At 73.8% G+C, this 56713-nt stretch carries 50 protein-coding genes, 3 tRNA genes and 1 pseudogene (2 of these 54 running past the window's edge); 33 read left to right on the top strand and 21 right to left on the bottom strand.

Annotated elements, in window-relative coordinates:
• The 3 genes from HCJ94_RS02555 to HCJ94_RS02545 form a co-directional block, all read left to right on the top strand.
• On the top strand, positions 1-415 hold the final stretch of the coding sequence (locus tag HCJ94_RS02555; protein WP_167999314.1) for an FAD-dependent oxidoreductase. Its footprint begins 935 nt before the window's first position; only the last 415 of its 1350 coding nucleotides appear in the window; the start codon falls outside the window, past its left edge; the stop codon is at positions 413-415.
• Between the two features lie 216 nt (positions 416-631).
• Positions 632-1570 carry a helix-hairpin-helix domain-containing protein gene (locus HCJ94_RS02550; protein ID WP_167999313.1) on the top strand — a complete coding sequence of 313 codons (939 nt, stop codon included), beginning with the start codon at positions 632-634 and terminating at the stop codon, positions 1568-1570.
• Between the two features lie 138 nt (positions 1571-1708).
• Positions 1709-2914 carry a low temperature requirement protein A gene (locus tag HCJ94_RS02545; RefSeq protein WP_167999312.1) on the top strand — a complete coding sequence of 402 codons (1206 nt, stop codon included), beginning with the start codon at positions 1709-1711 and terminating at the stop codon, positions 2912-2914.
• 2 nt (positions 2915-2916) lie between these two features.
• On the opposite strand, the gene HCJ94_RS02540 is transcribed toward HCJ94_RS02545, so the two are convergent.
• Positions 2917-3744 carry a hypothetical protein gene (locus HCJ94_RS02540; protein WP_167999311.1) on the bottom strand — a complete coding sequence of 276 codons (828 nt, stop codon included), beginning with the start codon at positions 3742-3744 and terminating at the stop codon, positions 2917-2919.
• 316 nt (positions 3745-4060) lie between these two features.
• On the opposite strand from HCJ94_RS02540, the gene HCJ94_RS02535 reads away from it, so the two are divergent.
• The 3 genes from HCJ94_RS02535 (at position 4061) to HCJ94_RS02525 (ending at position 6129) form a co-directional block, all read left to right on the top strand.
• Positions 4061-4267 carry a hypothetical protein gene (locus tag HCJ94_RS02535; RefSeq protein WP_167999310.1) on the top strand — a complete coding sequence of 69 codons (207 nt, stop codon included), beginning with the start codon at positions 4061-4063 and terminating at the stop codon, positions 4265-4267.
• A gap of 95 nt (positions 4268-4362) precedes the next feature.
• The gene (locus HCJ94_RS02530) at positions 4363-5016 is read left to right on the top strand and encodes a class I SAM-dependent methyltransferase (RefSeq protein ID WP_167999309.1); all 654 of its coding nucleotides are present in this window, start codon (positions 4363-4365) and stop codon (positions 5014-5016) included.
• A gap of 153 nt (positions 5017-5169) precedes the next feature.
• On the top strand, positions 5170-6129 hold the full coding sequence (locus HCJ94_RS02525) for a TIGR03557 family F420-dependent LLM class oxidoreductase (RefSeq protein ID WP_167999308.1): 960 nt from the start codon (positions 5170-5172) through the stop codon (positions 6127-6129).
• 116 nt (positions 6130-6245) lie between these two features.
• On the opposite strand, the gene HCJ94_RS02520 is transcribed toward HCJ94_RS02525, so the two are convergent.
• A complete protein-coding gene (locus HCJ94_RS02520) occupies positions 6246-7808 on the bottom strand; it encodes a right-handed parallel beta-helix repeat-containing protein (protein WP_167999307.1) in 1563 nt (520 codons plus the stop codon).
• A 209-nt stretch (positions 7809-8017) separates the two neighbouring features.
• A complete protein-coding gene (locus HCJ94_RS29855; protein ID WP_240943813.1) occupies positions 8018-8623 on the bottom strand; it encodes a hypothetical protein in 606 nt (201 codons plus the stop codon).
• Between the two features lie 469 nt (positions 8624-9092).
• On the opposite strand from HCJ94_RS29855, the gene HCJ94_RS02510 reads away from it, so the two are divergent.
• Positions 9093-11417: an EAL domain-containing protein gene (locus HCJ94_RS02510; RefSeq protein WP_309227115.1), complete on the top strand. Its 2325-nt coding sequence runs from the start codon at positions 9093-9095 to the stop codon at positions 11415-11417.
• A 21-nt stretch (positions 11418-11438) separates the two neighbouring features.
• On the opposite strand, the gene HCJ94_RS02505 is transcribed toward HCJ94_RS02510, so the two are convergent.
• Positions 11439-12497 (bottom strand): LacI family DNA-binding transcriptional regulator, encoded by a 1059-nt coding sequence (locus tag HCJ94_RS02505; RefSeq protein ID WP_167999306.1) that lies wholly within the window; start codon positions 12495-12497, stop codon positions 11439-11441.
• A 242-nt stretch (positions 12498-12739) separates the two neighbouring features.
• Between HCJ94_RS02505 and HCJ94_RS29850 the strand changes: the two are divergent.
• The 3 genes and pseudogenes from HCJ94_RS29850 to HCJ94_RS02490 all read left to right on the top strand — a co-directional run.
• Positions 12740-12931: pseudogene (locus HCJ94_RS29850) on the top strand (glycosyl hydrolase 2 galactose-binding domain-containing protein); the annotation flags it as partial.
• A gap of 83 nt (positions 12932-13014) precedes the next feature.
• A complete protein-coding gene (locus HCJ94_RS02495; protein ID WP_167999305.1) occupies positions 13015-13353 on the top strand; it encodes an ArsR/SmtB family transcription factor in 339 nt (112 codons plus the stop codon).
• 86 nt (positions 13354-13439) lie between these two features.
• Positions 13440-15089, top strand: coding sequence for a SulP family inorganic anion transporter (locus HCJ94_RS02490; protein WP_240943860.1), 1650 nt, complete (start codon positions 13440-13442; stop codon positions 15087-15089).
• 107 nt (positions 15090-15196) lie between these two features.
• Here the strand turns inward: HCJ94_RS02490 and ilvD are convergent, their stop codons facing one another.
• Positions 15197-17044, bottom strand: a complete 1848-nt coding sequence (gene ilvD / locus HCJ94_RS02485) for a dihydroxy-acid dehydratase (protein ID WP_167999304.1) — start codon at positions 17042-17044, stop codon at positions 15197-15199.
• A 128-nt stretch (positions 17045-17172) separates the two neighbouring features.
• Between ilvD and HCJ94_RS02480 the strand changes: the two genes are divergently transcribed.
• From HCJ94_RS02480 to serA, 5 genes are all read left to right on the top strand, one after another.
• Positions 17173-19578, top strand: a complete 2406-nt coding sequence (locus tag HCJ94_RS02480; RefSeq protein ID WP_205800571.1) for a putative bifunctional diguanylate cyclase/phosphodiesterase — start codon at positions 17173-17175, stop codon at positions 19576-19578.
• A gap of 184 nt (positions 19579-19762) precedes the next feature.
• Positions 19763-21643: an acetolactate synthase large subunit gene (locus HCJ94_RS02475; RefSeq protein ID WP_167999302.1), complete on the top strand. Its 1881-nt coding sequence runs from the start codon at positions 19763-19765 to the stop codon at positions 21641-21643.
• Complete coding sequence (ilvN, locus tag HCJ94_RS02470) at positions 21643-22158, top strand: acetolactate synthase small subunit (protein ID WP_073832451.1); 516 nt, start codon at positions 21643-21645, stop codon at positions 22156-22158. Before HCJ94_RS02475 ends, ilvN begins: the two co-directional genes overlap by 1 nt.
• Before the next feature lie 60 nt (positions 22159-22218).
• Positions 22219-23232 carry a ketol-acid reductoisomerase gene (ilvC, locus tag HCJ94_RS02465; RefSeq protein WP_167999301.1) on the top strand — a complete coding sequence of 338 codons (1014 nt, stop codon included), beginning with the start codon at positions 22219-22221 and terminating at the stop codon, positions 23230-23232.
• Positions 23233-23511: 279 nt separating this feature from the next.
• A complete protein-coding gene (gene serA / locus HCJ94_RS02460) occupies positions 23512-25110 on the top strand; it encodes a phosphoglycerate dehydrogenase (protein ID WP_167999300.1) in 1599 nt (532 codons plus the stop codon).
• A gap of 63 nt (positions 25111-25173) precedes the next feature.
• On the opposite strand, the gene HCJ94_RS02455 is transcribed toward serA, so the two are convergent.
• A complete protein-coding gene (locus HCJ94_RS02455) occupies positions 25174-25530 on the bottom strand; it encodes a hypothetical protein (RefSeq protein WP_167999299.1) in 357 nt (118 codons plus the stop codon).
• A gap of 353 nt (positions 25531-25883) precedes the next feature.
• Entirely contained in the window at positions 25884-26729 is an 846-nt protein-coding gene (locus HCJ94_RS02450; protein ID WP_205800522.1) for an FAD:protein FMN transferase, read from the bottom strand.
• 221 nt (positions 26730-26950) lie between these two features.
• Between HCJ94_RS02450 and HCJ94_RS02445 the strand changes: the two genes are divergently transcribed.
• On the top strand, positions 26951-27982 hold the full coding sequence (locus tag HCJ94_RS02445; RefSeq protein WP_167999297.1) for a 3-isopropylmalate dehydrogenase: 1032 nt from the start codon (positions 26951-26953) through the stop codon (positions 27980-27982).
• Positions 27983-28214: 232 nt separating this feature from the next.
• The gene (locus tag HCJ94_RS02440; protein WP_167999296.1) at positions 28215-29312 is read left to right on the top strand and encodes a branched-chain amino acid aminotransferase; all 1098 of its coding nucleotides are present in this window, start codon (positions 28215-28217) and stop codon (positions 29310-29312) included.
• A 45-nt stretch (positions 29313-29357) separates the two neighbouring features.
• On the opposite strand, the gene HCJ94_RS02435 is transcribed toward HCJ94_RS02440, so the two are convergent.
• The 4 genes from HCJ94_RS02435 to HCJ94_RS31615 all read right to left on the bottom strand — a co-directional run bounded on the left by HCJ94_RS02435 (position 29358) and on the right by HCJ94_RS31615 (position 31412).
• Positions 29358-30086 carry a tyrosine-protein phosphatase gene (locus tag HCJ94_RS02435; RefSeq protein ID WP_167999295.1) on the bottom strand — a complete coding sequence of 243 codons (729 nt, stop codon included), beginning with the start codon at positions 30084-30086 and terminating at the stop codon, positions 29358-29360.
• 58 nt (positions 30087-30144) lie between these two features.
• A complete protein-coding gene (locus HCJ94_RS02430) occupies positions 30145-30600 on the bottom strand; it encodes a PRC-barrel domain-containing protein (protein ID WP_167999294.1) in 456 nt (151 codons plus the stop codon).
• 138 nt (positions 30601-30738) lie between these two features.
• Positions 30739-31269 (bottom strand): alkylhydroperoxidase, AhpD family, encoded by a 531-nt coding sequence (ahpD, locus tag HCJ94_RS02425; RefSeq protein ID WP_167999293.1) that lies wholly within the window; start codon positions 31267-31269, stop codon positions 30739-30741.
• 2 nt (positions 31270-31271) lie between these two features.
• Positions 31272-31412 (bottom strand): redoxin domain-containing protein, encoded by a 141-nt coding sequence (locus tag HCJ94_RS31615; RefSeq protein WP_444939638.1) that lies wholly within the window; start codon positions 31410-31412, stop codon positions 31272-31274.
• 454 nt (positions 31413-31866) lie between these two features.
• Here HCJ94_RS31615 and cimA point away from each other — a divergent pair, with 454 nt between their 5' ends.
• Entirely contained in the window at positions 31867-33450 is a 1584-nt protein-coding gene (cimA, locus tag HCJ94_RS02415) for a citramalate synthase (protein ID WP_167999292.1), read from the top strand.
• Between the two features lie 55 nt (positions 33451-33505).
• Here cimA and HCJ94_RS02410 read toward each other — a convergent pair whose 3' ends face one another.
• Positions 33506-34387: an endonuclease/exonuclease/phosphatase family protein gene (locus HCJ94_RS02410; RefSeq protein ID WP_167999449.1), complete on the bottom strand. Its 882-nt coding sequence runs from the start codon at positions 34385-34387 to the stop codon at positions 33506-33508.
• 473 nt (positions 34388-34860) lie between these two features.
• Between HCJ94_RS02410 and HCJ94_RS02405 the strand changes: the two genes are divergently transcribed.
• From HCJ94_RS02405 to arfB, 7 genes are all read left to right on the top strand, one after another.
• A complete protein-coding gene (locus HCJ94_RS02405) occupies positions 34861-35403 on the top strand; it encodes a hypothetical protein (protein WP_167999291.1) in 543 nt (180 codons plus the stop codon).
• Positions 35404-35565: 162 nt separating this feature from the next.
• Complete coding sequence (locus HCJ94_RS02400; protein WP_167999290.1) at positions 35566-36615, top strand: AAA family ATPase; 1050 nt, start codon at positions 35566-35568, stop codon at positions 36613-36615.
• 29 nt (positions 36616-36644) lie between these two features.
• Entirely contained in the window at positions 36645-37631 is a 987-nt protein-coding gene (locus tag HCJ94_RS02395) for a DUF58 domain-containing protein (RefSeq protein ID WP_205800568.1), read from the top strand.
• The gene (locus HCJ94_RS02390) at positions 37628-38587 is read left to right on the top strand and encodes a VWA domain-containing protein (RefSeq protein WP_167999288.1); all 960 of its coding nucleotides are present in this window, start codon (positions 37628-37630) and stop codon (positions 38585-38587) included. The genes HCJ94_RS02395 and HCJ94_RS02390 overlap by 4 nt, the downstream gene beginning before the upstream one ends.
• Before the next feature lie 52 nt (positions 38588-38639).
• Entirely contained in the window at positions 38640-39503 is an 864-nt protein-coding gene (locus HCJ94_RS02385; protein ID WP_167999287.1) for a S1C family serine protease, read from the top strand.
• A gap of 109 nt (positions 39504-39612) precedes the next feature.
• Positions 39613-39900, top strand: coding sequence for a hypothetical protein (locus HCJ94_RS02380; protein ID WP_167999286.1), 288 nt, complete (start codon positions 39613-39615; stop codon positions 39898-39900).
• Positions 39901-39965: 65 nt separating this feature from the next.
• Complete coding sequence (arfB, locus tag HCJ94_RS02375; RefSeq protein WP_167999285.1) at positions 39966-40391, top strand: alternative ribosome rescue aminoacyl-tRNA hydrolase ArfB; 426 nt, start codon at positions 39966-39968, stop codon at positions 40389-40391.
• A 1-nt stretch (position 40392) separates the two neighbouring features.
• On the opposite strand, the gene HCJ94_RS02370 is transcribed toward arfB, so the two are convergent.
• The 3 genes from HCJ94_RS02370 to HCJ94_RS02360 are packed head-to-tail and all read right to left on the bottom strand — an operon-like array spanning position 40393 to position 45250.
• Positions 40393-42864, bottom strand: coding sequence for a low temperature requirement protein A (locus tag HCJ94_RS02370; RefSeq protein WP_167999284.1), 2472 nt, complete (start codon positions 42862-42864; stop codon positions 40393-40395).
• Positions 42865-42909: 45 nt separating this feature from the next.
• Positions 42910-43779: a 3-methyladenine DNA glycosylase gene (locus HCJ94_RS02365; RefSeq protein ID WP_167999283.1), complete on the bottom strand. Its 870-nt coding sequence runs from the start codon at positions 43777-43779 to the stop codon at positions 42910-42912.
• A gap of 34 nt (positions 43780-43813) precedes the next feature.
• On the bottom strand, positions 43814-45250 hold the full coding sequence (locus HCJ94_RS02360) for a hypothetical protein (protein ID WP_167999282.1): 1437 nt from the start codon (positions 45248-45250) through the stop codon (positions 43814-43816).
• Between the two features lie 181 nt (positions 45251-45431).
• Here HCJ94_RS02360 and HCJ94_RS02355 point away from each other — a divergent pair, with 181 nt between their 5' ends.
• From HCJ94_RS02355 to HCJ94_RS02340, 4 genes are all read left to right on the top strand, one after another.
• The gene (locus HCJ94_RS02355) at positions 45432-46235 is read left to right on the top strand and encodes a fumarylacetoacetate hydrolase family protein (RefSeq protein WP_167999281.1); all 804 of its coding nucleotides are present in this window, start codon (positions 45432-45434) and stop codon (positions 46233-46235) included.
• A 106-nt stretch (positions 46236-46341) separates the two neighbouring features.
• Positions 46342-46413, top strand: a tRNA-Gln gene (locus HCJ94_RS02350).
• Positions 46414-46517: 104 nt separating this feature from the next.
• Positions 46518-46590: transfer RNA gene (locus HCJ94_RS02345), tRNA-Glu, on the top strand.
• Between the two features lie 214 nt (positions 46591-46804).
• Positions 46805-46877: transfer RNA gene (locus tag HCJ94_RS02340), tRNA-Glu, on the top strand.
• 100 nt (positions 46878-46977) lie between these two features.
• Here the strand turns inward: HCJ94_RS02340 and HCJ94_RS02335 are convergent.
• A complete protein-coding gene (locus HCJ94_RS02335; protein WP_013284529.1) occupies positions 46978-47664 on the bottom strand; it encodes an IclR family transcriptional regulator in 687 nt (228 codons plus the stop codon).
• A 49-nt stretch (positions 47665-47713) separates the two neighbouring features.
• Here HCJ94_RS02335 and leuC point away from each other — a divergent pair, with 49 nt between their 5' ends.
• From leuC to HCJ94_RS02320, 3 genes are all read left to right on the top strand, one after another.
• Positions 47714-49159 carry a 3-isopropylmalate dehydratase large subunit gene (leuC, locus tag HCJ94_RS02330; protein WP_167999280.1) on the top strand — a complete coding sequence of 482 codons (1446 nt, stop codon included), beginning with the start codon at positions 47714-47716 and terminating at the stop codon, positions 49157-49159.
• A gap of 15 nt (positions 49160-49174) precedes the next feature.
• Entirely contained in the window at positions 49175-49762 is a 588-nt protein-coding gene (gene leuD, locus HCJ94_RS02325; protein ID WP_167999279.1) for a 3-isopropylmalate dehydratase small subunit, read from the top strand.
• Positions 49763-49934: 172 nt separating this feature from the next.
• On the top strand, positions 49935-50537 hold the full coding sequence (locus HCJ94_RS02320; RefSeq protein ID WP_309227113.1) for an HU family DNA-binding protein: 603 nt from the start codon (positions 49935-49937) through the stop codon (positions 50535-50537).
• Positions 50538-50647: 110 nt separating this feature from the next.
• Here HCJ94_RS02320 and HCJ94_RS02315 read toward each other — a convergent pair whose 3' ends face one another.
• From HCJ94_RS02315 to cofC, 5 genes are read right to left on the bottom strand one after another with little or no spacing between them, the layout of a single operon-like run.
• Positions 50648-51553 (bottom strand): NUDIX hydrolase, encoded by a 906-nt coding sequence (locus HCJ94_RS02315; RefSeq protein WP_167999277.1) that lies wholly within the window; start codon positions 51551-51553, stop codon positions 50648-50650.
• Positions 51550-53079 carry a CYTH and CHAD domain-containing protein gene (locus tag HCJ94_RS02310; protein ID WP_240943811.1) on the bottom strand — a complete coding sequence of 510 codons (1530 nt, stop codon included), beginning with the start codon at positions 53077-53079 and terminating at the stop codon, positions 51550-51552. Before HCJ94_RS02310 ends, HCJ94_RS02315 begins: the two co-directional genes overlap by 4 nt.
• A 13-nt stretch (positions 53080-53092) precedes the next feature.
• Positions 53093-55417 carry an RNA degradosome polyphosphate kinase gene (locus tag HCJ94_RS02305; protein WP_167999276.1) on the bottom strand — a complete coding sequence of 775 codons (2325 nt, stop codon included), beginning with the start codon at positions 55415-55417 and terminating at the stop codon, positions 53093-53095.
• A 54-nt stretch (positions 55418-55471) separates the two neighbouring features.
• Entirely contained in the window at positions 55472-55669 is a 198-nt protein-coding gene (locus HCJ94_RS02300; protein ID WP_205800521.1) for a cold-shock protein, read from the bottom strand.
• Positions 55670-55679: 10 nt separating this feature from the next.
• Positions 55680-56333, bottom strand: a complete 654-nt coding sequence (gene cofC, locus HCJ94_RS02295; RefSeq protein WP_309227112.1) for a 2-phospho-L-lactate guanylyltransferase — start codon at positions 56331-56333, stop codon at positions 55680-55682.
• Between the two features lie 128 nt (positions 56334-56461).
• Between cofC and HCJ94_RS02290 the strand changes: the two genes are divergently transcribed.
• On the top strand, positions 56462-56713 hold the 5' end (the start) of the coding sequence (locus tag HCJ94_RS02290) for a lysophospholipid acyltransferase family protein (RefSeq protein WP_167999273.1). Its footprint extends 483 nt past the window's final position; the window shows 252 of its 735 coding nt (coding positions 1-252); it begins with the start codon at positions 56462-56464; the stop codon falls past the right edge of the window.

The raw sequence follows: 56713 nt of genomic DNA, 5'->3' as shown, positions 1-56713 counted from the left end.
CCTACCGATCAAGGTGGCCACCAGTGAGCCGGTGCCACCGTGGAAGAGCAGCACCGTCACCCTGCTCGGCGACGCCATCCACACCATGACACCCGGTCGCGGGGTCGGCGCGAACACCGCCCTGCGGGACGCCGCGGGGCTGTGCCGGCAGCTTCGGCTCGCCGCCGCGGGCGAGAAGACGCTGGTGCAGGCGGTCGCCGACTACGAGGCGGTCATGGTGCCGTACGGGTTCGCGCGGGTGGCCGACTCCCTGAACCGCAGCGGCACCAGCGGCGACGACCGCATGTACAAGCCGGTCGTCGGGCGGCTCGCCCTGCTCGGGGCGCGGGGCTACTTCGGCGTCACCAGCCGGGTGCCCCGGCTGGCCCGCCGGTTCGTCGACGACTTCTACACCTATCGGGGCGAGGAGGACTGACGCCGCGTCGCGTGCGGACCCCGGTCGCGTACCGGGGTCCGCACGCGTGCGCGAGCCCCCGCACGGCAACGGTCCGTCGTGTCACGGGCACCCCGGGTACAACCCGTCCCACCTGCGGGGCCAGCCGTGGAGGCGTGCTGTCGTACCGGCCGGCGCATGTGGCAAGCTGCGGCGGGTTTTTGTCGACTGACTCGCGAACCGATAGGGAGGTCTGCCGTGGCGTGGTCGGACTGGCTGATACTTGTCGTGGCTCTGGCGGTGGGCGTCGCCGCCGGGTGGGCCGTCTTCAGGCGGCGGGGGGCCGCGCCGGCCGCGTCCACCGTGGATGGTGAGCCGACCACCGCCACGACCGCCGTCGTGCACGAGCCCGCGCCCACCGCCACCACCGACACCGCACGTCCGGACGCGACGGTGGACCCCGCTCCCACGGCGGTCGCCGATCCCATCGTCGACGTGGCGCCCGACGGACGCGCCGACGACGAGCCCGCGCCGGCCCCGGTGGCCACCGCGGTCGCGGACCCGGTCGACCATGCCGACATGGCACTGACGGGTGACCCGGTGCCGGCACCCGACCACGCCGCGCCGGCCACCGACGACACCCCGCCGGCGGCCACCGCTGCGGCGGACGTGGCGGTCGTCGCCCCACGCCCGGCCCCCGAGGCGGAGGTCCACACCCGCGACGACGCCGAGCCGGTCCGCGCGGAGGCCGCCGAGGCCGCGACGGTCGACGCGGAGGCCGCCGAGGCCGCGACGGTCGACGCGGAGGCCGTCGCCGAGACGGCCGCGCCCCGGGAGCCGGTCGCGGAGCAGCCGGCCGAGGTCACCCCCGAACCGGCTGCGGCGACGCCCGTGCCGACGGCACGCGGTCCGGTGGCCACCCCGCCGGTCCGGCCGAAGGCCGACGCGAAGGCCGCCGACGACTTCCGGCGCATCCAGGGAATCGGGCCGAAGATGGCCGCCGCCCTGAACGCGGCCGGCATCCGGACGTACGAGCAGCTGGCCGCCCTGGACGAGGCGGCACTGCGGGAGACCATCCGCGCCGCCGGCCTGCGGGCCGCGCCGAGCCTCGCGACCTGGCCGCAGCAGGCGCGGGTCCTGGCGGGCGCACCGGACGCGGCGAGCGTCCTCCCCGCCGGCGACGGCGAGGACGCCTGACCGACGCCGGTGCCCGGCGGTCCCCGACGGGACCGCCGGGCATTTCGCCTGTACGGCGCATGCACCGACACAGCTCTCGCTACCGTCGGACGAAGGCGGCCGGCCGGCCGCGCCGATCCCGGTACCGCAGGAGCAGCCGTGCAGTCCGCCTCGCCGGGGCCGGCCCCGCGCCGGGGCGGCCCGCCCTTACGGCACGACGAGTCACCCCGCCGGGTGACGCTGCTGGAGCTGTTCTTCGACCTCGTCTACGTGGTCGCGCTCGCCCTCATCTCACGCAGCCTCGTCAAGGATCTCGACTGGCACGCGGCCGGCCAGGCGCTGGTCATCCTGGCCGCCGTCTGGTGGACCTGGGCCATCACCACGCTGGTCACCGACATGTACGACCCCGAACGCTCCGAGATCAAACTGCTGATCGCGGCGGTCATGTTCGGCGCGCTGCTGATGACCACCGCCATCCCGGAGGCGTTCGGCGCCCGCGGGCTCGTCTTCGCCGGCACGTACGTCGCCATCCACCTGGGCCGGGGCCTGTTCCTCATGCCGGCAGTCCGCCACGACCGGCAGACCCAGAAGCGGGCCGCCCGCATCTTCATCTGGTTCGCCGTCTCGGCGGTGCCGTGGATCGGGGGCGCCTTCGTCTCCGGCGACGGCCGCCTGTTCCTGTGGGTCTTCGCGCTCGCCATCGACTACCTGGGCTTCCGGCTCGCCTACCCGGTGCCGGGGCTCGGCGCGGTCCCCAGCACCCAGCGCAACGTGACCGCCGAGCACCTCGCCGAGCGCTACCAGCAGTTCTTCATCATCGCGCTCGGCGACGCCATCCTGACCATCGGCACCATGTTCAGCCTGGAGCGCCACGAGGTCGAGAACATCGCCGCGTTCGGGGTGGCGTTCGCCACCACGCTGCTGTTCTGGCGGATCTACGTGCACAAGTCCGGCGAACTGCTCCCGCTCGCGATCGCCACGTCGCGGGAACCGAACAAGTTCCTCCACACCGCCCCGTACACGCACCTGCTCATGGTCGCCGGGGTGGTGACCACCGCCGCCGGCTTCGACCTGATCCTGCACGAGCCGGAGGGCCGCACACCGCCGGCCTGGGCGGCCGTCCTCCTCGGCGGGCCGGCGCTGTTCCTGGCCGGCCGCTCGATCTTCGAGTACGAGGTGTTCAGCCGCGTGTCGCTGTCCCGCCCGGGCGGGCTGCTGGCCCTGCTCACCGTCGCGCCGGCGGTACTGTTCCTGCCGACCCTGTTCGCCGCGACGGCGGCCATGCTGGTCCTCGCCGGCGTGGCGATCGCCGACCTGCGGCGCAGTTACGGGCGCCCGCCCGAGGCTCCCGCCCCGCCGCACTGACGTCACACCAGCGCCGCGGCGTACCCCCGCACCCCCAACCGGCGGCCGGCCGTGGCGGCGAGCCGGACCTGGAGCCCGAGCGGCGCGGCGGCCCGGCGCACGTCGTCGACGTGCAGCGAGCCGTGCCGCTCGACGAGGAGCACCGGGGGCTCCTCCGGGTCACCCTCGGGCGCGTGGAACGACAGCACGGTCACCGAGGTCGGCAGGTGCCGGGGGTACGCGGCCCGCGCCGCCGCCTCGTCCGGGTGGGCGAGCACCACCAGGTCGGCCGCGTGCGCGAAGTCGGCGGCGATGCCCGTCGCCTTCCAGTGGGCCGGCTCGTCGCCCGCGCCCGGACGGTGCCGGGAGCGGTTGGCCGAGGTGACATGCAGGTGATCGGTGCCGGCCTCGGCGACCGCCCGCCGCAGGAACGCGTTCGACGGGCACCGGGCGCCCGGCGCGATCACCTGCACCGTGCGTACGCCCCGGTCGTCAGACGTCAGGTGGGCGGGCAGCCGGTCGGCGGCCGGACCGCGGAAGCCGAACGGCCCCGCGCCCCACAGCGCGTCCATCAACTGCCGGACACGGCCCGCCGGCAGGCGGTACGGCAACCGCGACCAGTCGAACAGGGCCACGATGCCGTCGGCGGGCGCGGTGATGCTGCCGACCTGCTGCGCCGGGCGTCCCTTGACGACGTTCGCCCGGCGGACCGTGGCCGCGTCGGGGCGCGTGACCAGGGCGTAGAAGTTCCCGAACGCGGCCGCGACGACGGCACCACCGGCCACCGCCCGGGCCGCGGCGGCGACGTCCCCCGGGCGGTCGAGGTGCAGGTGCGGTGTCCACACGTCCATAAGTCCTCCAGCGCCGTGCCGTTCGGCGGTTGTTCGACGCCCCGGCACGGGACGCGGCGACGCGCAGGGCCGGCGCGGCCGGGCTGGGGCGTCGAAACACCGCCTAGCACGTTCTACGCCGGTCGGTGTGCCGGATGCCCCTCTCGGTCGTCGATCCGATAGCAACCGGCGCCGCTACGGCACCCGTGCACCTGCCTCCGGTGGGTCGACCGCACCGGACGACCACCGACCGATCGGCGGCACCGTTAGCCGCGCAACCCGATTGGGTACAAGGGCTCCACCTCGAAATCCACCACACCCCCTTCGGAGGCCCACGATGCGTGGTACGTCGATATTCGGAGTCCTGGTCGTCATCTGGCTGCTCATCGGCGCGATCGCCGCCGGTCAGCGCGGCTACTACTCAGGTGACGACACCAACTGCGCCGAGGCCGGGACCATCCTGGTGACCATCGTGGCGGGGCCGCTGAACTACATCGGCGCCAACCCGAAGGTCGACTGCGAGCTGCCCGAACCGTCCAAGTAGGACACCGAGCCACCGGGCCCGCGCCGATCCGGCGCGGGCCGCTCCGTGTCCCGGCGCAACGACACGACGCGAGCGGGACGCGCGATCATCGACGGATGACCGATCCGTGTTCCGCGTCGATCCGGAACAGCTACGACGTGGTGGCCGACCGGTACGCCGCCGAGGTGGGCGACGAACTGCGCGGCAAGCCGTTGGACCGCGGGCTGCTCGACGCGCTGGCCGAGACGACCGCCGGTGGTGTCGTCGTCGACGTCGGCTGCGGTCCCGGGCACGTGGCGGCGTACCTGGCCGACCGCGGCGCCGAGTGCGCCGGCCTGGACCTCTCCCCGGCGATGTGCGCCCTCGCGCGCCGCGACACCGGACTGCCGTACGCGGTCGCCGACATGACCGCCCTGCCGCTCCGCTCCGCGTCGGTCGACGGCCTGGTGTCCCTGTACGCGGTGATCCACCTGGACCGGTCCGGGCGGGCGGCCGCCTACGCCGAGTTCGCCCGCGTCCTGCGCCCCGGGGGTGCCGCGCTGGTCGCGTTCCACACCAGCGACGCCGACATCCCCGCCGGCGGAAGCCGCACGCTCACCGACTGGTGGGGTGAGCGGGTCGCGTTGACCTTCCACTTCCTCGACGCGGCGGCCGAGGTGGCCGCCCTCGCCGCAGCCGGGCTCCACCTCACCGCCCGCCTCGACCGCGCACCACACCCCGGCGTCGAGCACGCCAGCCAGCGCTCGTACCTCCTCGTTCGCCGCTCCTGACGTCCGGCGGTCCGTGAGTTGGACCGGTGGCCGCAAGCTGAACCGGCGTGATCGGAGGTGGTGGCCGCGCGATGCCGTGCGCCGCCCACACCGCGTAGGGCGTCCTAGGAGGCTGGCCATGTTTGCCGGTGGGTGGGGCGGAGAGGGCCGGGCATGCAGATCGGCTACAAGCTGGCCGCCGAGGGGTACGGGCCGCAGGAGATGATCCGCCAGGCGGTCCGGGCGGAGCAGGCGGGTTTCGACTTCGTCGAGATGAGCGACCACTTCCACCCGTGGCTGGAGACGCAGGGGCACTCCTCGTTCGCGTGGAGCGTGCTCGCCGCGAACGCCGCGAAGACCAGCACCCTCGGCCTGGCCACCGGGGTCACCCGCCCCACCGTCCGCTACCACCCGGCGATCGTCGCGCAGGCCGCCGCGACGCTGGCGCTCGTCTCCGACGGGCGGTTCACGCTCGGCGTCGGCGCCGGGGAGCGCCTCAACGAGCACGTCGTGGGCCAGGGCTTCCCGAGCGTACGCGGGCGGCACGAGCGGCCCCGCGAAGCCCTGGAGATCATCCGGCTGCTGTTCCGGGGCGGATGGCAGTCGTACGACGGACGCCACCTCCGGCTGGAGGACGCCCGCCTCTTCGACCTCCCGGAGACGCCGCCGCCGATCGCGGTGGCGGCCAGTGGCGCGGAGTCGGCCACGATGGCCGCGGAACTCGGCGACGGCCTCTTCGTCACCGAGCCGAAGAGCTCCGTCGTGGAGCACTACCGGGCGGCCGGTGGCAGCGGCCCCCGCTACGCCGAGGTGCCGATGGCCTGGGCACCCGACGAGAAGACCGCGGTGCAGGCGGTCCTGGAGACGAGCCGGTGGATGGTCACCGGCTGGAAGGTGATGAGCGAGCTGCCCAATCCGGTGAACTTCGACGCGGCCAGCGCCCACGTCGAGGAGCACCACGTACGGGAGCTCTTCGCGATCGGACCCGACCCGGCGGTGCACGTGGAGGCCGTACGCCGCTACGTCGAGGCCGGGTACGACCACATCGTGCTCCAGAACTCCGGCCCCGACCCGGACGGCTTCCTGGACTTCTTCGCCACGGACCTCGCCGGGCGTCTGCGCGCCCTGGCTTGACCGGCGCCGCGCCGGCGCCGTACACCCGCACCGCCGGGCACGCCGGCGGCGCGGGCCGGACACGGGTTCGCGCCGGGAGACGGCGGCCCGTCCCCGGCGCGAATCCCCGACCCTGCCTACCGGAAGCAGTGGGCGACCGAGACCTTGCTCCCCACGCAGTTGGTGGGGTTGTTGCCCGAGATCACGCTCTCCTCGTCGACCTTGGCCTGGGCCTTGTCGGCGTGGATGCCGCCGGCCGGCACCCGCGACCGGTTGTCGACGACGGTGCTGCGGTAGAGGGCGACCCGGCCCATGCTCACCGAGATGCCGCCACCCGTCGATTTCGCCTCGACCGCGTGGTTCCGCTTCACCGCGCTGTCCCGCACCAGCAGGTTCGACTTCACGGCGTGGATACCGCCGCCGTGGCCGTGGGCGGTGTTGCCCGCCACCACGCTGTCGTCGAGCGGCACCAGCCCCTGGAAGGTGGAGATTCCACCGCCGTTGCCGGTGGCGGTGTTGTCCCGGACCTCCAGGCCGCGCAGGTAGATCAGCGCGTCGGAGTTCGCGATCCCGCCGCCGGTCTGCGCGCTGTTGCCGACGACCTTCGAGTCGGCGACCCGGGTACGGGCCGAGAAGCTCGCCAGGCCGCCGCCCTGCCCCGCGGTGTTGTGCGCGAACGTGCTCGTGCGCACCTCCGCCGCCCCGCGGTAGTTGCCGAGCCCGCCGCCGTACGCCACGGCGCTGTTGCCGTTGAAGGTCGACGAGTGCACGGTCAGCACGCCACCGTTGAGCAGGCCCCCGCCCTTGCCCGCGGCGCCGGCCGCGTGGTTGTCGATGAACGTGCTGTCCCGCACCACCATGTTGCCGTCGTTGAACAGGGCGCCACCGCCCCCCTCCTTTGAGAAGGACCTGCTGCGCACCACCGTGACCCGCTCGATGATCGCGGACGCTCCGTGTACGACGTGGACCGCGCCGCCCTCGGCGGCGGACCGCCCGTTGACCAGCTCGACGTCGCGCAGCGTCAGCTCGCCGCCGTCGCGGACGGTGAAGAACCGGAACACCTCGGCCTGCGTGGCGCGTTCGATCGTCGCGCCCGCCCCCTCGATGGTGACCGGGTGGTAGATCACCGGCAGCCCCGCCTTGTCGTCGGCCGGGTTGCGCCGCGGCGCCTCGGCGTCACCCGGGTTCTCCGCCGTGTCCGCCGCCTCCCGCGCGTCACGGATGCCGCCGTCGTAGTCGTCGGGCTGCTGGAACGCCCCGGTGAGGGTGTACGTGCACTTCGGGGCGAGCCGCAGAGCACCCCCGCCCTCGGCGTTGACCCGCACCAGCGCGAGGATCAGCTTCCGGGTGTCGCACGGGACGGAGACGGCCTTGCGGCCGGGGCCGATACCCTCCCCCGCGCCCCGCTCGTCCCGGCCGCCCTCGTCCCGACCGACCCCGTTCTGGTCGACCCTGTCGCGCCCGGACTCGCGCTCGCGGCGTGATCCGTCGCGGCCGTCCTCCTCGTGGGCGCGCTCGTCCCGGACGGTCGACGCGTTCTCACCGGCATACGGCAGGTCACGGGCCGCGGCCGGGCCCGCCATGCCGACGAAACCCGCCGCGCCGGCGACGAGGCTGCCCGCCACCAGCCCACCGGCGAGGAGCCTTCGGGACCGCCGCCGGGCCCGCGATGGTCGGCGGCTGTCGTGATACCTGGACATCGAGCTTTCCTGCCTCTCCCTCGTGCCTGACACGGCCGCTCGGATCCGGGCGGCGGGGCATCGACCGGACGGCCGTTGCCAGACGTCACGGTACGGGCAGAAAACGGGCAGGTTGCCACGTAGATGAACGAATCACCCATTCGCCTTCATATTATCGAGACAGGCGGAAATCGGGCGATCGGCCGCCGCCAGGGAGCCCGGCGGGGCAATCAGGCGCTGGCGAGCAGCCGGATCAGCGCGTCGGGATCGGTCACCGTCACGGTCATCCCCGGGTGCCGCGGCCAACCCGCCGGCAGCAGGCCGGGCACCGGCTCGGCGAAGCGTACGCAGACACCGTCGACGGTGCTGCTGCCGAAGGTGACACCGGTGTCGGCGAACGACAGGTGCGGCCCGATCACCCGCCACCAGCGGTACGGCCCACCCCGCTCGGCGTCGATCACGTTCCGCCGGGCGGTCCGCAGCCGCCACGGGCCGAACCGCACGGCCAGTTCGTCGTCGTCCACGTGCACCCAGGCGGTCGCCGGCCGGACCCCGAGCGCCGCCAGCGCCGGGCGGAACCGCCGGTCGAAGCGGAACGGGAAGCGGTGGGCGGCCCCGGTCACCTGCGGCCGTCCCGGCCGGTGCGGCGGCTGTCCCCGGGCCGGGCGGGACGCGGGCGGACGGCGGGTCGGGGTCTGGGTCGGGCGGCGGGCCGCCGGGCCGGGCAGGTCATGGCGCGCGCGTACCCGGTGCGGGCCGGCCGACACCCCCCGGGCCGGCCGGCCCGCCCGGCCGCTCCCCCACGAGCGGCCGGATCGGGCGTCCCCGGTCACCACCGGCCGTTCCCCCACCAACGGCCGGGCCCCGTCGCGACCGGGGCGTCCCCCGGACGGCTCAGGCCCCCGTGCACCCGGCCGCCGTGTTCGGACGGGCCGGACGGCGTGACCGGCCGGCCTCGCAGGTCGACCGGACCGCGCGCGGCCCGCTGGCCGCTCCCCCTCGGGCGGCCGGATCGCGCCCCACCCCCGCCACTGGCGGGCGGGGGGCGCCCCCCCCCCCCCCCCCCCCCCCCCCCCCCCCCGCCCCCCCCCCCCGGAGCCCCCCCCCCGCCGGGGGGGGGGGGGGGGGGGGCCCCCCGGGCCGGAACCGGGGGGGAAGGGGGGGCGGGGCGGGGGAGGGGGGGCCCCCCCGCGGGGGGCCGGGTTGTTTCCCCGGGGGGGGGGGGGGGTTTTGTTTCCCCCCCCCCCCCCCCCCCCGCCCCGCCCCGCCGCACCGCCCCCGTGCCCCCTCACGAAGGCGATCGCCGTGCCCCTCGCGTACCCGCTCCGCGCCCCGGCCGGTCGACCGGACCTGCCGGAGGCCGTCGTCCTCGTCATGGTCACCCTGCTCCTGCTCGCCGCTGCGGCCGGACCGCTGCCCGCCCTGGGCGTGGTGGCACTCACCGCGGCCGCCGGCAGCGCGCTCGCCGGCACCCGGCTTTCTCGGCTGGCCGCGGGCCCACCCCGTCCGGCCGTCCGGGACGGCGACACCCGGGCGGCCGCGCGGCGCCGGGCGGCCCGGCCGCGGCGGGTCGCCGCCCTGCTCGACGCGGCCGTCGTCGCCGCCGGACTCACTGCCGCCGTCCTGCCGCTCGCCGACGACGCGCAGCGGACCACCGCCGCCGTCACCGGGCTGGCCGTCGTGGCCGTGCTGTTCGGGGCCGGCCTGGCCGTGCTCGCCAACCCACCGCAGCCACCGGTCCGGGTCCGGCTGCGCCGTGCCGCCGACGCGGCCGGGCCGGGTGCCGGCCTGGCCCTCGCCGCATGGCTGCTCCTGCCGCGCGACAGCGTCGGCGCGCCGGCCCGCCTCGCGGCGGCGGTGGCGCTCGGCGTGCTGTCGGTGTGCGCGCTCACCGCGCTGACCGGGCCGCACCGCAGCTCCGGTGTGGCCCGGTGCCGCGGTGGGGCGGCGCTCACGCTGACCGGCCTGGTCGTGCTCGCCACGCTGACCGCCGGCACCCTGCCCGACCGGGCCGGGCTGCTGGCCGTACCCCCGCTGGTGGGCGGGGTGCTGCTGACCGCGGCGGGCGCGCGGCGCGCGCTCCGCCCGGAGCTGGACCCGCCGCCGCGGTCGACCGCCGTCTGGCCGCGGGTCGTGGTGCCGGCGGTCGCCGTGGTGGCGGCCACCGCCTGGTGGCTCCGCTCCGGCCTGGCCCCCGACCCGACGGCCGTGCTGCTCGCGCTCGCCGTGGTCCCGCCACTGGTCCTCCGGGAGCTGCTGCGGCCCCGCCGGCGGCCGGACGGCGGACGCGCCCCCGCGCCGCTGGGCGGCGCGGCCCGGCCGGGTGGCGCCGCCGCGGACGAGTCGGCGGTGCCGCCGGCCCCGCCCTCCGACCGGGCGGTCGGGTCCGGTCCGACCGGGGACCGGACCGCGCTGCTGCGGGCGCTCGCCGTGCTGCGGGACGTGCCGCCCCCGTCCGGTGCGCTGCTCGTCGTGGACCTGCACGCGCCGAGCGTCGACGTGGCGGAGCAGCTCGCGGGTCCGGACCTGGCGGCCGAGGTGGTGCGCCGGGTCCGGGCCGTCCTCGGGCCGGGCGACCTGGTGGCCGACGTGACCCACACGGGCCTGGCGGTGGCGACCGATGTCGGGCCGATGCTCGCGTACGCGCTGGGGACGCGGCTGGTCGCCGCGCTCACCCAGCCCTACCAGGTGCCCGGTGCCGCGGTGCGGCTCCAGGTCAGCATCGGGCTGGCCGAGACCGGCGGGACCGCTCCGGAGGACGTGCTGCGCCAGGCGGACCTGGCCCGCCGGCGGGCGGTGCAGCTCGGCCGGGACCGGGTCGAGTGGTACGACGCGTACCTGGAGGAGCAGCTGGTCCGCCGCCTGGATCTGGAGCGGGAACTGCCCGGGGCGGTCGCCCGGGGCGAGCTGGACCTGGTCTTCCAGCCGATCCTCGGGCTGGCCGACCGGGTGCCGGTGGGCGCGGAGGCGCTGCTGCGCTGGCGCAGCCCGGTGCTCGGCACGGTGCTGCCCGCCGAGCTGCTGCCGGTGGCGGAGGATCTCGACGTGGTGGGCGAGCTGGGCTGCTGGGTCCTCGACCGGGCCTGCCGGCAGCTGGCCAACTGGACCGACAGCGGTCGTGAGCTGTGGATGGCGATCAACGTGACCGTCTGGGAGCTGACCGCGCCGGACTTCGTGCCCCGGACGGCGGCGGTGCTCGACGCGTACGGGCTGGCGCCGGATCGGCTGGTGGTCGAGGTGGCCGAGCCGAGGGTGGCGGCGGAGCTGCCGACGGTGGTGGCCCGGTTGGCCGGGTTGCGGTCGTTGGGCGTCCGCACCGCGCTGGACGACTTCCGCGCCGAGCACGCCTCCCTCGCGCAGCTGCGCCGCCTCCCGATCGACCTGCTGAAGGTGGGCCCGGAGCTGGTGAACCGCGGGACCGACGCGTCGGGGCCGCTGATCGACGTGGTGGTGAGCGTCGGCGACCGGCTCGGCCTGGAGATCGTCGTCGAGGAGCTGGAGTCGGAGGACCAGGTGGCGGGCGCGCAGCGCGCCGGTTGCCGGTACGGGCAGGGGTTCGCCCTCGCCCGGCCGGCCACTGCCGAGCGGGTCGAGGCGTACTTCGAGGAGTTCCCGTACGCGTCCCGCTGAGGACGCGCCGGCTGAATCGGTTCAGCCGATCCGGAGTGGCGATGCGGTGCTGCCGCGCGGGGTGAGGTGGGCGGTCTCGTCCCGGAACTCGCCGACCGACGCCCCACCGATCACCGCGAGCAGTTGCCGGGCGGCGTGTACGCCGTACGCGGGGATGTCCCGGCCCAGCGCGGTCAGCGGCGGGTGCACCAGCCGGCACAGCGGCGAGTCGTCCCAGGCCACGATGGACAGGTCGCCCGGGACGGCGAGCCCCATCTCCTGCGCCACCGACAGCCCGGCGATCGCCATCACGTCGTTGTCGTAGATGACGGCGGTGGGCCGCGCGGGCGAGCTGAGCAGGCGGCGGGTGGCGCGGGCGCCCTCCTCGCCGGTGTAGTCGGACGGGACGGTCACCGCGTCGGGCAGGTCGAGCCGCCGGCACACCTGGGTGAAGGCCTCCGTGCGGATGGACGTGTGCAGCAGCTCGGGCAGGCCGCCGACCCGCGCGATGCGGCGGTGGCCGAGGGCGGCCAGGTACTCCACGGTCTCCACCAGGGCGGCCGCGTCGTCGGACCAGACGCTGGCGAGCCGCCCCGTGCCGCCGGGGCCGCCGATCACGACGGCGGGCAGGCCCAGCTCCTCCAGGACCGGGACGCGCCGGTCGTCGGTGCGCAGGTCGCACACGAGCACCCCGTCCACCCGCCGCTCGCCCCACCAGCGGCGGTAGACCGCGATCTCGGCGTCCTGGTCGGCGACCACCTGGAGGGTCAGCGCGTACGACCGGGCGGAGAGTTCCGCCTCGACGCCGCTGATCAGCTCCATGAAGAACGGCTCGATCCCGAGGGTGCGGGCGGGCCGGCACAGCGCCAGGCCGATGGCGTCCGAGGCGGAGCCGGACAGCGCCCGGGCGGCACTGCTGCGACTGAAGCCGATCTCCGCCGCGACGGCGAGGATGCGTTGCCGGGTCGCCTCCGAGACGCCGGGCTGGCCGTTGAGCGCGTAGGAGACAGCTCCCTTCGACACTCCGGCCCGTCGTGCGACGTCGGCGATCGTCGGCCGCTTCACCGGCGCCCCCTTCGTGCTCCGCCGCCCCCGTGTCATCGTCGGCTGGTGACCACTTGCTCGGTTCAGCCTACGTCAGCCGGCGTGTGGGCGGAAACGCCGAACCGGCGCTCGAAGGTGCGTCAGGAAGCGCTTCACCCCGTATGAGCACGCTCCCAGAGGCTCCGGCCGTTACCCCGCGCGTCGCTTCGTTGACCGGCCGTTGACGCGGTTGCAGGCCGCCCGTACGGTGTCGTCACTTATCCGGTTCAGTTAGACGCTCGCGCGGATGCGGTGAAGTCGTGACCCCGTTGCACGAGGGCTGGACCCTGCGGGCGCTGTCCGGGCCGCAGGTGCCGGCCACTGTCGCCGACCGGGTGGTGCCGGCCGCCGTCCCCGGCTGCGTCCACACCGACCTGCTCGCCGCCGGGCTCATCGCCGACCCGTACGTCGACGACAACGAGGCGCGGCTCGCCTGGATCGGGCGCACCGACTGCCGTCGTCGGTCCCATCTGTGGAGCAATTTGAAGATTTTCGCAAGTGGTAAAGTCTTCAGGTCTCGTGGGGAGGGTTTCTCGTGTCCGTGCCGCTGTACCAGGCGAAGGCGGAGCTGTTCCGTACTCTCGGGCACCCGGTCCGCATCCGGGTCCTCGAGCTGCTCCAGGACGGCCCCAAGCCGGTCCGCGACCTGCTCGTCGCGATCGACGTCGAGCCGTCCAACCTCTCCCAGCAGCTCGCCGTGCTGCGCCGCGCCGGCATGGTCACCACGTGGCGGGACGGGCCCCTGGTCATGTACGCGCTGAGCACCCCCGACGTGGCCGACCTCCTCGCCGCCGGGCGGCGCATCCTCGGTGCGGTGCTCACCGACCGGGACGCCCTCCTGGACGAACTGCGCGCCTCCGGCGAGGACCGGTGACGGGAGTGTCGCCGGTGGCCACCCACGTGGAGGCCGCGCCGGGACGACCGGCCGCCACCGCTCTGTTGCGGGACCGGGTGCTCGGGATGCTGCCCGGCCGGGCCGACTGGGCGGCGGTCCGCCGCTCGCCCCGCCGGGACCTGATCGCCGGCCTGACCGTGGCCGTGGTCGCGTTGCCGCTGGCCCTCGCCTTCGGCGTCACCTCCGGCCTCGGCGCCGAGGCGGGGCTGGTGACGGCCGTGGTCGCCGGTGCCGTGGCGGCCGTCTTCGGCGGCTCGAACCTCCAGGTCTCCGGCCCGACCGGGGCGATGACCGTAGTGCTCGTGCCGGTCGTGCAGCGGTTCGGCGCGACCGGGGTGCTGATGGTCGGCGCGCTCGCCGGGCTCATCCTCGTCGCCCTCGCGCTGGCCCGCCTCGGCCGGTACGTCCGCTACCTGCCGACCCCGGTGATCGAGGGCTTCACCGCCGGCATCGCCGTGGTCATCGCCCTACAACAGGTGCCGGCGGCCCTTGGCGTCACCGACGCCCACGGCGACAAGGTGTGGGCGGTGGCCGCGGACGCCGTCGCCCGTTTCGTCGTCCACCCCCGTCCGGCGGCCGTCGTGATGGCGCTCGGGGTGGCGGCGCTCATGCTGCTCGGCGCCCGGTGGCGTCCCGGCCTGCCGTTCTCCCTGGTCGGCGTGGCTGCCGCGACCCTCCTCGCCGAACTCGTCCCGGTCGAGCTGGCCCGCATCGGCGAGCTGCCCCAGGGGTGGCCGGCACCGTCGTTGGACTTCCTCGACCTCGGCGCGGTCGGCGTGCTGCTGCCCAGCGCGCTGGCGGTGGCCGCGCTCGCCGCGCTGGAGAGCCTGCTGTCGGCGACGGTCGCCGACGGATTGACGGTCGGTGAGCGGCACGACCCGGACCGGGAGCTCTTCGGGCAGGGGCTGGCCAACCTGGCCGCTCCGCTCTTCGGCGGCATTCCGGCGACGGCCGCCATCGCCCGCACCGCCGTGAACGTCCGGGCGGGGGCCGCGTCGAAGCTCGCCGCGCTCACCCATGCGGTCGCGCTCGCGGTGATCGTGCTCGCCGCCGCCCCGCTCGTCGGCCGGATCCCGCTCGCCGCGCTGGCCGGGGTGCTGCTGGCCACCACCGTCCGGATGGTCGAGGCCGCGTCGCTCCGGGCGCTGCTGCGCGCCACCCGGGGCGACGCCACGGTCCTCGTGTTGACCTTCGGCGTCACCGTGATCTGGGACCTGGTGACCGCTGTCGCGGTCGGGTTGGCCGTGGCGGTCGTCCTCGCGCTGCGGGCGGTGGCGCGCAGCGCCCGGCTGGAACAGGTGCCCCTCGACCCGGGCGAGCACAGCGCTGAGGAACACGCGCTGCTCGCCGAGCACATCGTCGCGTACCGGCTGGACGGGCCGCTCTTCTTCGCCGCCGCGCACACGTTTCTGCTGGAGCTGGCCGAGGTGGCCGACGTCCGCGTGGTGATCCTGCGCATGTCCCGGGTGTCGACGATCGACGCGACCGGAGCGCAGGTGCTCGGCGACGCCATCGACCGGCTGCGGTCGCGCGGCATCGTGGTGCTGGTCTCCGGCATCACGCCGGGTCACGACCAGGTGCTCAGCGCCCTCGGCGTCGCCGACGAGCTGCGCCGTGCGGGACTGATCTTCCCGGACACCCCGGCCGCCATCGCGTACGCCCGCCGGCTGGCGCTCGCCGGAGCGGATCCGGCCACGCCACCGTCGGCCCGGTAACGCGAGACCAGGGAAGAAGGTGGCCCTTCCAGGGGCCGAGTTCCCTCAAGACCTTCCCGACGGGTCACCCGGGCAGTGCGCCGAGCCCGGCGAGGAGGCCCTTCCTGTCACTCCGGGACGCGGCGGTAGGCGCCGTCGCTGGCCGAGGTGGCCATCGAGGCGTACGCGCGCAGCGCCGCCGACACCGGGCGCTGCCGGTCGACCGGGGTGTACGGGCGGTCCCGCTTCTCCTGGGCGATCCGCCGGGCCTGGAGCACGTCGTCCGGCACGTTCAGCTCGATGGAGCGCCCCGGGATGTCGATGACGATCTCGTCGCCCTCCTCGACCAGCGCGATCAGGCCCCCGGAGGCCGCCTCCGGCGAGACATGCCCGATGGACAGCCCGGAGGTGCCGCCGGAGAACCGCCCGTCGGTGAGCAGCGCGCAGGCCCGGCCCAGCCCGCGACCCTTGAGGAACGAGGTGGGGTAGAGCATCTCCTGCATGCCCGGGCCGCCCTTCGGCCCCTCGTACCGGATCACCACCACGTCCCCGGCGACGACCTCCTTGGCGAGGATCGCCGACACCGCGTCGTCCTGCGACTCGTAGACCTTCGCCGGCCCGCGGAACGTCAGGCACTCCTCGGGCACCCCGGCGGTCTTCACCACGCAGCCGTCCGGCGCGAGGTTGCCGTGCAGGATGGCCAGCCCGCCGTCGGCGCTGTACGCGTGCTCGCGGTCCCGGACGCAGCCGCCGGCCGCGTCGGTGTCCAGCGACGACCAGCGGTTGGTGGTCGAGAACGGCTCGGTGGTACGCACCCCGCCCGGCGCCGCGTGGAACAGCTCCACCGCCTCCGGGGTCGCCGATCCGCCGCGCACGTCCCAGTCGGCGAGCCAGCGCTCCAGCGAGGGGGAGTGCACGGCGTGCACGTCCCGGTTGAGCAGGCCGGCGCGGTCCAGCTCACCGAGGATGGCCGGGATGCCGCCGGCCCGGTGCACGTCCTCCATGTGGTACTGCGGCGAGTTCGGTGCGACCTTGGCGAGGCAGGGCACCCGCCGGGAGATGGCGTCGATGTCGGCGACGGCGAAGTCCAGCTCGGCCTCCCGCGCGGCGGCGAGCAGGTGCAGGATCGTGTTGGTCGACCCGCCCATCGCCACGTCCAGCGCGACCGCGTTCTCGAAGGCCGCCCGGCCCGCGATCGACCGGGGCAGCACCGAGGCGTCGTCGCCGTCGTACCACCGCTTGGCGATCTCCACGACGGTGCGTCCGGCCTCGACGAAGAGCGACCGGCGCGCGGCGTGGGTGGCGAGGGTCGAGCCGTTGCCGGGCAGCGCCAGGCCGATGGCCTCGGTGAGGCAGTTCATCGAGTTGGCGGTGAACATGCCGGAGCAGGAGCCGCAGGTCGGGCAGGCCGAGCGTTCGATGGCCCCGAGCTGGTCCTCGGTCACGGCCTCGTTGGAGGCGGCGATCATGGCGTCGATCAGGTCGATCTTGGAGTGGACCACGCCCTCGATCGCGACCGTCTTGCCGGCCTCCATCGGGCCGCCGGAGACGAAGACGGTCGGGATGTTGAGCCGGAGCGCGGCCAGCAGCATGCCCGGCGTGATCTTGTCGCAGTTGGAGATGCAGACCAGGGCGTCCGCGCAGTGGGCGTTGACCATGTACTCCACGGCGTCGGCGATCAGCTCCCGGCTGGGCAGCGAGTAGAGCATCCCGCCGTGGCCCATCGCGATGCCGTCGTCGACCGCGATGGTGTTGAACTCGCGGCCCACCCCGCCGGCCTCGGCCACCGCGTCGGCGACGAGGCCGCCGAGGTCCTTGAGGTGTACGTGACCGGGGACGAACTGGGTGAAGCTGTTGGCGATGGCGACGATCGGCTTGCCGAAATCGTCGTCGGTCATCCCGGTGGCCCGCCACAGGGCCCGGGCGCCGGCCATCGTCCGACCGTGCGTGGAGGTCTTCGACCGCAGCTCAGGCATGCCTACCAGTCTGGCACCGCCGCCCGCGCGGCCGCCGCCCGCGCGGGACGTGTCCCAACAGATGCACACCCGGTACCCCATTACGCAGGGCGATCCGGCACAGTTGAGGCGTGCTGTCACCCCCGGGCATGCTCACCGTCGCGGTGTTGAGCGCGCTCGTCGCCGCGTCGGCCGCCGCGCTGCTGGCCGTCGGCGCGCGCCGGCGGGCGGCCGGGCACCGGTCGACGTACGTGCTGCTCGCCGCCGCTGCCGGAGTCGGGCTGGTGGCGGTGCTGGTCGGGGTGGGAGTGGCGCTGGAGGCGGCGGGCCACGCCGATCACGGGTCGACGCGGCGTACCGGCTGGGCCGAGGTCGTGGCGCTGGTCACCGCCGTCAGCGGGCTGCTCTTCGCGGCGGGGCTGCTGCGGCTGCCCGGCGTGGCGCCCACGCCCGGGGTGGCCACCCGACTGTCGCTGGACGGCCTGATCGTCGCCACCGCGCTCTGGTTCGTGGGGTGGGTGCTCTTCTCCGCGCCGACCCGGCTGCTCGGCGACGCCACCCCGATGGCCTGCGAGCCGATCCTGCTCGCCACCGTCAGCGCGGCGCTCACCGTGGGGCTGGCCACCATTCTGGTCTTCCGTGCCCCGCCCCGGCGGCACCGGCTCGCCACGCTCGCGGCCGGCGCCGTCGGCGTGACCACCGGCGGGCTGGGTATCGCCACCGGCCTGTGCCAGGCCGGCCCGGTGCTGGCGGTGGTCGGGGCGGCGGTGCTGGCCGCCGGTCTGTTGACCGTCGCGCTGGTGGTCCGCCGGCTCGACCCGCCCTGCCGGTTCGAGGTCGACGTGAACCGGCGCGACGCCGAGTACGCGGTGCTGCCGATGTTCGCGATGGCGGCCTCGGCGATGTACCACCTGCTCCAGGACGGCCGGTTCGACGCGCTGGGCATCGTTGCCGGCAGCGTGGAGGGCTTCGCGCTGGTGGCCCGGCAGTACCTGACCCTGCACGACGTCCGGAGGTACGCGGGCCGGCTGGCCGAGCGGGAGGCCCACTTCCGTGAGCTCGCGCACACCGACCCGCTGACCGGCCTGGCCAACCGGCGCGGGCTGCTACGGGCGCTGCACCGCTGCGCGGAGGCGGGCACCCCGTGCGTGCTGCTCACCCTCGATCTGGACGGCTTCAAGAACGTCAACGACATGCGGGGCCACGACGCCGGTGACGCGGTCCTCGCCGAGGTGGGCCGGCGACTGCGCGGCAACCTGCGGCCCGGCGACGTGGCGGCCCGGCTCGGCGGCGACGAGTTCGCCGTGCTGATGCCGGGCCGGCCGGCCGACGCCGACCGGGTCGGTCAGCGACTGCTCGGGTTGCTCGGAGCGGCGTACGAGCAGCCGGAGGGGGCGGTGTTCCTCTCGGTGAGCATCGGCACCGCCGGCTGGGCCGGCGAGCTCGACGTCGAGCTGCTGCTGCGCCACGCCGACCTGGCCCTGCGGTACGCCAAGCAGCGCGGCAAGAACCGGATCGAGCGGTACGACGCCGCATACGACCGGCTGCTGCGCCGGCGGACCACCCTGGAGCACGAGCTGCGCGGCGCGATCGAGCGCGGCGAGCTGCGGCTGGCGTTCCAGCCGGTCGCGTCGCTGCCGTCGGTGCGCCCGGTGGGGGCCGAGGCGCTGCTCCGCTGGCACCACCCGGAGCTGGGCAACGTGCGGCCCGACGAGTTCATCCCGCTCGCCGAGGAGTGCGGGATGATCGCCAAGCTGGGTGCCTGGGTGCTGCACGAGGCATGCCACCAGCTCTCCCGCTGGCTGGCCGACGGCCACGACGTGTGGGTGTCGGTGAACGTCTCGCCCCGGGAGCTGCACGCCCCGGAGTACGTCCTCCAGGTCGCCGAGGCGCTGCGCGCCCACCACGTCCCATCGCAGCGCCTGGTGCTGGAGGTCACCGAGCACGCGGTCGCGACCGACCTGGACGAGCTGATCCGCCGGCTGAGCGCACTGCGACGGACCGGCGTCCGGATCGCGCTGGACGACTTCGGCGCCGGGTACTCGTCGCTCGGCCAGCTGCGCCGCCTGCCGATCGACATTCTCAAGATCGACCACAGCCTCGTCGCCGAGCACGAGCCGGTCCGCCCGGTCGGTACCGACGGGCCGGCGTTCGCCCCGATGGTCGACATCGTGTTGCGCCTGGGTCACCAGCTCGGTCTGGAGGTCATCGCCGAGGGCGTCACCACCCCGACCGAGCTGGCCGCGGTGGTGGCCGCCGGCTGCCGTTTCGGGCAGGGCGCCCTCTTCGGCTGGGGGGTGCCGGCCGAGCACCTGGAAGCGATGCTGGAGGCCGCCACGTCGCCCGGCGCCCGGCCGGTCCCGACCTCGGCGCCGCCCGCTCCGCCGGCCCGTCCCACGCCTCCTCGACGCCTGCCGAGGCTCCCGGCTCCCCGCCAACCCGCCTTCGAGCAGGTCGAACAGGGTCCCGATGCCACCCGAACGGGGGATTCCGCAAGATCCGTTAACCAACATGTGGGATCAGTTGACTCATCGCGTGAGATGCGTCAGGCTTGACCGCATGTCGTCGAACTGGTCGCGTCGAGTACTTACGTGAGCGCACTCTCCCGCTGAGAGTGCGCTGGCCCCGTGCATCCTGCACGTGGGCTTTTTTGTTGCCGTCAGACCCCATCGGTGCGGGCCCCGCCCGCGTTCCACTGCCCGAGAGCCGCACCCACTCCAGCCGAAGGCCTGAACCGCCATGACGAGACCCACGCCCGAGACCCTCGCCAACTCCGCCCGGCGGGCCCGCGCGGCCGCCGAGCCGGCCCGCGACGCCGAGCCGGCCGCCCGCGCCGCGACCACCCCGACCGTCCCGGGGGTACGCACCCCCGCCCCGGCCCAGGTCTCCGGTGCCGGTTCGCTCGTGCGGTCCCTCGAAGCCCTCGGCGTCGACGTCGTCTTCGGCATCCCCGGTGGCGCGATCCTGCCGGCGTACGACCCGCTCTACGACTCCACCGTCCGGCACATCCTGGTCCGGCACGAGCAGGGCGCCGGGCACGCCGCGACCGGCTACGCGCAGGCCACCGGCCGGGTCGGCGTCTGCATCGCCACCTCCGGGCCGGGCGCGACGAACCTGGTCACGCCGATCGCCGACGCGTACATGGACTCGGTGCCGATGGTGGCGATCACCGGCCAGGTCGCGCGGCCCTCGATCGGCACGGACGCCTTCCAGGAGGCGGACATCCAGGGCATCACCCTGCCGATCACCAAGCACAACTTCCTGGTCCAGAACGCCGACGAGATCCCCCGGGTGCTCGCCGAGGCGTTCCACCTCGCCTCGACCGGCCGGCCCGGCCCGGTCCTGGTGGACATCCCCAAGGACGTCCTCCAGGCGCCGACGACGTTCGCCTGGCCGCCGACGCTCGACCTGCCCGGCTACCGGCCGACGCTGCACCCGCACGGCAAGCAGATCCGCGAGGCGGCCCGGCTCATGGCCGTCGCCCGGCGGCCGGTGCTGTACGTCGGCGGCGGCGTGCTCAAGGCCGGCGCCACCGAGGGGCTGCGCAAGCTCGCCGAGCTGACCGGCATCCCGGTGGTCACCACGCTGATGGCGCTCGGCGCGTTCCCCGACTCGCACCCGCAGCACCTCGGCATGCCCGGCATGCACGGCACCGTGGCGGCGGTCTACGGCTTCCAGAAGGCGGATCTGATCGTCGCGCTCGGCGCGCGGTTCGACGACCGGGTCACCGGCCGGCTGGACTCGTTCGCCCCGGACGCGACCGTCGTGCACGCCGACATCGACCCGGCCGAGATCGGCAAGAACCGCCACGCGGACGTGCCGATCGTGGGCGACGCCAAGCACGTCATCGACGAGCTGATCGGCGCGGTCACCACCGAGCAGGCGGGCGGGCACCGTCCCGACCTCGCCGACTGGTGGACCCAGCTCGACGACCTGCGCAAGCGCTACCCGCTGGGGTACGAGGAGCCGGCCGACGGCACCCTGTCCCCGCAGTACGTCATCAAGCGGCTCGGCGAGATCGCCGGCCCGGACGCCATCTACGTCGCCGGTGTCGGCCAGCACCAGATGTGGGCGTCCCAGTTCATCTCGTACGAGAAGCCGTACACGTGGTTGAACTCCGGCGGTCTCGGCACGATGGGGTACGCGGTGCCGGCGGCCATGGGCGCCAAGGTCGGCAAGCCGGACACGGTGGTCTGGGGGATCGACGGCGACGGCTGCTTCCAGATGACCAACCAGGAGCTGGCGACCTGCGCGCTGGAGGGCATCCCGGTCAAGATCGCCGTCATCAACAACGGCAACCTCGGCATGGTGCGCCAGTGGCAGACCCTGTTCTACGGGGAGCGCTACTCCAACACGGACCTGGGCACGCACAAGCACCGCATCCCGGACTTCGTGAAGCTCGCCGAGGCGCTGGGCTGCATCGGCCTGCGCTGCGAGACGGCCGAGGACGTCGACAAGACGATCGAGGCCGCGATGGCCATCAACGACGCCCCGGTGGTCATCGACTTCGTGGTCGGCAAGGACGCGATGGTGTGGCCGATGGTCGCCGCCGGCACCAGCAACGACGAGATCATGTTCGCCCGCGGCGTCCGCCCGGCCTTCGACGAGGATGACATCTGATGACCATGCACACGCTGAGCGTCCTGGTGGAGAACAAGCCCGGCGTCCTGGCCCGGGTGTCCGGGCTGTTCTCCCGGCGTGGCTTCAACATCGACAGCCTCGCCGTCGGCGAGACCGAGAACCCGGACGTCTCCCGCATCACCATCGTGGTCAACGCCGAGTCGTCCCCGCTGGAGCAGGTCACCAAGCAGCTCAACAAGCTGGTGAACGTACTCAAGATCGTTGAGCTGGACCCGCAGGTGTCCGTCGCCCGCGAACTGCTGCTGGTCAAGGTTCGCGCGGACCGCAACGCGCGGGGTCAGGTGCTGGAGACGGTCAACCTGTTCCGCGCCCGGGTGGTCGACGTCGCGCCGGACACGCTGACCATCGAGGCGACCGGCACCCCCGACAAGCTGGACGCGCTGCTGCGCGACCTCGAACCGTTCGGCATCAAGGAGATGGTCCAGTCCGGCACGGTGGCGATCGGGCGCGGCTCGCGCTCCATCACCGCCGGTCCGGCGCTCCGGGCCGCCTGATCCTCCACACCGCTTCAGACCACGACGGGCCGCCCGGGCCGCCGTACGAAAGGGAATTCCATGAGCGTTGAGGTGTACTACGACGACGATGCCGACCTGGGCCTGATCCAGGGCCGCAAGGTCGCGGTGATCGGCTACGGCAGCCAGGGCCACGCCCACGCGCTGTCGCTGCGGGACTCCGGCGTCGACGTGGTGATCGGCCTGCAGGAGGGCTCGAAGAGCCGGGCCAAGGCCGAGGAGCAGGGCCTGCGGGTGGTCACGCCCGCGGAGGCGGCGGCCGAGGCCGACGTGATCATGATTCTCGCCCCGGACACGGCGCAGCGCCGCCTCTACGCCGAGTCGATCGCGCCGAACCTGAGCGCGGGCAAGGCGATCTTCTTCGGCCATGGCTTCAACATCCGCTACGGCCTGATCACCCCGCCGGCCGACGTGGACGTGGCGATGGTGGCCCCCAAGGGCCCGGGCCACCTGGTCCGGCGCCAGTACGTCGACGGCAAGGGCGTGCCCTGCCTGGTCGCCGTCGAGCAGGACGCCAGCGGCGGCGCGCTCGCGCTGGCCCTGTCGTACGCGAAGGGCATCGGCGGCACCCGGGCGGGCGCCATCCGGACCTCCTTCAAGGAGGAGACGGAGACCGACCTGTTCGGTGAGCAGGCGGTGCTCTGCGGTGGCGCGGCCGCGCTGGTGCAGACCGGCTTCGAGGTGCTCACCGAGGCCGGGTACGCGCCCGAGGTGGCGTACTTCGAGTGCCTGCACGAGCTGAAGCTCATCGTCGACCTCATGTACGAGGGCGGCATCGCGAAGATGCGGTACAGCATCTCCGACACCGCCGAGTACGGCGACCTCTCCCGCGGCCCGCGCGTCATCGACGCCCGGGTCAAGGAGGAGATGCGCAAGATCCTGGGCGAGATCCAGTCCGGCGAGTTCGCCCGCGAGTGGGTGGCCGAGGACGAGGCCGGCCGGCCGAACTTCAGCAAGTGGCAGGCCGAGGGCGCGGCGCACCCGATCGAGGAGACCGGCCGCAAGCTGCGCGGCATGATGAGCTGGGTGGACCGGCCGATCACCGAGACCGCCTGACCCGGAAGCGTTCCACCGTGCGGCACCCGGGCCCGCGCTCTCCCCGGCGCGGTGCCCGGGTGCCGTCGTGTCCTGCCCCCGAACGATCGTTAATCTGCACGTCATGTGCCGTTTGTGAGGGCACTCACCCCGGTGTCCGGGGTGAGTGGCACGACCGGCCCCCTACGATCCCAGTAGGTGCGTAGCCGGCACCTGACGGCCATGGGCCCGGACCAGGGCGGGGCGCAACGTCGCCTCCCGCCGACCGGCCGACCGCTCTGACGACATCTACGAGGACCAATGAATCCTGTCGTACTGATCGCCGAAGAACTCGCTCCCGCCGCCATCGAGGTGCTCGCCCACGACTTCGACGTCCGTCACGTGGACGGCACCGACCGACCGGCCCTGCTCTCGGCGCTCTCCGAGGCCGACGCCGTCATCGTCCGCAGTGCGACCCAGATTGACGCCGAGGCGATCGCCGCCGCGCCGCGCCTGAAGGTCGTCGCCCGGGCCGGCGTCGGCCTGGACAACGTCGAGGTGCCGGCCGCCACCGCGCGGGGCGTCATGGTCGTCAACGCCCCCACCTCCAACATCGTCTCCGCCGCCGAGCAGGCCGTCGCGCTGCTGCTTGCGGTCGCCCGCAACACCGCCAGCGCCAGCGCCGCGCTGAAGGCGGGGGAGTGGAAGCGGTCGAAGTACACCGGCGTGGAGATCCAGGGCAAGACCGTCGGCGTGGTCGGCCTCGGCCGCATCGGCGTGCTCTTCGCGCAGCGGATCGCCGCGTTCGGCACCCGGCTGATCGCGTACGACCCGTACATCCAGCCGGCCCGGGCGGCCCAGCTCGGCGTCCGCCTCGTCGGCCTCGAGGAGCTGCTGCGGGAGAGCGACTTCATCTCGATCCACCTGCCGAAGACGCCCGAGACCGTCGGCCTGATCGGGGAGAAGGAGCTGGCGATCGTCAAGCCCGGCGTGCGGATCGTCAACGCCGCACGGGGTGGCCTGGTCGACGAGCAGGCCCTCGCGGACGCCATCGCCGAGGGCCGGGTCGCCGGCGCCGGCGTCGACGTGTACGCCAAGGAGCCCTGCACCTCCTCGCCGCTGTTCGCGTTCGACAACGTGGTCGCCACCCCGCACCTGGGCGCGTCCACCGCCGAGGCGCAGGACAAGGCCGGCCTGGCCGTCGCCAGGAGCGTCAAGCTGGCCCTCCAGGGCGAGTTCGTGCCGGACGCGGTGAACGTGCAGGCCGGCGGCGTGGTCGCCGAGGACGTCCGGCCGCTGCTGCCGCTGGCGGAGAAGCTCGGCCGGGCCTTCACGGCGGTCGCCGGCGGGGTGGCCGCCAGCGTGACCGTCGAGGTCCGCGGCGAGATCGTCAGCCACGACGTCTCGGTGCTCAAGCTCGCCGCCACCAAGGGGCTGTTCAGCTCGGTGGTCGAGGAGCAGGTCACCTACGTCAACGCGCCGCACCTCGCGGCCGAGCGGGGCGTCGAGGTCTCCCTCACGACCCAGGCCGAGACCGTCGACCACCCGGTGCTGGTCACGATCCGCGGCGCCCTGCCCGACGGCCGTACGGTCAGCGTCTCCGGCACCGTCACCACCGCCGGCACCCGCGACATCATCAAGCTGACCGAGGTGGACGGCTTCGACGTCGAGATCGGTGCGGAGGGCATCCTCGTCTTCCTCCGCTACGTCGACCGGCCCGGCGTGGTCGGCACCGTCGGCACCCTGCTCGGTGAGGCCGGCATCAACATCGCCGCCATGCAGGTGGCCCGCCGGGAGGCCGGTGGCGAGACGCTGATGACGCTCACCGTCGACCAGGCGCTCGGCGCCGACCTGCTCACCTCGGCGGCCGACTCGATCGGCGCGACCGCGGCCAGCGCCGCGGACCTGCGCGACGAGTGACCTGAGCGCACGACGCGGAGGGGCCCGGCACGCACCGGGCCCCTCCGCCGCCTCCGCGGGGCGTCAGGTGGTGACGCGGGTGGGCGGTGGGTAGACCGAGCCGTCCTGGGCGTCGAAGAGCATCAGTCCGTACTCGCCGGCCAGCCGCTCGATGTCCAGCAGCACCTGGTCCTCGCAGGTCGGGTGCAGGTTCAGTTCGACGTGGTCACCGGCCGCGTGCAGCGGCGCCACCGCCCACGGCGTGTCCCCGCCGGCCGGACGGTCCGGGTACGCGGTGGTGATCGACCGGTAGAAGGCGACGACCCGGGGATCGGGTTGGCGGTCGGTGTGCTGGCCCTGCCGGCACCGTTGCACCGCCGCTCGTACGTCCTCGGGCGTCGCCCCGTCCGGCAGGGCCCACACGCTGAGATCGAAACTCACGGCGGACAGCGTGCCATCCGTCGTTCACCGTGTCGAAATTGCCCCGCCGCAGGCCCGTCGCATTCTTGTCGGGAGGGTCCGTGGTGGAGACTCTTGCGTCGAGTTGCGTCGATTCGCTAGCGTACCCGTGCGGTCACTGGCCGAGCGCGTGACGTGGGCCCGTCTTCGGGTGGCGAGGTCGACGTCCGGGCCCGCCCGGCCCGCACCCCTCGATTGCGCGAGCCACGCGCACTCGTCGCTGACCGGCCCTCACGGTCGTTGCCGAGACCGTGGGGGCCGATCGCGTACCGGCTGCCGAGGGGCCACTCGCCGAGCTTCCGTCCGTCCGCCGGCGCCCCCGGGAACAACTTCCGTCAGCGGCGGTGGGCGAAGAGCGCGCGGTAGTCGGATCCGTCGCGGAACCAGGCCAGGCCGGCGGGGCCGGCGGCGTAGAGCGCGGTGGCGTAGGCGTCGGCGACGGCCAGGTCCGGCCCGATGACGGTGGCGGAGACCAGGTGGTCGGCCGGCTCGCCGGTGTGCGGGTCCACGACGTGTCCCTGTCGCCCGGTCACGCCGGACGTGCCGACCGCGCCGGCGGTCATCTCCAGCACGAGCGGGGCGCGCCGCCGGTCCGTGGGGTGGTGCACCGCCACCCGCCAGGGGCCGCCGTGCGGCGCGTGGCCGCGTACGACGAGGTCGGCGCCCGTGAGCACGGCGTAGTCGTGGACGCCCGTGGCGCGCAACCGGGCCGCCGCCTGCTCGACCGCCCACCCGCCGAGCAGGCCGCCCGGGTCGAAGCCGCCGGGGACGGCCCACGCGTCGAACCAGCCGTCGGTGGCGGCCCGCATCGCGGCGCAGCGGTCCACCAGGTCGGCGAGTGGCGGGTACGACTCCGCGCTGATCTCGCCCCGGCGCAGTCGGGAGACCAGGCTCTCCGGCCGCGTCGGCCCGTAGGTGAGGTCGATCGCGCGCAGCTCCGCCACCGCGTCGCGCAGCGCCTCGCCGACGCCCCGGCGGCCGAGCCGCTCGGGCGCGTTGAGCAGCAGCGTGTACTCGGCGGTGGCGGTGCGGACCGTGTGCTGGACGGCGATGCGGTCTTCGGTCGCCGTGCCTCCGTCGACGCGGTGGTGCAGGGCGCCGAGGCGCAGGTCCGGGCGCGGGTGGGGCTGGAAGACCGACGTGTCGACCCACCGGGTGCGTGGCTGCTCGTCGATCCTCATAATCACCGTGCCTCCTCGGCCGACGGCTCCGCCCCGTCGCGGCGCCGGTCGCGAGCCCCCGTGACCCGCTGGTCATCAGGCTAGGCAGCCGAGATGACCGCACCATGAATGTCACCTGGAAGCCTTCTGTGCATCCTGGTTTCCCGAATGCTGGAAGATTTGTACCGGGAGGCGGGACGGCGGCGTACCGTCGGTGCGACGGTGGAGCGAAGGAGCGCAGCGTGGCACGGATCGCGGTGGTGGCCGGGGACGGTATCGGCCCTGAGGTGGTCGCGCAGGCCCGCAAGGTCGTCGACGCGGTCCTCCCGAGTGTGGAGGCCACCGAGTACGACCTCGGCGCCGCCCGTTACCACCGCACCGGCGAGGTGCTGCCCGACTCGGTGCTCGACGAGCTGGCCGGGCACGACGCCATCCTGCTGGGCGCGGTCGGCGACCCGAGCGTCCCGCCCGGCGTGCTGGAACGGGGTCTGCTGCTCAAGCTGCGGTTCGCCTTCGACCAGTACGTGAACCTGCGCCCGTCGCGGCTCTGGCCCGGCACCGCCGGCCCGCTCGGCGGAGTCAAGCCCGGCGAGGTCGACCTGGTCGTGGTGCGCGAGGGCACCGAGGGCCTGTACGCGGGCGCCGGCGGCAGCCTGCACCGGGGCACCCCCGCCGAGATCGCCACCGAGGAGAGCCTCAACACCCGGCACGGGGTGGAGCGGGTGATCCGGGACGCGTTCGCCCGCGCCCGCCGCCGGGAGCGGCGCAAGGTGACCCTCGTGCACAAGACCAACGTGCTCACCCACGCGGGCTCGCTGTGGGCGCGCACCTTCGAGACGGTCGCCGCCGAGCACCCCGACGTGACGACGGAGTACCAGCACGTCGACGCCGCCGCGATGTTCCTGGTGACCCAGCCCCAGCGGTACGACGTGGTGGTCACCGACAACCTGTTCGGTGACATCCTCACCGACATCGCCGCCGCGGTCACCGGTGGCATCGGGCTCGCGGCCAGCGGCAGCATCAACCCCGAGGGCGCGTACCCGTCGATGTTCGAGCCGGTGCACGGCTCCGCGCCGGACATCGCCGGCCGCGGTGTGGCCGACCCGGTGGCGGCGGTGCTCTCCGCCGCCCTCCTGCTCGACCAGCTCGGCCACGCCGAGGAGGCGGCCCGGATCACCGCCGCGGTCGGCACCGAACTGGCCTCGCGGACGCCCGGCGTACCGGTACGCACCGACGAGGTCGGTGACCGGCTGGCCGCGTACGCGACCGCCTGAACCCGCCCGGTCGCCCGCGCGGCGACCGCGACACGGGCCCCGCACCCGGCGCCCGTGGCCCCGACCGGCCCGGTCCCCGTCACCAGGGGCGGTGCCCTGTCGGGCCTTCCGGCGGTGCCCGCGGCCCCGGCGGCGCTACCCGCTGAACGACCGTTCGGGGTAAGTTTCTCGCACCAGATTTCTCGGCATGCGGACCTGTGTGCCGCCATTCCCCCCCAGGGAGGTCAGCGCGATGAGCGGTGGTGACAAGCTCGACTTCGAGATCCGTCCGAATCCCGCGCCGGTATCCGCCGCCGACCGGGCCGCCCTGCTGGCCAACCCCGGCTTCGGGCGGGTCTTCACCGACCACATGGTCACCATCCGCTACGCCGACGGCAAGGGCTGGTACGACGCCCGGGTCGAGGCGCGGGCGCCGATCCCGATGGACCCGGCCGCCGCCGTCCTGCACTACGCGCAGGAGATCTTCGAGGGGATGAAGGCGTACCGGTGCGCCGACGGCGGGGTGACGATGTTCCGCCCGTACGCCAACGCGGCGCGGTTCGCCGAGTCCGCCCGGCGGATGGCGATGCCCACGCTGCCCGAGGAGACCTTCGTCGACTCGCTGCACAAGCTCATCGAGGTCGACCGCGAGTGGATCCCGGAGGGCGAGGACGGCAGCCTCTACCTGCGACCGTTCATGTTCGCCAGCGAGGTGTTCCTCGGTGTCCGCCCCGCCAACGAGTACCTGTACGCGGTGATCGCCTCCCCGGTCGGGGCGTACTTCTCTGGCGGGGTCCGGCCGGTGACGGTCTGGGTCTCGCCGGACTACACGCGCGCGGCGCCGGGCGGCACCGGCGCGGCCAAGTGCGGCGGCAACTACGCCGCCTCCCTCGTCGCGCAGGCGGAGGCGATCGAGCACGGCTGCGACCAGGTCGTCTTCCTCGACGCGGTGGAGCGCCGGTTCGTCGACGAGCTGGGCGGCATGAACGTCTTCTTCGTCTACGACGACGACACGCTGGTCACCCCGCCGCTGACCGGCACGATCCTGCCCGGCATCACCCGGGAGTCGGTGCTCACCCTGGCCGCCGGCGCGGGGCACCGGGTGGAGGAGCGGCCGGTCACGTTCGCCGACTGGCAGGCCGACGCGGCCAGCGGCCGGCTGCGCGAGGTGTTCGCCTGCGGCACCGCCGCCGTGATCACCCCGATCGGCACGGTGCGCTTCCCGGACGGCGAGTTCCTCATCGGCGGTGGGGAGCCGGGCCGGGTCACGATGGCCCTGCGCCAGCAGCTGGTCGACATCCAGCGGGGCAACGCCGCGGACCCGCACGACTGGGTCCACCGCGTGTTCTGAGGTGTCACGTGAGGGGCTCCTCCCGACGGGGAGGAGCCCCTCACGTCACTCCAGCAGGTGGTCGCGGAGGATGTCGAGCTGCGCGTCCGTGACGCCCGCGTGGCGCAGGTACCCCTCCACCGAGCCGTACCCCTCGCGAAGCTCGGCGAGGAACAGCAGCATCGCCTCCTCGGGGCAGGTGAGCGGCGGCAGCCCCGGCCGCACCTGCTTCCCGGTCGACATGAACCAGGCCATGAACTTCTCGCCGGCCTCGGTGCTCAGTGCGTAGTCGGCCGCGATGTCGGCGTCGGAGACGCCGAGCACGGCGAGCGTGAGGCCGCAGACGATGCCGGTGCGGTCCTTGCCGGCCACGCAGTGCACCAGCACCGGGGCGTTGACCTCGTCGGCGATCAGCGCGATCGCCTCGCCCAGCCCGGCGGTGCCGGTCTGCGCCATGTCCGCGTACCGGTCGGCGAGGTAGCGGGCCAGGTCGGCGCCGGGCCGGTACGGGTTGTCGCTCCACTCGGCGTGCTCGGGGTGGATGTGCCGCCAGGTCACGCCGTCCAGGTCCGGGATCCGGCCGTCGCGCTCCACTTCGTACGGGCGGCGCAGGTCCAGCACGGTCCGGACCCCGAGCGCGGCCAGGGCGTCCCGGTCGGCCTCGTCCAGGCGGTGCGGTGAGTCGGAGCGGAAGAGCCGGCCCCGGCGGACGGCGCGGCCGTCGTGGCCGACCGGCCCGCCGACGTCGCGGAAGTTGAACAGGGTGGAGAAGCGGGTGACCTCGATTGCGTCCACCCTGACACGGTAACGGCCGGTGGGGCGGAGCCCCACCGGCCGTCGAACAGGATCACCGTCACCTGGCGGTACCCGGCGGGATGGCCGAGTACGTGTCGCCGTAGTAACCACCGAGCTTGTCCCGGTAGGCCGGGTCGGTGTCGGCGGTCTCGTCGAACTCGGGCGCGGCCTTGATCTGGTCCTTGCTCCGGTCGACGTAGACCTTCCGCTCGTCGTGGTCGACGTGGTTGACGGTGCCGGCCGGGATCATGACCTTCTTGCCGAAGATCCACGGACCGGTGTCGACCACGAGGTAACTGGAGTTGACCTCGTGGCTGGCCCGGTCCACCTTGCCGATGCTGCCGTCAGTCGCCTCGACCTTGTAGCCCACCAGGTCGGCGCCGGTCACCCCGGCGTCCTCCCGGTAGCGCCACGGGTCGAAGGTGCCGCCGGGCGTGCCCGGGAAGGCGTCCTGACCACCCGCGACGAGCGGGTCCGGCGTCCCGTGGGTCGTTCGAGGGTCGAGCCGCTCCATGGCGTTTCATCTCCTCTACTCGACTGATCGGGGGTTGGTGCCTGTCAGCCCCATGTCCTACCCGGTGTCGAGATCGGTACACCCGCAATCACGGAAAAGGGCCGGCCGGTCCGCACCGGCCGGCCCTTCCGACCGCGCTCAGGCGAGTGCGGCCTCCGCGTCGAGCGTCACCGCGGCGGCGTGCACGACGGCGGCGATGCGGAGCCCCTCGTGCACCTGCTCGCGGCTGAAGCCGGCGGCGCGCAGGGTCTTCTCGTGCGACTCCAGGCAGACACCGCAGCCGGTGATCGCCGAGACGGCGAGGCACCACAGCTCGAAGTCGGCCTTCTCCACGTCCGGCCGGGCGATGATCTGCATCCGCAGCCGCGCCGGGATCGACTGGTACTGCTCGTCGCCAATCAGGTGCTTGGCCCGGTAGTAGACGTTGTTCATCGCCATGATCGCGGCGGCGCCCTTGGCCGCCTCGACCGTCTCCGGCCCGAGGTGGGCGGCGGCCTCCTCGGCGACCTCCCTCAGCACCACGGCGTTGCGCGCCGCGACCGCGCAGGCCAGGGCGGTGCCCCAGGCCTGCTCCGGCTTCAGGGTGGAGGTGCCGATGGTCGAGCCGAGGTTCAGCTTGATGTCCTTGGCGTACTCGGGAAGAGCCGCCTTCACCGCGTCGAGACCCATGATCAGGCGTAGTGGACGAACTCGTTGTCCACCGACACACCGAGGACCTGGGCGTCCCGGTCGGCGAACTCGCCGTTGAGCCGGCCGAACTCGGCGATCTCCGTCGGGCAGACGAACGTGAAGTCCTTCGGCCAGAAGAACACGACCCGCCACTTGCCCTCGTACGACTTGTGGTTGATCGTCTCGAACGCCTTTGTCGGCCTCGAGCGACACGCAGGCGGTGAGTTCGTACTCGGGGAAGCGGTCACCGACAGTGAGCACAGGTCCTCCTTGACAGCGGCACGAAGCCGGTAACTGGATCAGTTCCAGATGCTTCCGCAGCGGTGTCTCCGACTGATGGGCGGCCGGGTGACCTATGAGCTGATCACCAACGTCGGATTTCGGGCGGCTCGCCGAACTCGGTGGGGTATGGCGACCCTCCGTCACCGTCCCGGAATGTGGATTGCGCTCCCAAAACCAGCGCCCGGGTGGCACAGTAACGATCGTGACCAGCACCATCCTGATTATTGCCACCTAGCGCGCCGGCCTCCCCTCCGCCGAGCGCGCAGACCTCCCGCATCCGCGGGGGGTCTTTTTGTTGCTTGAGAAAGGATCCCGATGACGTTCCAGGTCTACGACACGACCTTGCGCGACGGCGCCCAGCGCGAGGGGCTCAGCTACTCGGTGGTCGACAAGCTCGCGGTGGCCCGGCTGCTGGACGAGTTCGGTGTCGGCTTCATCGAGGGCGGATGGCCGGGCGCCGTGCCCAAGGACACCGAGTTCTTCCGCCGGGCGCGTACCGAACTCGACCTGAGGCACGCGGTGCTGGTCGCGTTCGGCGCCACCCGCCGGGCCGGGGTGGCCGTCGCCGAGGACCCGCAGGTACGCGGCCTGCTCGACGCGGAGACGCCGGCGATCGCCCTGGTCGCCAAGGCCGACCTCCGGCACGTGGAGCGGGCGCTGCGGACCACCGCCAAGGAGAACCTGGCGATGATCCACGACACGGTGGCCCATCTGGTGGCCGAGGGGCGGCGGGTGTTCGTCGACGGCGAGCACTTCTTCGACGGCTACCGGCACGACCCGGCGTACACCGCGGCGGTCGTCGAGACCGCGCTCGCCGCGGGCGCCGAGCGGTTCGTGCTCTGCGACACCAACGGCGGCATGCTCCCGTCCCACGTCACCGCCGCGATCGCCGACCTCACCGACCGGCTCGGTGTCGCCCCCGACCTGCTCGGCATCCACTGCCAGAACGACACCGCGTGCGCGGTGGCCAACACCATCGCCGCGGTGGAGGCGGGCGTGCGGCACGTCCAGGGCACCGCCAACGGGTACGGCGAGCGCCCCGGCAACGCCGACATCTTCGCCGTCGTGGCGAACCTCCAGCTCAAGCTCGGGATGCCCGTCCTACCGGAGGGCTGCCTGGAGCAGATGGTGCGGGTCTCCCACGCCATCGCCGAGATCGCCAACATCGCCCCCGACACCCACCAGGCCTACGTCGGGGCCGCCGCCTTCGCCCACAAGGCGGGGCTGCACGCGAGCGCGATCAAGGTGGATCCGCTGCTCTACAACCACGTGGACCCACAGGTGGTGGGCAACGACATGCGGATCCTCGTCACCGAGATGGCCGGCCGGGCCAGCGTCGAGCTCAAGAGCCGCGAGCTGGGCCTGGACCTGGCCGGCCATCCGGAGACCCTGACCCGGGTCACCAACCGGGTGAAGGAACTGGAGGCCGGCGGCTGGTCCTTCGAGGCCGCCGACGCCTCGTTCGAGCTGCTGGTCCGCTCCGAGCTTCCGGACGCGGCGCCCGCGCGGCCGTTCGCGCTGGAGTCGTACCGGGTGCTGGTCGAGCACCGCGAGGACGGCGCCGTGGTCTCCGAGGCGACGGTCAAGATCCGCGTACGCGGGGAGCGCGTGATCGCCACCGCCGAGGGGAACGGCCCGGTCAACGCGCTCGACGAGGCGCTGCGCGTCGGCCTGGCGAAGCACTACCCGGAGCTGCGCGACTTCGAGCTCGCCGACTACAAGGTGCGGATCCTGGAGGGCAGCCACGGCACCGGCGCGGTGACCCGGGTGCTGGTGGAGACGTCCGACGGCGCCGGCCGCGACTGGACCACCGTCGGGGTGCACCCGAACGTGGTGGAGGCCAGCTGGCACGCCCTCGTCGACGCCCTCACGTACGGACTGGACCGGGCGCGGGTGTGAGCAGCGTCAGGAAGGGTCCCTTGCAGCACCCCCGGCGGTGACAAGGGGCCCTTCCTCACTCGCCGGCCGGGAGGCGGAGGACGGCCAGCACCGCGCGGTGGTCGCTGCCGCGGACGGGGTGCACGGAGACCGCGCGGACGGCGATCCGCCGGTCCACCAGCACGTGGTCGATGGTGACCGGCGGGATGGGGTCGCCGTCGTACGGCCCCCACGTCCCGGTGAGCCCGGCCCCGGCCGCGTCGGCCGCGTCCACGTAGCCGGTGTCGAGCAGGGTGCGCAACGGGCCGTGGTCGAGCGTCGCGTTGAAGTCGCCGGCGAGGATGCTCAGCGGCCCGCCCGGGGTCGCCGGCGGCTGTGCCGCGAGATCCGTGCGCCAGTGGTCGACCTGGTCGATCGCGTACGGCGCGGCGGGATGCGCCGACTCGACCCGGACCGGCGGCGCGCCCGGCACCGTGACCGTCCCGTACGCCTGGTCGAAACCCCAACCGCCACGGTTGTGCCGGACGCCGCCCGCGCTGACCGGGAAGCGCGCGTACACGCCGGAGCCGAGCGTGCCCTTGGCCGGGTGCAGCTCCCGGTGCGGCAGCAGGATGTCCAGGCCCAGCCGGTCCAGCTCCGCACCGATCTCCGGCGTGAACTCCTGCACGGCGAGCACGTCCACCGAGTGCCGGCGGACCAGGTCGACGAGCACCCGCGCGTCGGCGGTGCCGGCCAGCAGGTTGGCGGTCAGCAGCCGGACGGTCGGCCCCTCGGCACCCGGCGGGGCCGAGCCGAACGCCCGGGGAGCCACCACGGCGACCAGCGCCACCGTCGTCACCGCCGCGACCACCGCGGGCCACCGGCGCCGCAGGGCGACGGTCAGCACCAGCGGGAGCAGGCTGCCCGCCGCGACGTACGGCGTGAACGCCAGCAACTGGACGAGCGGCCCCCGGTCCATGCCGAGCAGGCGGGCCGCCGCCCACACGACGCCCGGCACGACGGCCGCCCAGCAGACGATCGTGGCGACGCGCCCGCCGCCGTCCCCGTTCGTTCCGCGCACGCCAGCAGCCTAGGGCGTGTGTCGAAGTCACCGCCCGGCCGCCCGGACCTGAATGAAGAACGACAGCATTTCACGAATAGGCTGCCGTTCGATTTTCACATTTTTGAAATGGGCTTACCGAGTGTGATCGACTATTGACGTCCGGCTTTTTACGGTGCTACTTTCCACCTGGTTGCGGTGTCGCAACTTCCAGTAGTTGTCGCAGCTCAGCCGCCATGCGGTCGGTGCGAGATCGCCATTCGCGGTGCGCCCGGCGATCAATGATTCCCGGCGAATGGCGCTCATTCTCCGCACCGGCGAAACCGTCAGCCAACCGTCCCGTCATTCCCGGGTCGGCCGGATCACCACGGTCACAAAAAGGGAGTCCTGTCATGACCTCGATCCTCAGACGCAAGGCCGCGACCATCGCGTTCGTCGTCCTGGCCCTCACCCTCGCCGGCGGCGGGATGGCCGTCGCGAAGCCGGTCGCACAACCTCCCGCCGAGGCCGCGCAGTCGCTGCGCCAGCCGCGGTCGAATGTCCAGCCTCCGGTGAGCGGGGCCGAGCGGGCGGCGGCGAAGGCCGCCCTCGCCAAGGGTGCGGCGGGCACGCTCGCCGTCGGCGCCCTGTACGCGGCGGTCGTCGAGCAGAACCCGGTGACCGGGGTGTGGCAGGTCACCCGCTCCTCCCACCCGGGGACCACGGTCACCCAGGTCGGCGTCGGCTGGTTCTCGGTGAACTTCCCGGTGAACGTCTCCACCGGCGTCTACACCGCCACCATCGGCACCACCCGGAACCTGTACGTCCCGCCGAGCGGGGAGATCGCGGTGGCGCCCCGGCGCGACCTGGCCAACTCGGTCTTCGTGGCCACCCGCGAATCGGACGGCGACAACCGAAGCCTGCCCTTCCACCTGGTCGTCCACCAGATCGTCTGACCCCCGGACGGACCGGCTCCCGGGTGCACGCTCGGCCGGGAGCCGGTTCCCGTCGCCCGGCTGGGTGGCTCGTCCCGCTCCGGACGCGGATCGACCGGAACGTGCCTGGTCGGGGCGGTAATTCCGACGTTTGTCCGACGGCCGGCACGGGAAGCAAGCACCGTGACGGACATCTCGGACACCCTGGCCAGCATGCCCAACGCGGTCGATCCCGACGCGACCGGCGCCGAGCTGCAGCAGACCCTCGCCGAGGTCAGACGCGTGATCGTCGGGCAGGACCGGCTTGTCGAGCGGCTGCTCACCGCGCTCCTCGCCGACGGTCACTGCCTCCTCGAGGGGGTGCCCGGCGTCGCGAAGACGCTCGCGGCGCAGACGCTGGCCACGGTCGTGGGCGGCAGCTTCTCCCGCATCCAGTTCACCCCCGACCTGGTCCCGTCGGACATCGTCGGCACCCGTATCTACCGGGCCTCCCGGGAGACCTTCGACATCGAGCTGGGCCCCATCATGGCGAACCTGGTGCTCGCGGACGAGATCAACCGGGCTCCGGCGAAGGTCCAGTCCGCGCTGCTGGAGGCCATGGCCGAGCGGCAGGTCTCGATCGGCGGACGGAGCTGGGACGTCCCCACCCCGTTCCTGGTGCTGGCCACCCAGAACCCGATCGAGTCCGAGGGCGTCTACCAGCTGCCCGAGGCACAGCGTGACCGGTTCCTGATGAAGATCGTCGTCGACTACCCGAGCGACGACGAGGAACTTGCGATCCTCTACCGGATGAGCGTCGACCGGCCCGCGCCACGCCGGGTGCTGGATCCCCAGCGGCTGCTCGACCTCCAGGACCGGGCGGCCCGCGTCTTCGTGCACCACGCCCTCGCCGAGTACGTGGTCCGGCTCGTCCTCGCCACCCGCGACCCCGGCCGGTTCGGGCTGCCCGAGATCGCTCCGCTGCTCGCGTACGGGGCGAGCCCCCGCGCCACCCTGGGCCTGGTCGCCGCCGCGCGGGCGCAGGCGCTGCTGCACGGCCGGGAGTACGTGCTGCCCGAGGACATCCGCGATCTGGCCGTGGAGGTGCTCGCCCACCGGCTGGTGCTCTCCTTCGACGCGGTCGCCGACGGGGTGTCCGCCGAGTCGGTGGTCCGGCGGCTCGTCGATGCCGTACCACCGCCCCGCGTCGCCACCGAGCACCCGGAACCGGCCGCGGACCTGGCGGCGGCCTGATGAGGTGGCGCGGCAGGACGGCGGCGACGCTGCCGCCGGACCCCGGCGTGGCCGACCTCGCCGGGGACGCGCGGCTGCGCCGGCTGGAGCTGACCGTGACCCGGCGGCTGGACGGGCTGCTGCACGGGGAGCACCAGGGGCTCCTGCCCGGGCCGGGCAGCGAGCCGGCCGGCAGCCGGGAGTACCGGCCCGGGGAGGACGAGGTCCGGCGGATGGACTGGGCGGTCACCGCCCGCACCGCCGTGCCGCACGTCCGCGAGGTCGACGCCGACCGGGAGCTGACCACATGGCTGCTGGTCGACGCCAGCCCCAGCATGGAGTACGGCACCGCCGAGCTGGACAAGCGGGAACTCGCCGTGGCCGCCGTCGCCGCGATCGGCTTCCTCACCGCCGGGATGGGCAACCGTCTCGGCGCGCAGGTGCTCACGCCGACCGGGCTGCGCCGGTTCCCGCCCGGCACCGGGCGCACCCACCTCTTCGGGCTGCTCCGGACGCTGCTGAACGCCCCGCGTACCGGCGGCTACGACGAGGACACCGCCCCGCTCGCGCCGCCCGACCTGGTCGAGGCGCTGGACGCCGTGCACCGGGTGGCCACCCGGCGCGGGCTCGTGGTGGTCGTCTCGGACTTCCTCGACGGTCTGCCCGACGACCCGGCACACGCGGCGCCCTGGGAGCGGACCCTGCGCCGGCTGGCCGTCCGCCACCAGGTGCTCGCCGTCGAGGTGACCGACCCGCGGGAGTGGGACCTGCCGGACGTCGGCCTGGTCACCCTGATGGACCCGGAGAGCGGCCGGCGGCGGGACGTCTGGACCGGGGACCCGGCGCTGCGCGAGCGGTACGCGGCCGCCGCGGCCGCCCAGCGCGACCAGGTACGCGAGGCGCTGCGGCGCAGCGGCGCCGCGCACCTGCCGCTGCGGACCGACCGGGACTGGGCCGCGGACATCGTGCGCCACGTGCACCGCCAACGCCGGCTGGCCGCCGCGCCGGCCGCGACGGCCCGGGGAGGTACCGCGTGATCTGGCTGTCGCCCGTCCGCCTGTGGCTGCTGATCGGCGTGCTCGCCCTGGCCGCCGGCTACATCCTGGTGCAGCGCCGCCGCAGCCGGTACGCGGTGCGCTTCACCAACCTGCGGCTGCTCGACCGGGTCGCCCCGCAGCGTCCGGCGTGGCGGCGGCACGTCCCCGCCGGGCTCTTCCTCGCCATGCTCGCGCTGCTGGTGGTCGGCTTCGCCCGGCCCACGGCCGAGGTGCGGGTGCCCCGGGAGCGGGCGACCGTCATGGTGGCGGTGGACGTCTCCACCTCGATGCTCGCCACCGACGTGGAGCCGGACCGGCTCAGCGCCGCCCGGGAAGCCGCCCGGTCGTTCGTCGACGGTCTCCCCGACGAGTTCAACGTCGGCCTGGTCGCGTTCGCCGGCAGCGCGGCCATGCTGGTGCCGCCGAGCACCGACCGGGAAGCCCTGCACGAGGGGATCGGCCGGCTGGTCGAGGGCGCGACCGGCGTGCAGGGGACGGCGATCGGGGAGGCGATCAACACCTCGCTCGGCGCGGTGCGGAGCTTCGACGCCCAGGCGGCGAAGAACCCTCCGCCGGCCCGCGTCGTCGTGCTGTCGGACGGCGCGAACACGGCGGGCATGGACCCGATGGAGGCCGCGGCCGACGCGGTGGCCATGAAGGTTCCGGTCTACACCATCGTGTTCGGCACCCCGAACGGTTTCGTCGACCGGTTCGGCCGGCCGATTCCGGTGCCGGTGGACGGGCAGACCCTGAGCGCCGTCGCCGACGAGACCGGCGGCCGGTTCCACGAGGCCGGCAGCGCCGAGGAGCTGAAGGCGGTCTACGAGGACATCGGCAGCTCGGTGGGCTACCGCACCGAGCGGCAGGACGTCTCGGCCCGGTTCATCGGCCTCGGGCTGGTCTTCGCCATGGGCGCGGCGGCCGGCTCGATGCGCTGGTTCTCCCGCCTGCCCTGACCCGACCAGGGCCGGTCACGGTGCGGCCGATCGACACGTGAGGAGCGTACGCATGGCAGTGCACACCGGGCTGGGCGAGCCGCGCGGCCCCTGGTTCATCTCGCCCGAGCTGGGCCCGGACGGGCGGCCCCGCTGGGACGTACCCGGATCGGACCGGGACCGGGCGGGACGGCGCTGGCACGGGCGGCTGCTGGCCGGCCTGGCGGTCGTGGCACTCTCCAGCGCCTCGGGCGCGGCCGCCGGTGGGCTGGTGGCCAGCCGGGACGGTGCGCCGGGCCCGGCGGCGGCCTCGGCCGCGCCGGTGCCGGCGGAGCTGGTGACGGCAGCCGAGAAGACCGTCCCGGGGGTGGTGTCGGTGCTGGTGGGCGGCGCGGGCGGCGCCTCGGCGACCGGTTCCGGGTTCGCCGTCGACGACCAGCAGCACATCATCACCAACGACCACATCCTGGCGAAGGGCCGGAACGGCTCGGTGACCGTGGAACTACCGGACGGGCGGCGGTTCGCCGCGGAGGTGGTCGGCCGGGAGCCGCGCAGCGACCTCGCGGTGCTGCGGGTGCCGCCGTCGGCCGGCCTGTCCGCGCTGCCGCTGGCGAAACCGGGCTCGACGCGGGTCGGCGAGCCGGTCCTCGCGGTCGGCTCGCCGCTCGGCCTCGCCGGTACGGTCACGGCCGGCATCGTGAGCGCCCTGGACCGGCAGGTTCGCCTCGGCGACAACCGGCACACCGCCGTCCAGACGGACGCGTCCATCAACCCGGGCAACTCCGGCGGGCCACTGGTGAACGCCCGCGGCGAGGTGGTCGGCGTGAACACCGCGATCGCCACGATCGACGGGAACGGGTCGATCGGCATCGGTTTCGCCATCCCGATCGAACAGGTCCAGCAGACGGCCGACACGATCATCGGCAGGGGCGGCTGAGTGACGCTGGGTGACTGACCGATTACGCGAGGAATGGCGGATGTGTCGGATTTCAGCGCCCAGTGATCAAGGCATGGAAATATCACGCTGAGTATGAATACTGGCGGGGGTGGAGCGTCCTCTCATCGCGGTCCTCCTCCTGGTGGGCCTGATCATCGGAACCGGTGTGGGGTCGGCGTACGCCCGGGCGCGGCGCGGGTGGACCGACTACCAGGCCGCGAAAAAGACGGTGCCCGGCGCCCGGCGCACCGCGTGGCTGCTCATCCGGGTGGTCACCACGAAGGTCGGCGTGATCGCCCTGCTGCTGGTCGGTGCCGTGGCGTACGCGGCGGTCGGCTCCGACGGCGAGCCCGAACGCGCCGAGCCCAGCCCCTCCGCCACCACCGCCCCTCGCTGAGCGGCGCGGGCCGCGCGTCCGGGGGACCCCGGGTGCGGCACCGGACGCGGCGTTAGCCTCGGGGCATGGACGGTGGGCTGCGGGTGAGCGACCGGTGGATCGTGCCCGACGCCGAGCTGCGGGAGCGCTTCTCCCGGTCCTCCGGCCCGGGCGGGCAGGGCGTGAACACGACCGACTCGCGGGTCGAGCTGAGCTTCGACCTGAGCGCCTCCCCGGGCATCCCGGACTCCCTCCGCGCACGGGCCCTCGACCGTCTCGCCGGCCGGCTCGTCGACGGGGTGCTCACCGTCACCGCCAGCGAGCACCGGGCCCAGCTCGCCAACCGGGAGGCCGCCCGGGAACGGATGGCGGCGCTGCTGCGCGAGGCGATCGCGCCGCCGCCGAAGGCCCGGCGCCCGACGCGACCGTCCCGTGCGGCCAAGGAACGCCGCCTGGCCGAGAAGAAGCGGCAGTCCCAGCGCAAACGCGACCGCCGCGTCGACGGCGACTGAATCACCACCGCTCGGCCGTCTCGGCCGGCTCCGCCGGGGGAGGGGACGAACGGCGCAGGTCCGCGCCCCGGGTCACCTCCAGGCCGACTAGCACCAGCCCCGCCCCGACCAGCGCGCTCAGCGCCACCAGCGGGGCCAGGCCGGCGGCCAGCGGCGCCAGCGCCGCCACCACCAGTGCGGTGACCACCCGGCGCGGCCGCAGGCTCCTGGTGACCCGCCACCAGAACGCCTCGTCAGCGACCAGGAACAGCAGCATCCCGCCGAACAGCGCGACGTGCGCCACCGGGTACAGCGGCGGACTGGCCACGAAGAACGGCTGCGTGCCGAGCACCCCCATGACCTTCCGCAGACCGAGGGAGACGAGCACGATCCCGGCGATCATCGGCAGGTGCAGGTAGATGTAGGCGTCGCGGGCCAGGGTTGCGCGGGCCACTCCCTGCCGCACCTCCAGCGTCCGCTCGGCGATCTCGGCGTCGCACCCGAAGTAGAGCCACCACAGGACGCCCAGCAACGCGGTGCCGAGCACGGCGGCCACGATGATCCGCGCGGAGACGGGGGAGTAGAAGACGGCGGCGCCGATCGCGATCACCGCCTCGCCCAGTCCGATGATGACGATGAGGCTGAACCGGTCCGCCCAGTGCGGGGCGGACCAGATCCGCCAGCGGTGGGGGCGGATCACCAGGGGCACCACGAGGTCGATCGCGATCGCCGCCATCCACAGCGCCACCCGCAGCGGTGAGAGGTGCCGGATGTCGCCCACCGGGTGCGGCACCAGGGCCGCCACCACGAGCAAGGCCAACGCGAGCAGCGTGGGCGCCGAGGCCAGCGCAACGTTGGTGCGGCGAACCATCTCCCCTCGGCGTTGCGAGGCCACCCAGATGGCCGCGAGGGCGAGCAGCCGGATCATCCCGTAGCAGGCCACGAACACCACCGGCCCCGACAGGCCGCCGGCGGCGTCCGCGAAGGCCTGCGGGACGGCGATGCTGATCACCGCCGTCACCGCGACCACCGTCACGATCGCGCCGCGCACCACCGCCGCCTCCGATCGGACCGAGCTGGCGAGCCAGACGTACGTGCACCACGCCGCCCAGAGCACCGCCAGCACCAGCAGCCCGCGGAGCAGCCCGGACCAGGTGGGATCGTCCGACATTAGGGCGGACACCTGCAGGAAGGCGTAGACGAAGACCAGGTCGAGGAAGAGTTCCTTCGGGGTGACTCCGGTGCCCTTCTCGCTCACCGTGTCGATGTGGGCGTGCAGTTCCCAGTGCTTGTGCCGGAACACGGTCGCGTCGGAGAGCGCCATGACGCCCAGCGCCGCCACCAGCAGGACGAGCTGCGGCAGCACCGGCAGACCGATCGCGATCGGCAGCAGCGCCAGGGTCAACGCGATGCCGAGCATGGGCGACCGGCCGAACAGACGCAGCGTCCGGACCTCGAAGGCGAACAGGCCGACCAGGTAGAGCACGACGCCGCCGTAGGTCACCACCGGCCCGAGGGCCTCCGGCTCCGACGGGATGCGTAGCTGGACCAGGGCGTGCTTGAGGCCCAGGGAGACCAGGATCAGCCCGGCCATCATCGGCAGGTGCAGGTAGCTGTACGCGTCCCGGGCGAGTCTCGTGCGCCGGGCACCGGACACCCGCTCCAGCGCCTGCTCCGCGGCGAAGCGGGCGATGTCGAAGTACGTCCACCACAGCGTGCCGATCAGCAGCACGCTCGCCAGCACCCCGGCGATCACCGGCCAGGTGACCGGTTGGGCGACGCCGGCACCCTGGCTCAACCCCACCGAGATGATGGTCTCGCCGAACCCGATCAGGATGATCAGGCTGTGCCGCTCCACCCAGTACGGGATGGACCGCAGCCGCCAGGCGCCGATGCCGGCGACGTACACCCCGCCGTACTCGATGAGGATGGCGAGCACGACGAGGCCGAAGCGGGTCCAGTCGCGCAGCAGCCGGTCGTCGGTGAGCGCCGGGAGCAGCGCGGAGGCGAGTACGAGCAGCATCCCGGCGGCGGCGGGCGGCCACACCCGCCGGAACAACCGGCGCAACTCGGGCCGGTGGCGCAGCGCCAGTGCGGCGACCAGCAACGGGCCACCCCGCGCGACGACGTACCCGGCGGCGAAGACCAGCGGACCGGCCAACCCGCCCGGCCGGTCGACGAACGCCTCCCGCACCGTCAGCGCCATCACGAACAGCGTCGCGGCCAGCCCGAAGGTCACCGCCGGCAGCAGACCCCGGTTCAGCCGGACGGTGTTGCCCAGCCACGCGTAGTGCACCCAGCACCACCACAGGAGCACCAGCAGCAGCATGCCGCGGGGCACCCCGGCGACGTTGAACTGCTCGGCGGTCACGCCGGTGACGTTGAGGAACGCGTAGACGAAGACCAGGTCCAGGAAGAGTTCCAGACGGGTGACCCGGTCCGCCTCGCCGGCCAGGTGGATGCGGCCGAAGTGCGCCGCCGCCGGGTTCCTCACCGGATCACTGTGTCAAGCCGGTGGCGGGTTCCGGCCCGGTTCCGCCTACTCCGTCACGGCGTCGAGCAGGCGGGCGCGCAGCCCTGCGGCCCGCTCGGCGAAGCCGCGCTGCGCCGTCGCGTACTCCGCCCGGCCCTCCGGCGTCTCCACCCGCACCGGCGGGTACCCGAGCGCGGCCAGATCGTACGGGCTGGCCCGCATGTCCAGGGTGCGGATCTCCCGCGCCAGCGCGAACGCGTCCGCCACGAGTTCGCTCGGCACCAGCGGGGACAGCTTGTACGCCCACTTGTAGAGATCCATGTTGGCGTGCAGGCAGCCGGGCTGCTCCAGCGCGTGCTGGCTCTCCCGGGTCGGGGTGAGCACGTTCAGCGGCCGGGCCGGGGCGGTGAAGAAGCGGTATGCGTCGAAGTGGCTGCACCGTACGCCCCGCTCCTCGACGACCACGGCGGTGCGCTCCGGGCTCAGCCGCAGCGGCCAGGCGTTGTGCCGCACCTCCGCCCGCGTCTGCCGGTAGACCATCGCCCACTCGTGCATGCCGAAGCAGCCGAACTGGGCCGGCCGGCCGGCCGTCGCGCTGAGCAGCGCCCGGATCCAGGCGACCGACTCGGCGCGCCGGGCGCGTACCCCCTCGGTGTCGAGGGTCACCCCGGCGGCGCCCGCGCGGTAGTCCCGCCCGAAGTCGGCGGGATCCGCGTCGCGCAGCACCACCCCGGCGCCCGGATGCCAGCGGCGCAGCTGGGCGGGACGGTGCGAGTAGTAGGTGAAGAGGAAGTCCTCCACCGGATGCTTCTCCCCGCGCCGCCGGCGGGCCAGGTGCGGGGTCAGCCAGGCGTCGACCCGCTCCTCGTGCGCCCGGCGCCGGGCCTGCCAGATCGCCGCGTCGAGCACGGTGGTCGGGGCGAGGGCGGCGGTCACGCACCCAGGGTACGACCGCCGCCCGCGCCGCCGGTCAGGGCACGTCCACCCGCACCCCGGCGGAGAAGACGCCGCTGCGCAGCTCCAGCTGGGTCGGCGGCTCCCGGCCGTTCACGGTGAAGACCAGCGGGAGCACCGTGCGGCTGCCGGCCGCCATCGGCCGGGCGAACACGTCCCGCCCCAGGTTCGCCCGGCGGGTCGCCTGCTCGTCCGTGCTGACGAAGTTGCCGTCGGCCAGGTACGCGCGCTGCAGGCGGCCGTGCCAGGTCTGCTGCTCAGGTGTGAGATTGCGGACGCCGACCGTGGCCGCGCACTGCCGCGCGCCCCGGCCCGGCTCGCAGGCGACGCGGTAGACGGTGAACTCGAAGGCCGCCTCGCGCAGCGGCTCGCCGACGGCACCGGACACCCCGGTACCGACCCAGGCGCCGCTGGTCGGGCGGCTGTCGGTGTCGACGCCGGCGACCTGCCGGGTCGCCGTCCAGGCCGCCGTGCCGACGGTGCCGGCCAGCATCACCGCGGCCACCGGCACGATCAGCCACGTCGACGGCCTCCGCCGGAGCGGCGGGGCGCCGGGTGTCGCCGGCCGCGGATAGACGGTGCCCCGCGGGCCGTCGGCGAGGGCCGCGGCGTGCGGACGGCGCCGGCGTCGCCACGTCCAGAGGCCGCCCAGGGCGACGACGGCGAGACCGCCGAGGCCGGCCACCAGGGCGGTGGTCTGCCGCCACACCGGCGGCTCCGCCTTCGTGGCCGTCGCGGTCGAGGAGGTCGCGGCCTGCCAGGTGGCGGTCGCGCAGTCGTACGGGCGGTAGCCGTCGGTGGCGAAGGCGCAGGCGGGCGCGGTCAGCGGCCGGCCCGGCGCGGCGGTGATCGCGGTGGCCAGGGTGGTGGTGCTGCGGGCGGGCAGCCGCAGGTTCCAGGTCACCTCGGTCACGTCCTGCCCGCCGTTCCGGGTGGCCCGACCGCCGCTGGTGATCGAGGTCGGCGACGTACCGGGGGGCAGCTCCTGGCGGACGGTCGTGGCGACCGGCCGGCTGCCGTCGTTGCGGACCTGGATGCGGTAGCGCGGCGCGGGCGTGCTCTCCGGTGCGACGCGCACCGTGACCGGCGGCTTCGGCGGTGGGAGGGCCGCCCGGGTCGGGACGGGCACGGCCGGCGGGGCCGACGGCCGGCCCGGCTCCGCGGTCGGGCCCGGTTGCTCGGTCGGCGCGGCCGCCGGTCGCGGCGCCGCCGCCGGTGCGGCGGCCACCGGGTGCGCCGGCGCCGGCCGCGCGGCGGCCGGGTGCGCGGTGGCCCCCTGCGCCGTGGCCCCCTGCGCCGTGGCTTCCTGCGTGGTGGCCGGCCGGGTGGCGACGGGCCGCGGTGTGCCGGCCGGGTCGGGTGCCGCCGCCGGCAGTGCCGGTAAGGCGGCGAGGAAGCCGAGGCAGTGGACGACCACCGCGAGGGTCCTGTGGTGTCGTGTCGATGCAGGCATACGAACGAACCTCCGGAGCCGACGCTAGGGGCGGGCTCACGCCGTGCGGGTACGAAGTCGGGAAGTCCGCCCCGGCGACGTGGCGATCGCGTAGGGTGCGCGACCGACTGGCTTCCCGGAGACCGTGGGCGGCGGCCGTGGCCAGCGGTCCCCCGCGTGACCGCCCGGCTAGATTGGCCTGGTGCGTATCGCTCGTTTCGCTCATGCCAACGGAATGTCGTTCGGGGTCGTCGAGGGGGAGTCGGAGGCGGGCCCGCAGGGCCTGACCGTCGCCGAGATCGACGGGCACCCGTTCGGGCGGATCAACTTCACCGGCGGCCGGTGGGCCCTGTCCGACGTGCGGCTGCTGTCGCCGATCCTGCCGAGCAAGGTGGTCTGCGTCGGCCGCAACTACGCCGAGCACGCCGCCGAGCACGGCAGCGAGGTCCCCAAGGAACCCCTGCTGTTCCTCAAGCCGTCCACCTCGGTGATCGGGCCCCGGGACGCCATCCGGCTCCCGATCTTCTCCAAGCAGGTCGAGCACGAGGCCGAGCTGGCGGTCGTGATCGGCGCCCCCGGCGCCCGCCGCGCCGACCGGGCCGCCGCCGAACGTGCGATCTTCGGCTACACCTGCGCCAACGACGTGACCGCGCGGGACCTGCAGCGGGCGGACGGCCAGTGGACCCGGGCCAAGGGCTTCGACTCGTTCTGCCCCATCGGCCCCTGGATCACCACCGGTCTCGACGTCACCGACCTGGAGATCCGGTGTGAGGTGGGTCGCAACCCGGACGAGATGGAGGTCCGCCAGCTGGGCCGTACCCGGGACATGGTGTTCGACGTGCCGGCCCTGGTGTCGTACGTCTCCCACGTGATGACGCTGCTCCCGGGCGACGTGATCCTGACCGGTACGCCGGCCGGGGTTAGCCCGCTCGCGGACGGGGATACGGTCACCGTGCGGATCGAGGGGATCGGCGAACTGACCAACCCGGTCGTGCCCGTCGCCTGATCCGCCCTGAGGCCCGTTTCCGCAGCTCACGGGCGGTTTGAGGGGCTCGATTTGGCCTGCTGGCGGCGGGAGGGTAAAGTTTGATCCCGGCGCCGCAAGGGGCCAATGGGGTATGGGGTAATTGGCAGCCCGACTGATTCTGGTTCAGTTAGTCTAGGTTCGAGTCCTGGTACCCCAGCGCAGTCGCGATTCGGAAGAATCGCGGTCGCTGGATTCTGGCGGAGGTCCGACCTCTGATAGGGTTCGGCTTCCCGCCCCGCGAGGGTGGGAGCAGCAGGTTCTGGCCCCGTCGTCTAGCGGCCCAGGACGCCGCCCTCTCAAGGCGGTAGCGCCGGTTCGAATCCGGTCGGGGCTACAAGAGCAGTGACAGCCCGTCCCACCACGTGGGGCGGGCTTCGTCGTTCTCCGGCACCGATGCGGCTCCGGTCCGGTTGCGCCTGCCGGTCGGCGACTGGTGAGTGGAAGCAGTCCGGGGGCGCGCGGACGCCGCCCCCGCCGTCGGCCCGGCGGCCGGTGCCGCTAGACTACTGCCGCACCGCCCGACCAGGCGGTGAAGCAGGAAAGTTCCTGGCCCCGTCGTCTAGCGGCCCAGGACGCCGCCCTCTCAAGGCGGTAGCGCCGGTTCGAATCCGGTCGGGGCTACAGATCCGAAGGGCCCGCCTCGCACCCGCGAGGCGGGCCTTCACACTGTCCACCACCCTCTCCCACGTGGCCGGGGCTCGGCGGGAGAGGCAGGGGCGGGTCAGAGGCCGGAGAGGCGTTGGCCGGCTCGGACGACGGCCATGGCGTGGCGTTCGCCGGGGCGGCGGCCGAGGCGCTCGATCGGACCGCTGATGCTGATGGCGGCGATCACGCGGCCCGTGCGGTCGCGGATCGGCGCCGAGACGCTCGCCACACCGGCCTCCCGCTCGGCCACGCTCTGCGCCCAGCCCCGGCGGCGGACCTCCGCGAGCGTACGGCCGGTGAACTTCGAGCGGGGCAGCAGCGGCATGACCGCCTCCGGCGGCTCCCACGCGAGCAGGATCTGCGCCGCCGAGCCGGCGGTCATCGGCAGCACCGAGCCGACCGGCACGGTGTCGCGCAGGCCACTGGCCCGCTCGGCGGCCGCCACGCAGATGCGCTCGTCGGCGCGGCGCAGGTAGAGCTGGGCGCTCTCGCCGGTGGCGTCGCGGAGCGCGGCGAGCAGCGGCTCCGCCGCGGTCAGGAGCACGTCGGGCGCCGCGTTGGCCAGCTCGCCCAGGCGTGGCCCGGGACGCCACCGCCCCTGGGTGTCGCGTACCAGCATTCGGTGGATCTCCAGTGCCTGTGCCAACCGGTGCGCCGTTGCCCGGGGCAGCTTCGTGCGTTCAACAAGTTCGGCCAGGCTGGCGCCGTCGACGCAGGCGGCCAGGATGACCACCGCCTTGTCGAGAACGCCGACACCGCTCATACTGTGTCCCACAAGCCGAAACTTACCTCCCAGAATTTAGGATGTCCAGATGGTGGGAGTCACTCCTGAGCCGAGGACCCTGGCCGAGAAGGTCTGGGACGCGCACGTCGTACGGTCCGCCGCGGGCGAGCCCGACCTGCTCTTCATCGACCTGCACCTGCTGCACGAGGTGACGAGCCCGCAGGCGTTCGACGGACTGCGCCTCGCCGGCCGCCGGGTCCGTCGCACCGACCTGACGATCGCGACCGAGGACCACAACACCCCGACCGGGTACGCCGACCCGTCGTTCCGGTCCCGCCGCGGCGATCTCCTCACCATCGCCGACCCGACCTCGCGTACGCAGATCGAGACGCTGCGCCGCAACTGCGCCGAGTTCGGCGTGAAGCTGCACGCGCTCGGCGACGAGAACCAGGGCATCGTGCACGTCATCGGCCCCCAGCTGGGCCTGACCCAGCCCGGCATGACCATCGTCTGCGGCGACTCGCACACCGCCACCCACGGTGCGTTCGGCGCCCTGGCGTTCGGCATCGGCACCAGCGAGGTCGAGCACGTGCTGGCCACCCAGACGCTGCCGCAGGCCCGCCCCAGGACGATGGCGGTGAACGTCGTCGGCGAGCTCGCGCCGGGGGTCACCGCCAAGGACCTGGTGCTCGCGCTGATCGCGCAGGTGGGCACCGGCGGGGGGCGCGGCCACATCGTGGAGTACCGGGGCGAGGCGATCCGGAACCTCTCGATGGAAGGCCGGATGACCATCGCCAACATGTCCATCGAGTGGGGCGCCAAGGCCGGCATGATCGCGCCGGACGAGACGACCTTCGCGTACCTGAAGGGGCGGCCCAACGCCCCGACGGGCGCCGACTGGGACGCGGCGGTCGCCTACTGGCGGACCCTGCCCACCGACGATGGCGCGACCTTCGACGCGGAGGTCACCCTGGACGCCACCCGAATCACGCCGTTCGTGACGTGGGGCACCAACCCCGGTCAGGGCGCACCGCTGGGCGCGTCCGTGCCCGATCCCGAGGAGTTCGTGACCGAGCCGGAGCAGGCCGCCGCCCGCCGCGCGCTGGAGTACATGGACCTCACGCCCGGCACCCCGCTGCGCGACGTCGCGGTCGACGTGGTCTTCGTCGGTTCCTGCACCAACGGGCGCCTGGAGGACCTGCGCGCCGCCGCCGACGTACTGCGTGGGCACCGGGTGGCCGAGGGAGTCCGCATGCTCGTCGTGCCCGGCTCGGCGGCCGTCCGGGAGGCGGCCGAGGCCGAGGGGCTCGACAAGATCTTCACCGACGCCGGGGCCGAGTGGCGCTTCGCGGGTTGCTCGATGTGCCTCGGCATGAACCCGGACACGCTCTCCCCGGGCCAGCGCGCCGCCTCGACCTCCAACCGTAACTTCGAGGGCCGCCAGGGCCGGGGCGGACGCACCCACCTGGTCTCCCCGCCGGTCGCCGCCGCCACCGCCGTGGTGGGCCGGCTGGCCGCTCCCGCCGACCTGTAGAAGAGGACACCGCTGATGGAGAGGTTCACCACCCACACCGGCACCGCCGTGCCGCTGCGCCGGTCCAACGTGGACACCGACCAGATCATCCCCGCCGTGTATCTCAAGCGGGTGACCCGGACCGGTTTCGCGGACGGCTTGTTCAACGCGTGGCGGGAAGATCCGGAATTCGTCCTCAACGATCCCGCGTATTCGGGTGCGTCGATTCTCGTCGCCGGTCCGGAGTTCGGCACCGGCTCCTCCCGGGAGCACGCCGTCTGGGCCCTGCGCGACTGGGGGTTCCGCGCCGTGATCTCCCCGCGCTTCGGTGACATCTTCCGGGGCAACGCCCTCAAGGAGGGTCTGCTCCCGGTCGAGTTGGAATTGAAAGCCGTCGAGGAGATCTGGGCCGCCGTCGAGGCCGATCCGACCACCCCGGTCACCGTCGACCTGACCGCCCGCCAGGTCCGCGTCGGGGGGGCCACCTGGTCGTTCCCGCTGGACGACTTCAGCCGCTGGCGGCTGATGGAGGGCTTGGACGACATTGGACTCACCCTCCGGCACGAGGCCGACATCAGCGCCTTCGAGGCGTCCCGGCCGTCGTTCCTGCCCACCGTCGCATAGCGCGGCGCCCCTTCGCCGCGCCGATTCCGCCCCCACCGGTCTCACCGGTGGGGGCGAATCCGTTGCGACACAAGGGCTTTTTTCCACCGAATGTTTGTGTCCCGGCAGCACAGGGCATACCGTGCGCGCAGAATGGCTCGCGTCGAGTCAGTTGCACAATCGGGAGGAAGTCGTGAACAAGGCCGAGCTCATCGAGGCGCTCGCCGTTCGCCTGGGGGACCGGAAGACGGCGACGGCCGCGCTCGACGCGGTCCTCGCTGAGGTCCAGGCGGCGGTCACCAAGGGCGAGAAGGTGGCGATCACCGGCTTCGGAGCGTTCGAGAAGCGTGTCCGAGGAGCCCGAACAGCCCGGAATCCGCGAACCGGCGAGACGGTGAAGGTCAAGAAGACCTCCGTCCCGACCTTCCGCGCGGGCGCCGGGTTCAAGGAGATGGTGGCCAGCGGCAAGGTGCCGAAGGCCACGGCGGCGGCGAAGAAGACCACCGCCGCTGCCAAGACCACCGGCGCGAAGGCGGCCGGCGCCAAGGCCACCGGCGTCGCGGCCAAGAAGACCACGGCGGCGAAGGCGGCGAAGGCGACCACGACCAGGGCCGCCGCCGCGAAGAAGACCACCACGAAGGCTGCCCCGGCGAAGAAGACCGCCGCGGCGAAGAAGACCGCCGCGGCGAAGAAGACCACGGCGGCGAAGAAGACCGCCACCGCCACCAAGAGCGCGGCGGCCAAGAAGGCCCCCGCGAAGAAGGCTCCCGCCAAGAAGGCAGCGACCAAGCGCTGACCCGAGGCGTACGACGGGGGCGTCCACCGTTGCGGTGGACGCCCCCGTCGCGTCGTTGCGGTCGCTGGTGGCCACGGGACCCACCGGAGGCGTCCGGCAGGGCCGCTTTCCTACAGGCGGTCGGCGGCGAGGAGGCGGTCGCCCGAGAACGCGAGCAGCCAACCGCCGCCCTTCGGCGTGGTGAAGTCGTCCGTGCGGCCGCTGAGGCGCTCCAGGGCCCCCGGGATCACCTTTCCCTGGCTGCACACCGCGACCGGCTCGCCGGCCACGGCGAGAGCGGCGAGCCGGGCGGCCGTGGCCAGTACGCACTCGTCACGATCCTGACCCGGTCGCGGCTCGTCGAGGTCGCCGTCGACATCGATGGGCAGGTCGAGCAGCGCCGCCGCCGGGTCGAGGGTCTGCACGCAGCGGCGCGCCGACGCGGAGACCAGGCGTACCGGCCGGACCAGGGCCACCAGGGGCGCGAGCGCGTGCGCCTGCGCCCAGCCCTGCGCGTCCAGCGGCCGGCCGATGTCCGGCCCGGCCCAGGTGCCCCGCTTGCCGGCGTGCCCGTGCCGGACGAGCGCCATCGCCACCGTCACCGGTGGCAGGGCCGCGAACGCGGCGAGCACCTCCGCGTCGTGCGGGTAGCTGACCAGCCGGGACGCCTCGTCCACGGCGAGCCACCGCACGTCGTCGACCTCGGTGCCGGGCTGGAAGCCGCCGCCGGCGACCGCCCGCATCGACCAGTAGTCGACGACCTTCGGCCGGCCCTCGCTGCGGTAGCTGACGCTCGGCAGGCGGATCTGCGGCACCGCCCGTACGTCGGTCTCCTCGGCGACCTCGCGGACGGCGGCGAGCAGGGGGTGCTCGGCCGGCTCCAGCTTGCCCTTGGGCAGCGACCAGTCGCCGTACCGAGGGCGGTGCACCAGGCAGACCTCCACACCGGTCGGGCCGGGTCGCCAGACCACGCCTCCCGCCGCCCGGATGCCGGGCGGTGCGACCGGCCCACCCTCCGTCGTCGGGGGCCCGCTCACCGCAGCCACGCCGTCCGTCGCCGCCGGCTGGCCCGCCGCCACGCCCCCGGGAACTCCGCCCGGACGCGCCGCACGGTCGCGCGCTCCCGTTCCAGCAGCCGGCCGGCGGTCACCGCCAGGTCGTGGTCGTCCGGTCGCGTGTCGGCGACGTCCCGCCAGGTCTCGGCGGCGACCGCCGCGTCCTGGTGTTCGCCGAGCAGGTCCTGCACCCGGGCCAGCTTGCGGGCCAGCTTCGCGGCGTCCCCGCCGAGCACGGGCGCCACGGCGGTGACCGCGGACCGGGCCTGCTTGCCGTCCTTGCGCACGGTGTGCCACTGCTCGTCCGGCCCGTCCTGGGCGAGCGCCGCGACGCTGCCGGGCCGGCCCGGGGCGCCGGCCAGCCGACGCCACGGGCGGGCCACCAGGCGCGGCAGGACGTCCCGGGCGGGCGCGGCGGCCCGGCGGGTCAGCCGCGGCGCCCCGGCGGCCAGCACCAGGGCGTCGACCAGGGCCCGGTAGCGGTCCGAGCGGACCGCCTCGTCGACGGCGGCCAGGGCCGCCTCCTGCCGTTCGGCCAGGACGGCGTCGAGCCGGTCGACCGCCGCCGGGTCGAGCGGGTTCAGCGGGTCGGCCACGGCGGTACGCCGTAGCCGTTCCCGCAGCACCTCGGCGTCCCGCGCGGCGCCGAGCGCGTCCGCGAGCCACTTCAGCTCGTCCCGCAGCCGGCGTGCCCACCCGGGCCGGACCAGCCGCCGGAAGGTCTTCAGGTCGCTGCGCATCCGCCGGCAGGCGACCCGCATCTGGTGCACGGCGGTGTCGTCGTCGCCGACCGGTGCGCGGAGCCGGAGCAGCGGGTCGTGCGCGACGAGCCGCCGCACCTCGCGGCGGAGCGCCTCGGTCACCACCTCGCCGGCGGTCGGGTCGGCCGGCAGGCCGGCGGGGGCGACCAGGTCGGGTTCGCCCTCGGCCGCCGCGCCGAGCGCCCGGACGTGCTTCGGGACGAACCCGCCGTCCCGGGCACCGGACTCCCGCAGCAGCGCGCCGATCCGGTCCAGCAGGTCCCGGTCGCAGGCCTTCCGTTCGACCTCCACCTCCCGGAATGCGGCGGTGGTGGCACCGTCGGCGTCGAGCGCGGTGACGTCGTCGTCCACGACCTCGGCGAGCACCGCGCCCGCGTCGTCGTGGACCTCGTACGCGCGGCGGACCGTGCGCACCACGGCCGCCGGTGCCAGCGGGGCGCCCCGGTGCACGACGGTGACCAACTCCACCAGGTCGGACGGGGGCGCGCCGGAGGCACCCGGCCGGGAGATCTCGTGCCGGACGCCGGGGGTGTCGGTCGGCAGCTTCACCGTCCAGGGAAGCGCGTCGCCCTCCCGGTGGCGCAACGAGACCCCGGCCCGTGCGAGCCGCAGGTCGACGGTGTCGAAGTACGTGGCGACGAGGGTCACCGGCGGCAGTTCGCGCACGCCGCCGCCCTCGGGCGCCGCCGCGGTCAGCTCCGGCAGCGCCCAGCCGTCGTCCACCTCGTACTTGCGCTCCTCCTCCATCAGGTAAGCCTAGTCAGCCGGCCGTGCCGCCGACGCGCCGCAGCAGCAGGTCCTGGAGGTGGACCAGCGGCACGTCGTCCCCGGTACGCCGGGTCCAGGTGCCGTCCGCGGCCAGCTCGAACGCGTCCACGTCCGGGCTGAACGCCGCCGTCAGCACGTGGTCCAGCTCGGCCCGGGCCACCGGGTCGCTGACCTGCACCAGGGCCTCGACCCGGCGGTCCAGGTTGCGGTGCATCAGGTCGGCCGAGCCCATCCAGAACTCGGCGTCGCCGTTGTTGCCGAACCGGAAGACCCGCGAGTGCTCCAGGAAGCGGCCGAGGATGGACCGGACCCGGATGTTGTCGGACAGGCCCGGTACGCCCGGCCGCAGCGTGCACATGCCACGGATCAGCAGGTCCACGTGGACACCGGCCCGGGATGCGCGGTAGAGGGCGTCGGTGACCTCCTCGTCGACCAGCGAATTCACCTTGAACTGCACCAGACCCGGCATACCGAGCCGGACGTGCGAGATCTCCCGCTCGATCCGCTCGATCAGCCCGCTGCGGATGCCCTGCGGCGCGACCAGCAGCCGCCGGAACGCGGTCTGCCGGCTGTAGCCGGTGAGCACGTTGAACAGGTCGGTCAGGTCGGCGCCGATCTCCGGGTCGGCGGTGAGCATCCCGAAGTCCTCGTAGAGGCGCGCGGTCTTCGGGTGGTAGTTGCCGGTGCCGATGTGGCAGTAGCGGCGGATCTGGTTGCCTTCCTGACGCACCACCAGCGCGGTCTTGCAGTGCGTCTTGAGGCCCACCAGGCCGTAGACCACGTGGCAGCCGGCGCGCTCCAGCGTACGAGCCCAGCCGATGTTGGCGATCTCGTCGAACCGGGCCTTCAACTCGACCAGCACCACCACCTGCTTGCCGGCGGCGGCCGCGTCGACCAGCGCGTCGACGATCGGGGAGTCGCCGCTGGTGCGGTAGAGGGTCTGCTTGATCGCCAGCACGTTCGGGTCGGCCGCCGCCTGCTCGATGAAGCGCTGCACGCTGGTGGCGAACGAGTGGTACGGGTGGTGCACCAGCACGTCACCGTCCCGCAGCGTGGCGAACACGCTCCGCGGCACCTCGCCCTCGGCGAGCCGGGGATGTGTGGCGGGCACGAAGGGCGGGTCCTTGAGGTCCGGCCGGTCGGCGTCGCCGTACAACTGCCAGAGCGCCGACAGGTCGAGCAGTCCGCGCACCCGCAGGACGTCCTGGGCGTCCATGTCCAGCTCGCGGACGAGCAGTTCCAGCATGTGGTCGGAGATGGAGGCGGCCACCTCCAGCCGCACCGGCGGGCCGAAGCGGCGCCGCGCCAGCTCGCGCTCCAGCGCCTGGAGCAGGTCCTCGTCGCGGTCCTCGTCGACCTCCACCTCGGCGTTGCGGGTGACCCGGAACAGGTGGCACTCGACCACCTGCATGCCGGAGAAGAGCTGGCCCAGATGCACCGAGATCAGGTCCTCCACCGGCATGACGCGGAGGCCCGGCTGGTCCCGGTGGACCCGGACGAACCGGGGCACGTTGTTGGGCACCTTCACCCGGGCGAACAGCTCCGAGCCGCCGTCGGGGTCACGGACCGACACCGCCAGGTTGAGCGACCGCCCCGAGATGTACGGAAAGGGGTGCGCCGGGTCGACCGCGAGCGGCGTGAGCACCGGGAAGATCTGCTCCCGGAAGTAGGTGCGCAGCCGCTCCCGCTCGGCGTCGTCGAGGTCGCCCCAGCTCAGGATGCGGATGTCCTCGGCGGCGAGCTTCGGCAGCACGTCGTCGACGAAGCAGGCGGCGTGCCGGGTGACCAGGGCGGCCGTCCGCTCGGCGATCAGTTCGAGCTGGGTGCGCAGCGGCAGCCGGTCGCCGCCGCGGACCGGCAGGCCGGCGGAGAGCCGCCGCTTCAGGCCGGCGACCCGGACCATGTAGAACTCGTCGAGGTTGCTGGCGAAGATGGCCAGGAACTTGGCCCGCTCCAGCAGCGGTGTGCGCGGGTCCTCGGCGAGGGCGAGGACCCGGGCGTTGAAGTCCAGCCAGGAGAGCTCCCGGTTGAGGAAGCGGTCCTCGGGCAGGGGCTCGACCACCGGCGGCTCGTCGGCGGCGGCCGCCGGGGCGGCGGGTGGCGTGAAGCGGGCCGACGCCGGGTCCAGCACCTCCTCCAGCCCGGCCGAGGCGGCGGCCGCGTCGGTGCCGGCGGTGTCGGGGCGTACGTCGGCGGTGTCGGTGGACCGGGTGGCGCTGAAGCGGCCGTCGGCGCCCCGGGGGCGGGCGCCGTTGCGGGATTCGGCCGGCTCGGTTGCGGAGGGCTGGTCGGCGGGGTGCTCGCGAGGGGTACTCACCCGCTCATCTTCACCCGAATCGGGTTAACGCAAAATGAACTTGAGCGGGGTTGCTCAGGCCATGGTCGGCAACGTCACGCGCACCACCGCGCCGGTGTCGTCCGTCTCGATCCGGACCCGCTGCCCGAGCCGGAGCAGCCGCAGCCCGGAGGCGTCGAACGCCCGCGCCGGGAACGCCAGTTCCGTGCCGTCGTCGAGGAGCAGCACGCCGCTGCGGTTCGCCGCGTCGTAGGTGGCCACCGTGCCCTGCATGACCGGCACGCTACACGTGCCGGCCCGCCGGCGCGGCGCCCGCGCCGCACAGCGCCGCGGTGTGGGGCCCCAGCCCGAGCCGGGTCGCGGCGGCCAGGTCCTCGACGGTGTCGACGTCGCGGCGCAGGCTCGGCCAGTCGCCCACCAGAGCCAGCGCCCCGCTGGCCGCGTGCGCCGCCGCCGACCCCACGCCGAAGCGCGGATCGAGGGGTACGCCCGGCGGGGCGGCCAGCAGCACGGTGCCGCTCCCGGGTGCGTCGGCGACGTACCGGCGTACCCCGGCGGGGCCGGCCTGCGCCGCCCCCAGCGCCGCCGCCAGCTCGGCCGGGCGCAGCGCGGGCAGGTCGGCGGTGAGGCCGGCCACCCAGCCACCCCGCGCGGCCGCCGCGCCGTGCCGGAAGGCGGCGTTGAGCCCGCCGGCCGGTGAGTCCGGCAACACCCGGGCGCCCGCTCCGCCGGCCACCGCCGCCACCCGCGGGTCGTCGGTGACCACCAGCACGTCGGCCACCGCCGCGCACGCCCGCACCGCGCGGACCGTGTCGGCCGCCAGCGCCAGCGCCAGCCCCTCGTGGGGTACGCCCCGCAGCGCGCCCCGCAACCGGCTCTTCGCGACGCCCAGGCGCTTCACCGGCACCACCACGCTCCAGACCAGTTGAGAGGTCACCTCGTCATCCTGCCAGCCCGCCGCCGGTACCCTCACTGGCCGGACCCGGGGCGAGCAGGCATGATTTCACCTCGCGGGGTCACCGGCGGGTGGACCGGCGGGGTCGTACGGCGGCAGGAGGAGGCGCGGTGGCGCGGCGCAGGCTGGGGTTCTGGCAACGGTTCGCCGTGGTGCTGGTGAAGCCCGTGATGACCGTCTGGACGCGCCGCACCTGGCGTGGCCTGGAGCACCTCCGCCGCCCCGGTGGCGTGATCATCGTTCCGAACCACATCTCGCACGCCGACCCCCTCGTCTCCGCGCACTTCATCTACGACTCCGGGCGCTGGCCGCAGTTCCTCGGCAAGGCCAGCGTCTTCCGGGTGCCGGTGATCGGTTGGATC

Source organism: Micromonospora thermarum (assembly GCF_012034245.1).
Taxonomy (GTDB): Bacteria; Actinomycetota; Actinomycetes; order Mycobacteriales; family Micromonosporaceae; genus Micromonospora; species Micromonospora thermarum.
This window is presented reverse-complemented; position numbering and strand designations above follow the sequence as displayed.

Bases quoted from the DNA above. Each gene is read 5' to 3' on its own strand.
- HCJ94_RS02540 (WP_167999311.1), bottom strand. From the start codon at position 3,744: ATGGACGTGTGGACACCGCACCTGCACCTCGACCGCCCGGGGGACGTC.
- HCJ94_RS02535 (WP_167999310.1), top strand. From the start codon at position 4,061: ATGCGTGGTACGTCGATATTCGGAGTCCTGGTCGTCATCTGGCTGCTC.
- HCJ94_RS02530 (WP_167999309.1), top strand. From the start codon at position 4,363: ATGACCGATCCGTGTTCCGCGTCGATCCGGAACAGCTACGACGTGGTG.
- HCJ94_RS02525 (WP_167999308.1), top strand. From the start codon at position 5,170: ATGCAGATCGGCTACAAGCTGGCCGCCGAGGGGTACGGGCCGCAGGAG.
- HCJ94_RS02520 (WP_167999307.1), bottom strand. From the start codon at position 7,808: ATGTCCAGGTATCACGACAGCCGCCGACCATCGCGGGCCCGGCGGCGG.
- HCJ94_RS02505 (WP_167999306.1), bottom strand. From the start codon at position 12,497: ATGACACGGGGGCGGCGGAGCACGAAGGGGGCGCCGGTGAAGCGGCCG.
- HCJ94_RS02490 (WP_240943860.1), top strand. From the start codon at position 13,440: ATGCTGCCCGGCCGGGCCGACTGGGCGGCGGTCCGCCGCTCGCCCCGC.
- ilvD (WP_167999304.1), bottom strand. From the start codon at position 17,044: ATGCCTGAGCTGCGGTCGAAGACCTCCACGCACGGTCGGACGATGGCC.
- HCJ94_RS02480 (WP_205800571.1), top strand. From the start codon at position 17,173: ATGCTCACCGTCGCGGTGTTGAGCGCGCTCGTCGCCGCGTCGGCCGCC.
- HCJ94_RS02475 (WP_167999302.1), top strand. From the start codon at position 19,763: ATGACGAGACCCACGCCCGAGACCCTCGCCAACTCCGCCCGGCGGGCC.
- ilvN (WP_073832451.1), top strand. From the start codon at position 21,643: ATGACCATGCACACGCTGAGCGTCCTGGTGGAGAACAAGCCCGGCGTC.
- ilvC (WP_167999301.1), top strand. From the start codon at position 22,219: ATGAGCGTTGAGGTGTACTACGACGACGATGCCGACCTGGGCCTGATC.
- serA (WP_167999300.1), top strand. From the start codon at position 23,512: ATGAATCCTGTCGTACTGATCGCCGAAGAACTCGCTCCCGCCGCCATC.
- HCJ94_RS02450 (WP_205800522.1), bottom strand. From the start codon at position 26,729: ATGAGGATCGACGAGCAGCCACGCACCCGGTGGGTCGACACGTCGGTC.
- HCJ94_RS02440 (WP_167999296.1), top strand. From the start codon at position 28,215: ATGAGCGGTGGTGACAAGCTCGACTTCGAGATCCGTCCGAATCCCGCG.
- HCJ94_RS02430 (WP_167999294.1), bottom strand. From the start codon at position 30,600: ATGGAGCGGCTCGACCCTCGAACGACCCACGGGACGCCGGACCCGCTC.
- ahpD (WP_167999293.1), bottom strand. From the start codon at position 31,269: ATGGGTCTCGACGCGGTGAAGGCGGCTCTTCCCGAGTACGCCAAGGAC.
- cimA (WP_167999292.1), top strand. From the start codon at position 31,867: ATGACGTTCCAGGTCTACGACACGACCTTGCGCGACGGCGCCCAGCGC.
- HCJ94_RS02410 (WP_167999449.1), bottom strand. From the start codon at position 34,387: ATGGACCGGGGGCCGCTCGTCCAGTTGCTGGCGTTCACGCCGTACGTC.
- HCJ94_RS02405 (WP_167999291.1), top strand. From the start codon at position 34,861: ATGACCTCGATCCTCAGACGCAAGGCCGCGACCATCGCGTTCGTCGTC.
- HCJ94_RS02385 (WP_167999287.1), top strand. From the start codon at position 38,640: ATGGCAGTGCACACCGGGCTGGGCGAGCCGCGCGGCCCCTGGTTCATC.
- arfB (WP_167999285.1), top strand. From the start codon at position 39,966: ATGGACGGTGGGCTGCGGGTGAGCGACCGGTGGATCGTGCCCGACGCC.
- HCJ94_RS02360 (WP_167999282.1), bottom strand. From the start codon at position 45,250: ATGCCTGCATCGACACGACACCACAGGACCCTCGCGGTGGTCGTCCAC.
- HCJ94_RS02335 (WP_013284529.1), bottom strand. From the start codon at position 47,664: ATGAGCGGTGTCGGCGTTCTCGACAAGGCGGTGGTCATCCTGGCCGCC.
- leuC (WP_167999280.1), top strand. From the start codon at position 47,714: ATGGTGGGAGTCACTCCTGAGCCGAGGACCCTGGCCGAGAAGGTCTGG.
- leuD (WP_167999279.1), top strand. From the start codon at position 49,175: ATGGAGAGGTTCACCACCCACACCGGCACCGCCGTGCCGCTGCGCCGG.
- HCJ94_RS02310 (WP_240943811.1), bottom strand. From the start codon at position 53,079: ATGGAGGAGGAGCGCAAGTACGAGGTGGACGACGGCTGGGCGCTGCCG.
- HCJ94_RS02300 (WP_205800521.1), bottom strand. From the start codon at position 55,669: ATGCAGGGCACGGTGGCCACCTACGACGCGGCGAACCGCAGCGGCGTG.